At 63.9% G+C, this 55,774-nt stretch carries 54 protein-coding genes and 1 pseudogene (2 of these 55 running past the window's edge); 30 read left to right on the forward strand and 25 right to left on the reverse strand.

Annotated features, from left to right (window positions below):
* The 6 genes from AC5RVS_RS07865 to AC5RVS_RS07890 all read left to right on the forward strand — a co-directional run.
* On the forward strand, positions 1-372 hold the final stretch of the coding sequence (locus tag AC5RVS_RS07865; RefSeq protein ID WP_494107875.1) for an ABC transporter ATP-binding protein. 690 nt of this gene lie to the left of the window's left edge; 372 of the gene's 1,062 nt are visible here — the last part of the coding sequence; the start codon falls outside the window, past its left edge; it ends in the stop codon at positions 370-372.
* A complete protein-coding gene (locus AC5RVS_RS07870; protein WP_494107712.1) occupies positions 372-1,139 on the forward strand; it encodes an ABC transporter permease in 768 nt (255 codons plus the stop codon). Before AC5RVS_RS07865 ends, AC5RVS_RS07870 begins: the two co-directional genes overlap by 1 nt.
* Positions 1,136-1,855, forward strand: a complete 720-nt coding sequence (locus tag AC5RVS_RS07875; RefSeq protein ID WP_493988996.1) for an ABC transporter permease — start codon at positions 1,136-1,138, stop codon at positions 1,853-1,855. The genes AC5RVS_RS07870 and AC5RVS_RS07875 overlap by 4 nt, the downstream gene beginning before the upstream one ends.
* A gap of 10 nt (positions 1,856-1,865) precedes the next feature.
* Positions 1,866-2,849 carry an ABC transporter substrate-binding protein gene (locus tag AC5RVS_RS07880; RefSeq protein ID WP_493988997.1) on the forward strand — a complete coding sequence of 328 codons (984 nt, stop codon included), beginning with the start codon at positions 1,866-1,868 and terminating at the stop codon, positions 2,847-2,849.
* Between the two features lie 69 nt (positions 2,850-2,918).
* Positions 2,919-4,133, forward strand: a complete 1,215-nt coding sequence (locus AC5RVS_RS07885) for a pyridoxal phosphate-dependent aminotransferase (protein ID WP_493988998.1) — start codon at positions 2,919-2,921, stop codon at positions 4,131-4,133.
* Positions 4,134-4,226: 93 nt separating this feature from the next.
* The gene (locus AC5RVS_RS07890; protein WP_494107713.1) at positions 4,227-5,087 is read left to right on the forward strand and encodes a PPK2 family polyphosphate kinase; all 861 of its coding nucleotides are present in this window, start codon (positions 4,227-4,229) and stop codon (positions 5,085-5,087) included.
* Between the two features lie 78 nt (positions 5,088-5,165).
* On the opposite strand, the gene AC5RVS_RS07895 is transcribed toward AC5RVS_RS07890, so the two are convergent.
* Together AC5RVS_RS07895 and xseA are read right to left on the reverse strand one after the other, a co-directional pair.
* Positions 5,166-5,450, reverse strand: a complete 285-nt coding sequence (locus tag AC5RVS_RS07895) for an exodeoxyribonuclease VII small subunit (protein ID WP_494107714.1) — start codon at positions 5,448-5,450, stop codon at positions 5,166-5,168.
* A gap of 60 nt (positions 5,451-5,510) precedes the next feature.
* Positions 5,511-6,767 carry an exodeoxyribonuclease VII large subunit gene (gene xseA / locus AC5RVS_RS07900; RefSeq protein ID WP_494107715.1) on the reverse strand — a complete coding sequence of 419 codons (1,257 nt, stop codon included), beginning with the start codon at positions 6,765-6,767 and terminating at the stop codon, positions 5,511-5,513.
* Positions 6,768-6,941: 174 nt separating this feature from the next.
* Between xseA and AC5RVS_RS07905 the strand changes: the two genes are divergently transcribed.
* Entirely contained in the window at positions 6,942-7,772 is an 831-nt protein-coding gene (locus AC5RVS_RS07905; protein ID WP_494107716.1) for a hypothetical protein, read from the forward strand.
* A gap of 9 nt (positions 7,773-7,781) precedes the next feature.
* Positions 7,782-8,867 carry a 4-hydroxy-3-methylbut-2-enyl diphosphate reductase gene (locus AC5RVS_RS07910; protein ID WP_494107717.1) on the forward strand — a complete coding sequence of 362 codons (1,086 nt, stop codon included), beginning with the start codon at positions 7,782-7,784 and terminating at the stop codon, positions 8,865-8,867.
* A 67-nt stretch (positions 8,868-8,934) separates the two neighbouring features.
* Here the strand turns inward: AC5RVS_RS07910 and AC5RVS_RS07915 are convergent, their stop codons facing one another.
* The gene (locus AC5RVS_RS07915) at positions 8,935-10,146 is read right to left on the reverse strand and encodes a DNA recombination protein RmuC (protein ID WP_494107718.1); all 1,212 of its coding nucleotides are present in this window, start codon (positions 10,144-10,146) and stop codon (positions 8,935-8,937) included.
* A gap of 78 nt (positions 10,147-10,224) precedes the next feature.
* Here AC5RVS_RS07915 and ychF point away from each other — a divergent pair, with 78 nt between their 5' ends.
* The 4 genes from ychF to AC5RVS_RS07935 all read left to right on the forward strand — a co-directional run bounded on the left by ychF (position 10,225) and on the right by AC5RVS_RS07935 (position 14,055).
* On the forward strand, positions 10,225-11,310 hold the full coding sequence (ychF, locus tag AC5RVS_RS07920) for a redox-regulated ATPase YchF (RefSeq protein ID WP_494107719.1): 1,086 nt from the start codon (positions 10,225-10,227) through the stop codon (positions 11,308-11,310).
* A 376-nt stretch (positions 11,311-11,686) separates the two neighbouring features.
* Positions 11,687-12,301: a hypothetical protein gene (locus tag AC5RVS_RS07925; RefSeq protein ID WP_494107720.1), complete on the forward strand. Its 615-nt coding sequence runs from the start codon at positions 11,687-11,689 to the stop codon at positions 12,299-12,301.
* 278 nt (positions 12,302-12,579) lie between these two features.
* Positions 12,580-12,792, forward strand: a complete 213-nt coding sequence (locus AC5RVS_RS07930; protein WP_494107721.1) for a hypothetical protein — start codon at positions 12,580-12,582, stop codon at positions 12,790-12,792.
* An 804-nt stretch (positions 12,793-13,596) separates the two neighbouring features.
* Complete coding sequence (locus AC5RVS_RS07935) at positions 13,597-14,055, forward strand: hypothetical protein (RefSeq protein ID WP_494107722.1); 459 nt, start codon at positions 13,597-13,599, stop codon at positions 14,053-14,055.
* A 497-nt stretch (positions 14,056-14,552) separates the two neighbouring features.
* Here AC5RVS_RS07935 and AC5RVS_RS07940 read toward each other — a convergent pair whose 3' ends face one another.
* The gene (locus AC5RVS_RS07940) at positions 14,553-15,269 is read right to left on the reverse strand and encodes a DUF2238 domain-containing protein (protein ID WP_494107723.1); all 717 of its coding nucleotides are present in this window, start codon (positions 15,267-15,269) and stop codon (positions 14,553-14,555) included.
* Positions 15,270-15,392: 123 nt separating this feature from the next.
* On the opposite strand from AC5RVS_RS07940, the gene AC5RVS_RS07945 reads away from it, so the two are divergent.
* Positions 15,393-15,731 (forward strand): PDDEXK nuclease domain-containing protein, encoded by a 339-nt coding sequence (locus AC5RVS_RS07945; protein WP_494107724.1) that lies wholly within the window; start codon positions 15,393-15,395, stop codon positions 15,729-15,731.
* A gap of 254 nt (positions 15,732-15,985) precedes the next feature.
* On the opposite strand, the gene AC5RVS_RS07950 is transcribed toward AC5RVS_RS07945, so the two are convergent.
* Positions 15,986-16,486 carry an ester cyclase gene (locus tag AC5RVS_RS07950; protein WP_494107725.1) on the reverse strand — a complete coding sequence of 167 codons (501 nt, stop codon included), beginning with the start codon at positions 16,484-16,486 and terminating at the stop codon, positions 15,986-15,988.
* Entirely contained in the window at positions 16,479-17,045 is a 567-nt protein-coding gene (locus AC5RVS_RS07955) for a MarR family winged helix-turn-helix transcriptional regulator (protein ID WP_494107726.1), read from the reverse strand. The genes AC5RVS_RS07950 and AC5RVS_RS07955 overlap by 8 nt, the downstream gene beginning before the upstream one ends.
* A 97-nt stretch (positions 17,046-17,142) precedes the next feature.
* Here AC5RVS_RS07955 and AC5RVS_RS07960 point away from each other — a divergent pair, with 97 nt between their 5' ends.
* From AC5RVS_RS07960 to AC5RVS_RS07975, 4 genes are all read left to right on the forward strand, one after another.
* Positions 17,143-17,619, forward strand: a complete 477-nt coding sequence (locus AC5RVS_RS07960; protein ID WP_494107727.1) for a general stress protein — start codon at positions 17,143-17,145, stop codon at positions 17,617-17,619.
* Between the two features lie 413 nt (positions 17,620-18,032).
* Positions 18,033-18,359, forward strand: coding sequence for a hypothetical protein (locus AC5RVS_RS07965; RefSeq protein ID WP_494107728.1), 327 nt, complete (start codon positions 18,033-18,035; stop codon positions 18,357-18,359).
* 125 nt (positions 18,360-18,484) lie between these two features.
* Positions 18,485-18,670: an SDR family NAD(P)-dependent oxidoreductase gene (locus AC5RVS_RS07970; protein WP_494107729.1), complete on the forward strand. Its 186-nt coding sequence runs from the start codon at positions 18,485-18,487 to the stop codon at positions 18,668-18,670.
* A 96-nt stretch (positions 18,671-18,766) separates the two neighbouring features.
* Positions 18,767-18,868 carry a TniB family NTP-binding protein gene (locus tag AC5RVS_RS07975; protein ID WP_494107876.1) on the forward strand — a complete coding sequence of 34 codons (102 nt, stop codon included), beginning with the start codon at positions 18,767-18,769 and terminating at the stop codon, positions 18,866-18,868.
* A 502-nt stretch (positions 18,869-19,370) separates the two neighbouring features.
* Here AC5RVS_RS07975 and AC5RVS_RS07980 read toward each other — a convergent pair.
* A complete protein-coding gene (locus AC5RVS_RS07980; protein ID WP_494107730.1) occupies positions 19,371-19,559 on the reverse strand; it encodes a hypothetical protein in 189 nt (62 codons plus the stop codon).
* Between the two features lie 71 nt (positions 19,560-19,630).
* Between AC5RVS_RS07980 and AC5RVS_RS07985 the strand changes: the two genes are divergently transcribed.
* Positions 19,631-19,798: a hypothetical protein gene (locus AC5RVS_RS07985; protein WP_494107731.1), complete on the forward strand. Its 168-nt coding sequence runs from the start codon at positions 19,631-19,633 to the stop codon at positions 19,796-19,798.
* A gap of 161 nt (positions 19,799-19,959) precedes the next feature.
* Here the strand turns inward: AC5RVS_RS07985 and AC5RVS_RS07990 are convergent.
* A pseudogene (locus AC5RVS_RS07990) lies at positions 19,960-20,246 on the reverse strand (IS110 family transposase); the annotation flags it as partial.
* Between the two features lie 202 nt (positions 20,247-20,448).
* Between AC5RVS_RS07990 and AC5RVS_RS07995 the strand changes: the two are divergent.
* On the forward strand, positions 20,449-21,738 hold the full coding sequence (locus AC5RVS_RS07995; protein WP_494107732.1) for an AI-2E family transporter: 1,290 nt from the start codon (positions 20,449-20,451) through the stop codon (positions 21,736-21,738).
* 544 nt (positions 21,739-22,282) lie between these two features.
* On the opposite strand, the gene AC5RVS_RS08000 is transcribed toward AC5RVS_RS07995, so the two are convergent.
* The 10 genes from AC5RVS_RS08000 to torT form a co-directional block, all read right to left on the reverse strand.
* Positions 22,283-23,611 carry an aminotransferase family protein gene (locus tag AC5RVS_RS08000; RefSeq protein ID WP_494107733.1) on the reverse strand — a complete coding sequence of 443 codons (1,329 nt, stop codon included), beginning with the start codon at positions 23,609-23,611 and terminating at the stop codon, positions 22,283-22,285.
* Positions 23,612-23,786: 175 nt separating this feature from the next.
* Positions 23,787-23,999, reverse strand: coding sequence for a biotin/lipoyl-binding carrier protein (locus tag AC5RVS_RS08005; protein ID WP_493989025.1), 213 nt, complete (start codon positions 23,997-23,999; stop codon positions 23,787-23,789).
* A gap of 28 nt (positions 24,000-24,027) precedes the next feature.
* A complete protein-coding gene (locus AC5RVS_RS08010) occupies positions 24,028-24,660 on the reverse strand; it encodes a GntR family transcriptional regulator (protein ID WP_494107734.1) in 633 nt (210 codons plus the stop codon).
* 88 nt (positions 24,661-24,748) lie between these two features.
* A complete protein-coding gene (locus AC5RVS_RS08015; protein WP_493989027.1) occupies positions 24,749-25,531 on the reverse strand; it encodes a LamB/YcsF family protein in 783 nt (260 codons plus the stop codon).
* Positions 25,531-26,499, reverse strand: a complete 969-nt coding sequence (locus tag AC5RVS_RS08020; protein WP_493989028.1) for a 5-oxoprolinase/urea amidolyase family protein — start codon at positions 26,497-26,499, stop codon at positions 25,531-25,533. The genes AC5RVS_RS08015 and AC5RVS_RS08020 overlap by 1 nt, the downstream gene beginning before the upstream one ends.
* A 10-nt stretch (positions 26,500-26,509) precedes the next feature.
* The gene (locus AC5RVS_RS08025; RefSeq protein ID WP_494107735.1) at positions 26,510-27,526 is read right to left on the reverse strand and encodes a carboxyltransferase domain-containing protein; all 1,017 of its coding nucleotides are present in this window, start codon (positions 27,524-27,526) and stop codon (positions 26,510-26,512) included.
* A complete protein-coding gene (locus AC5RVS_RS08030; RefSeq protein WP_494107736.1) occupies positions 27,523-28,902 on the reverse strand; it encodes an acetyl-CoA carboxylase biotin carboxylase subunit in 1,380 nt (459 codons plus the stop codon). Before AC5RVS_RS08030 ends, AC5RVS_RS08025 begins: the two co-directional genes overlap by 4 nt.
* A gap of 23 nt (positions 28,903-28,925) precedes the next feature.
* Positions 28,926-29,984, reverse strand: a complete 1,059-nt coding sequence (locus AC5RVS_RS08035; RefSeq protein ID WP_493989031.1) for an ABC transporter permease — start codon at positions 29,982-29,984, stop codon at positions 28,926-28,928.
* A 7-nt stretch (positions 29,985-29,991) separates the two neighbouring features.
* Positions 29,992-31,506 carry a sugar ABC transporter ATP-binding protein gene (locus AC5RVS_RS08040; RefSeq protein WP_494107737.1) on the reverse strand — a complete coding sequence of 505 codons (1,515 nt, stop codon included), beginning with the start codon at positions 31,504-31,506 and terminating at the stop codon, positions 29,992-29,994.
* A 64-nt stretch (positions 31,507-31,570) separates the two neighbouring features.
* The gene (torT, locus tag AC5RVS_RS08045) at positions 31,571-32,869 is read right to left on the reverse strand and encodes a TMAO reductase system periplasmic protein TorT (protein WP_494107738.1); all 1,299 of its coding nucleotides are present in this window, start codon (positions 32,867-32,869) and stop codon (positions 31,571-31,573) included.
* A gap of 687 nt (positions 32,870-33,556) precedes the next feature.
* Here torT and AC5RVS_RS08050 point away from each other — a divergent pair.
* Positions 33,557-34,210, forward strand: a complete 654-nt coding sequence (locus AC5RVS_RS08050; protein WP_494107877.1) for a GntR family transcriptional regulator — start codon at positions 33,557-33,559, stop codon at positions 34,208-34,210.
* A gap of 60 nt (positions 34,211-34,270) precedes the next feature.
* On the opposite strand, the gene AC5RVS_RS08055 is transcribed toward AC5RVS_RS08050, so the two are convergent.
* The 3 genes from AC5RVS_RS08055 to AC5RVS_RS08065 all read right to left on the reverse strand — a co-directional run bounded on the left by AC5RVS_RS08055 (position 34,271) and on the right by AC5RVS_RS08065 (position 40,118).
* Positions 34,271-35,761, reverse strand: a complete 1,491-nt coding sequence (locus AC5RVS_RS08055; RefSeq protein WP_493989034.1) for an NAD-dependent succinate-semialdehyde dehydrogenase — start codon at positions 35,759-35,761, stop codon at positions 34,271-34,273.
* A 62-nt stretch (positions 35,762-35,823) separates the two neighbouring features.
* A complete protein-coding gene (locus AC5RVS_RS08060) occupies positions 35,824-38,838 on the reverse strand; it encodes an FAD-binding and (Fe-S)-binding domain-containing protein (RefSeq protein WP_494107739.1) in 3,015 nt (1,004 codons plus the stop codon).
* 8 nt (positions 38,839-38,846) lie between these two features.
* Positions 38,847-40,118, reverse strand: a complete 1,272-nt coding sequence (locus AC5RVS_RS08065; protein WP_494107740.1) for an aspartate aminotransferase family protein — start codon at positions 40,116-40,118, stop codon at positions 38,847-38,849.
* A 172-nt stretch (positions 40,119-40,290) separates the two neighbouring features.
* Between AC5RVS_RS08065 and AC5RVS_RS08070 the strand changes: the two genes are divergently transcribed.
* Complete coding sequence (locus tag AC5RVS_RS08070) at positions 40,291-40,902, forward strand: biotin transporter BioY (RefSeq protein ID WP_494107741.1); 612 nt, start codon at positions 40,291-40,293, stop codon at positions 40,900-40,902.
* Positions 40,903-41,232: 330 nt separating this feature from the next.
* Here the strand turns inward: AC5RVS_RS08070 and AC5RVS_RS08075 are convergent, their stop codons facing one another.
* Together AC5RVS_RS08075 and arfB are read right to left on the reverse strand one after the other, a co-directional pair.
* Positions 41,233-42,123, reverse strand: a complete 891-nt coding sequence (locus tag AC5RVS_RS08075; protein ID WP_494107742.1) for a CPBP family intramembrane glutamic endopeptidase — start codon at positions 42,121-42,123, stop codon at positions 41,233-41,235.
* Positions 42,124-42,350: 227 nt separating this feature from the next.
* Positions 42,351-42,791, reverse strand: coding sequence for an alternative ribosome rescue aminoacyl-tRNA hydrolase ArfB (gene arfB, locus AC5RVS_RS08080; RefSeq protein ID WP_493989038.1), 441 nt, complete (start codon positions 42,789-42,791; stop codon positions 42,351-42,353).
* Positions 42,792-42,876: 85 nt separating this feature from the next.
* Here arfB and AC5RVS_RS08085 point away from each other — a divergent pair, with 85 nt between their 5' ends.
* From AC5RVS_RS08085 to AC5RVS_RS08105, 5 genes are all read left to right on the forward strand, one after another.
* On the forward strand, positions 42,877-43,314 hold the full coding sequence (locus AC5RVS_RS08085; protein ID WP_494107743.1) for a VOC family protein: 438 nt from the start codon (positions 42,877-42,879) through the stop codon (positions 43,312-43,314).
* A gap of 60 nt (positions 43,315-43,374) precedes the next feature.
* Positions 43,375-43,875, forward strand: coding sequence for a dihydrofolate reductase family protein (locus tag AC5RVS_RS08090; RefSeq protein ID WP_494107744.1), 501 nt, complete (start codon positions 43,375-43,377; stop codon positions 43,873-43,875).
* Between the two features lie 90 nt (positions 43,876-43,965).
* Positions 43,966-44,922, forward strand: coding sequence for a TIGR03885 family FMN-dependent LLM class oxidoreductase (locus tag AC5RVS_RS08095; RefSeq protein ID WP_494107745.1), 957 nt, complete (start codon positions 43,966-43,968; stop codon positions 44,920-44,922).
* A gap of 42 nt (positions 44,923-44,964) precedes the next feature.
* Positions 44,965-46,653 carry an alpha-amylase family protein gene (locus AC5RVS_RS08100; RefSeq protein WP_494107746.1) on the forward strand — a complete coding sequence of 563 codons (1,689 nt, stop codon included), beginning with the start codon at positions 44,965-44,967 and terminating at the stop codon, positions 46,651-46,653.
* 365 nt (positions 46,654-47,018) lie between these two features.
* Positions 47,019-47,306, forward strand: coding sequence for a hypothetical protein (locus AC5RVS_RS08105; protein ID WP_494107747.1), 288 nt, complete (start codon positions 47,019-47,021; stop codon positions 47,304-47,306).
* 26 nt (positions 47,307-47,332) lie between these two features.
* Here the strand turns inward: AC5RVS_RS08105 and AC5RVS_RS08110 are convergent, their stop codons facing one another.
* A complete protein-coding gene (locus AC5RVS_RS08110; RefSeq protein ID WP_493989044.1) occupies positions 47,333-48,775 on the reverse strand; it encodes an amino acid permease in 1,443 nt (480 codons plus the stop codon).
* Between the two features lie 249 nt (positions 48,776-49,024).
* Here AC5RVS_RS08110 and AC5RVS_RS08115 point away from each other — a divergent pair, with 249 nt between their 5' ends.
* From AC5RVS_RS08115 to nrfD, 4 genes are all read left to right on the forward strand, one after another.
* Positions 49,025-49,393 carry an iron chaperone gene (locus tag AC5RVS_RS08115; RefSeq protein WP_494107748.1) on the forward strand — a complete coding sequence of 123 codons (369 nt, stop codon included), beginning with the start codon at positions 49,025-49,027 and terminating at the stop codon, positions 49,391-49,393.
* Positions 49,394-49,496: 103 nt separating this feature from the next.
* The gene (gene fdh, locus AC5RVS_RS08120) at positions 49,497-52,796 is read left to right on the forward strand and encodes a formate dehydrogenase (RefSeq protein WP_494107749.1); all 3,300 of its coding nucleotides are present in this window, start codon (positions 49,497-49,499) and stop codon (positions 52,794-52,796) included.
* Positions 52,797-53,795 (forward strand): 4Fe-4S dicluster domain-containing protein, encoded by a 999-nt coding sequence (locus AC5RVS_RS08125; protein WP_494107750.1) that lies wholly within the window; start codon positions 52,797-52,799, stop codon positions 53,793-53,795.
* Positions 53,792-54,874 (forward strand): NrfD/PsrC family molybdoenzyme membrane anchor subunit, encoded by a 1,083-nt coding sequence (gene nrfD / locus AC5RVS_RS08130; RefSeq protein ID WP_494107751.1) that lies wholly within the window; start codon positions 53,792-53,794, stop codon positions 54,872-54,874. The genes AC5RVS_RS08125 and nrfD overlap by 4 nt, the downstream gene beginning before the upstream one ends.
* Before the next feature lie 13 nt (positions 54,875-54,887).
* On the opposite strand, the gene selD is transcribed toward nrfD, so the two are convergent.
* Positions 54,888-55,774, reverse strand: the 3' portion of a protein-coding gene (gene selD / locus AC5RVS_RS08135) for a selenide, water dikinase SelD (RefSeq protein WP_494107752.1). 127 nt of this gene lie beyond the right edge of the window; the window shows 887 of its 1,014 coding nt (coding positions 128-1,014); the start codon falls outside the window, past its right edge; its stop codon occupies positions 54,888-54,890.

Below are 55,774 nucleotides of genomic sequence, written 5' to 3' on the forward strand. Positions count from 1 at the left end.
TTTGTCGCCGGTTTCGTAGGCCGGGACCGCGGTTTCCGCTCGCTGTCCTTCAGCAGTGCACTCGGGCTGCCGCTGCTGCCTGCGCGCACCGCGACCGCGGACGGGGTGGGCGAGGCGTCCGGGGAGGGCTGGCTGTTGTTGACCGACGACGACGGCGCGCCGGCGGGGTGGCTGCCTCCCGGGGAACGGGACCCGGCCCGGGCCCGGATCGGCGGGTCGCTGTTCACCCTGGGGTCCAGCCTGCGCCAGGCGCTGGACGCGGCGTTGTCGTCGCCGTCCGGTGCCGGCGTCGCCGTCGACGCCGACGGGCGGGTGGCCGGTTTGGTCGACCCCGCGGCGGTGCTGCAGAGGCTCCGGACGGGCGGCAGTTGATGGAGTGGTTCCTGGCGAACCTGCCGTATGTCATGGAGCTGAGTGCCCTCCACCTGTTCCAGTCCGCGCTTCCGCTGGTGCTCGGGCTCGTGGTGTCGCTGCCGCTGGGTTACCTGGCCTGGCGGATCCGTGCGGTGCGCGGCCTGATTCTGTCCCTCTCCTCGGTGCTGTACACCATCCCCTCGCTGGCCCTGTTCGTGATCCTGCCGGTGATCCTGGGCACCGGCATCCTGGAAATGTCCAACCTGATCGTGGCACTGACGCTGTATTCGGTCGCGCTGCTGGTCCGCGCGGTGGTGGACGCGCTGAACTCCGTGGACGACGGCGTCCGGCAGGCAGCGGTGGCCATGGGCTACCTGCCGGTGCGCCGGTTCTTCAGCGTGGACCTGCCCCTGTGTGTCCCGGTGCTGGTGGCGGGACTGCGGGTGGTGTCCGTGAGCAACATCTCGGTGGCCAGCGTCGGGGCGCTGATCGGCGTCCGGAACCTCGGTTTCCTGTTCACCGACGGCCTGCTGCGCTATTTCATGACCGAAATCGTGGTCGGAATCCTGATGACCCTGGTGCTGGCGGCGCTGATGGACGTGCTCCTGCTGGCGCTTGAGCGGGTGCTCACGCCGTGGCGGCGCACGGGTGCCGCTGCTGACGGAACCGGGCCGCGGACACGCGGCGAAACCGGCACGTTGCCGGAGGCCGGTGGCGCCGGGACGGGCTCCTTCGCCGCCGGAGGGGAACGGCCGGACGCCGCGGAAGCGACGGTGCGCGGATGAACCTGTTCGAAGAGACCGCGGCGTGGCTGGCGGATCCGGCCAACTGGGCCGGACCGGCGGGCGTGCCGGCCAGGCTGGCCGAGCACCTTTACTACAGCGCCCTGACCCTGGTGATCGCCGCGGCCATCGCCGTGCCGCTGGGGCTGTTCGTCGGCCACACCGGAAGGGGGCGCATCGCCGTCGTGGGCATTGCCAGCGGACTGCGTGCCATGCCCACGCTGGGCCTGTTGACCCTGTTCGTCATCCTGATGGGACTGGGCCTGATGCCGCCGATCTACGCCCTGGTGATCCTGGCCATCCCGCCGCTGCTGGCCGGGACGTATTCAGGGATCGCCGCCGTCGACCGCCAGCTGGTGGACGCCGCGAGGGCGATGGGCATGACCGAGTGGCAGGTCCTGTTCCGCGTGGAATTGCCCAACGCGCTGCCGGTGCTGCTGGGCGGGGTGCGTGCCGCCGTGCTGCAGGTCATCGCCACGGTGGCCATCGTGGCCTACATCAATCTGGGCGGCCTGGGCCGGTATCTGATCGACGGGCTGGCGGTCCGCGACTCGGTGCGGTTGTTTGCCGGCGCACTGCTGATCGCGGCGCTGGCACTGGTCGTGGACGCCTTGCTGGCCGCGGTGCAGAAAGTCGCCGTATCGCCCGGCGTGCGCAGCGCCGGAGGCGGGCCGAAAGGCAGAACAAGTAAGGTTGGAGCAGCCAGTGCCGGCACATGAGGAGATGAGCATGAAGAACCACCCCGGGAACAACGCGCGCAACCATGGGAGCTACAAGAATCCGGCCGCACGGCGCAGCGTGCTCGCCGCCGGGGCGGCCGCCCTGGCCCTTGTGTTGGCTGCCTGCGGCGGGGGATCCGACCCCCTGCAGGACGCGACGTCGGCACCCGAAGGCAGCGCCGGCGGATCCCTGGTGGTCGGGGCCAGCGGAGGCACGGAGAGCCAGATCATTGCCGAAATCTACGCGGGCGCGCTGACCGCTGCCGGCTACGACGTCACCACGCAACCGGGTATCGGCTCGCGCGAGGTCTACGTGAGCGCCGTGGAGGAAGGGTCCGTGGATATCATCCCGGACTACAGCGGCAACCTCCTGCTCTTCCTGGACACCGAGGCGACGGCGGCCTCCGCCGAGGACGTCATGACGGCCCTGGAGGACGCCCTGCCCGAGGGACTCGGTGTCCTGGAGCCTGCGTCGGCGGAGAGCAAGGACGCGATGGTGGTGACCAAGGCGACGGCGGAGGAGTACCAGTTGACGTCGATCGAGGACATGGGCCCGGTGTGCGGCGAACTGGTGCTCGGAGCCAACCCCGAATTCGCCGAGCGCGAGTACGGGCTGCCGGGGCTGAAAGCCAACTACGGCTGCGTGCCCAAGTCCTTCGAACCGATCAACGACTACGGCGGACCGACCACGCTCAACGCCTTGATCACCGACAAGATCCAGGTGGCCGACATCTACACCACCACCCCGTCCATCGAGGACAACGACCTGGTGGTGCTGGAAGACCCGAAGAACAACTTCATTGCCCAGCAGGTGCTGCCGCTGATCCGCAGCGACGCCGTGGACGGGCAGGCCGCCCGGGTGCTCAACGAGGTTTCGGCAGCGTTGACCACCGAGGACCTGATCGACCTCAACCGCCAGGTCAGCGGGGACGAGAAGCGCAACCCGTCCGACGCCGCCGCGGACTGGCTGGCGGAAAAGGGCCTCGCCGGCTAGGGCCTTGGCTCCCGTTCACGCGCCGCCTCGGTCACCGGGGCGGCGCGTGCTGTGTGCGAAGATCTTTGGATGGCCCAGTTCAAGCAGTCCAACAAGCTCCACAACGTCCTCTACGACATCCGCGGTCCGCTCCTCGAGCATGCCCAGCGGATGGAGGCCGAGGGCCAGCGCATCCTCAAGTTGAACATCGGCAACCCGGCGCCGTTCGGATTCGAAGCCCCGGACGCCATCCTGGTGGACATGATCCGCAACCTGCCCACGGCGCAGGGCTACAGCGATTCGCGCGGCATTTTCTCCGCCAGGACCGCCGTGTCGCAGTACTACCAGACGCGCGGCATCCAAGAGATCGGCGTGGATGACGTGTACCTGGGCAACGGGGTCAGCGAACTGATCACCATGAGCCTGCAGGCGCTGCTGAACAACGGCGACGAAGTGCTCATCCCGGCGCCCGACTACCCGCTGTGGACCGCGTCGGTGTCGCTGGCCGGCGGCCACCCGGTGCACTACCTTTGCGTGGAGGAAGAGGGCTGGCTGCCCGACCTGGAAGACATCGAACGGAAGATCACGCCCAACACCAAGGGGATTGTGATCATCAACCCGAACAACCCCACCGGCGCCGTCTATCCGCGGCACATCCTCGAGGGCATGCTGGAACTGGCGCGCCGGCACGACCTGGTGGTGTTCTCGGACGAGATCTACGAGAAGATCCTGTACGAGGATGCGGAGCATGTGAACACGGCGCTGCTGGCCGACGACGTGCTGGTCATGACGTTCAGCGGGCTGTCCAAGGCCTACCGCGTGTGCGGTTTCCGCAGCGGCTGGATGGCCATCTCCGGGCCGAAGCATCTGGCCGCGGACTACATCGAAGGCATCAACCTGCTCACCAACATGCGGTTGTGCGCGAACGTGCCCGCCCAGCATGCCATCCAGACCGCCCTGGGCGGCCACCAGAGCATCAACGACCTCATCCTGCCCGGCGGCAGGTTGCTCGAGCAACGCAACAAAGCCTATGAGCTGTTGAACGCGATCCCCGGCGTCAGCACGCAGCAGGCCAAGGGCGCGCTCTACTTGTTCCCCAAGCTCGACCCGGAGGTCTACGGGATCAAGGACGACGAGCAGTTTGCGTTGGACCTGCTCAAGCAGCAGAAGATCCTGATCTCGCACGGCCGGGCGTTCAACTGGACGCAGCCGGACCATTTCCGACTGGTCACGCTGCCCAACGTGGACGTGCTGACCGAAGCAGTGGGGCGGATCGAGGAGTTCCTGGCCGGGTACCGGCAGTAACTGCCGCGTGTGCGTAGCCGGGCGGCCGGCGGCTCGGTAGGCTGTCGCCACCCCTAGCCCAGGCCATAGGGTGCGAGCAACCAGGAGGACCAGGTGGAAGAGACCGGATTGCCCGTGTTCACGCGGAGACCATCGGAGTTGCTGCGGGTCGGCCCGGGATTCGACCTGGCCGCTGTCGATACCGGCTCCACGCCCGGATTCCTCGGCGGCAGGACCGAGGGAAAACTCCTGCTCAGAGCCTCCGACCGCCGGCTGTCCGAACTGCAGGAACGCCTCTTCGCGCAGAGCCGCGGCGGGGCACCGGACGCGGTCCTGCTGGTGTTGCAGGGGATGGATACCTCCGGCAAGGGCGGGATCGTCCGGCACGTGGTCGGAGCCGCCGACCCGCAAGGCATTTCCCACCGGGCCTTCAAGGCACCGACGCCGGAGGAACTGGAGCACGATTTCCTCTGGCGGGTGGAGCGGGCCTTGCCCGGTCCCGGCATGATCGGGGTGTTTGACCGGTCGCACTACGAGGATGTGCTCATCCACCGCGTGCACCGGCTCTCGCCCCCGGCGGAGGTGGAAGCACGCTACGGGCAGATCAACGAGTTCGAGGCGATGGTGGCCGGCCGGGGCATCCGGATGATCAAGGTCATGCTGCACCTGGGCAAGCGCGAACAGGGCAAGCGGTTGCGCGCGCGGCTCGACCGGGCCGACAAGCACTGGAAGTACGATCCTGGCGACGTCGACGCGCGCCGGCGCTGGGACGAATACCAGCAGGCCTATCAGGTAATGCTGGACCGGACCGGCACCGTCGACGCGCCGTGGTTTGTGGTGCCGGCCGACCACAAATGGTATGCGCGGATCGCCGTGCAGGAGCTTCTGCTGCAGGCCCTGGAAGACGTCGACCCGCAGTGGCCGCCGGCGGACTTCGATGTCGCCGCGGAAAAGGCCCGGCTGGCTGCCTCGTAGCGCCAGTCCGGGCCTGCCCGCCGGTCCGTCATGCCCGGGAACGGCTGGCCGGGGCGGAGCCGACGGCCCCGGGGCAGACTAGAGGGGTGACACCGGGGACGCGGGAGTACCGGCGCTACGCGGGCTGGCCGGCGACGGCTCGGTGCCTGCCGCCTCGCGTGCGGCGTCGAGCCGCTGCCGTGCGCCTTCCAGCCATGCTTCGCAACGGGCCGCCAGCGCCTCGCCGCGCTCCCACAGCGCCAGGGACTGTTCAAGGCTGGCGCCGCCGGCTTCCAACTGACTGACAACGGCTACCAATTCCTCGCGTGCCTGTTCATAGGAGAGGGACGCGACGTCGGCGGGCGCTGCGGGCTGCTCTGGCATGGGGGGTTCTCGCTTTCGGTGCCGGTGCTGTGGTGGTGTCTGATGTTTCCGGGAAAGGCGTCAGGGAAGGGCTTCGGCGGCGACTTCGCCAACCGCAACCCGGAGACGCAACCTTGTTCCTGCCGGTGCGTCCGCCGCGTCACGCAAAACATGGCCGTCCGGCAGTTGGGCCACGGCGTAGCCGCGGTCCAGGGTGTTCTGGGGGGAGAGCGCCCGCACCTGTGCCTTCAGGTGGGCGACCCGGTCGGCGTCACGGTGAACGGCCGCCGAGACGGCCTGATAGGCCCGCGAGGTGAGCCGGTGGAGATCTTCCGCCCGGACGTCCACCATGCCCGTGGGGTTGGCCATGACCGGACGGCTGCGCAGCGCGGCCAAGCGCTCGGTTTCGCGGTGGATCAACTGCTCCACCCGCCGGGCAAGCACGGCACGGGCCTGTCCGATGCGGTGCAGTTCCTCGCCGACGTCCGGGACAATGCGCTTGGCAGCGTCGGTCGGTGTGGAGGCACGCAGGTCCGCGACGTCGTCGAGCAGGGGCCGGTCCGCTTCGTGCCCGATCGCGCTGACAACCGGCGTGGCAGCGGCAGCCACCGCCCGGACCAAGTCCTCATTGCTGAAGGGCAGCAGATCCTCCAGTGATCCGCCGCCGCGGGCGATGACGATGACGTCCACGTCCCGGTGGGCGTCGAGCTCGGCGAGTGCCTGCATCACCTGGGATACGGCGTTCACGCCCTGGACGGCAACTTCCCGGACTTTGAATTCGACGGCCGGCCAGCGCAGCGAGGCATTCCGGATGACGTCCTTCATGGCGTCGGAATCCCGTCCCGTGATGAGGCCGATGCGGTGCGGCAGCAGGGGCAGTCGCTGCTTGCGGGACGGATCGAAGAGGCCTTCGGCGGCCAGCGCCCGGCGCAGCCGTTCCAGCCTCACCAGCAAGTCGCCGAGCCCCACCGGCCGGATGTCCCGGGTCTGCATGGTCAGCCGCCCGGTCTTGACGTACAGGTCCGGCTTGATCTGTGCCACCACCCGGGAACCAGGTTCCAGGGGCATGTCCAGGCGCGCCATCACGCTGCCCCAAACCACCAGGCTGAAGGAGGCCTCGGCATCGGTGTCCCGGAGCGTCAGGTAGGTGGTGGCGTTCCGCCGGTTGAGCTCAATCACCTGGCCTTCGACCCAGGTGGGCGGCACGCGGTCGATGTGCATCTTGAGCTTTTGGGACAGCAGCCGCAGCGGCCAAGGGTTGTCGGCCGTCGTCTGGTTGGCAGTCGGGGGCAGGGTCGATTGTCCGGTGCCGGCGCCTTGGACCCCGCTTGACTCCATGAATTGCCCCTTCCGGAGGTGTGATTCCGACGGCTGCCGGAGACTCTCCATTCTTACCAGTTATCCCCGTCAATCCGATTCTCTGTTGTACTGGGTAGGGGTGGGCGGCGCTCCTTGGGTGCCGCCGGACCGCCAGACGGCAGCGAAGAAACGGAGGCGACGGTGCGGGCTTTGTTGGCTTTTGTCAGTGGGCTGCTGGCCGTGCTCCTCGCCGGCGCCGCGCTGTGCGGAGCCTGGGTCAACCAACGGGTGCTCGACCGTGAAGGTTTCGTGTCGCTGGCCGCCCCGCTGGGCGACGACGCCGGGTTCCGGTCGGCGCTGGCCGCCACCATAACGGAAGAAGTTGCAGGCAGTCCCGAGTTGCCCGCCGGTCTGCAGGAACTCGTGCGGCCCATCGTGGAGCGAACCGCTGGAGCGATTACCGAACTGGCCGGATTTCCGCGGGCTTTGAATGAGACCCTGGCCCTGTCGCACGCACATACGTTCTCCGGGACAGCCGGGGGAGAGGCAGCGGTCACGCTGGATATTGCTCCCGTGGTGGCGCTGGCGGTTTCGCGGGTAGCGGACGCGCTGGGCACTAATATCCGGAGCCCCGAACAGGTGTTGTTGCCGCTGGGCTCTGCCGAGGCGGCCGCGATCCTGTCCTCGGTGCAGGAGCTGCCGTCGCAGTGGTGGGTCGCGGCGGTGGCAGCGGCCGCGGCGCTGGTGCTGATGCTGCTGGCCGCCCGGCGTTCGGCCACGGCACTGGCCTGGGCCGGTATTGGCGCGGCATTGCTGGGCGCGGTCCTCTGGCTGGGGGCCGGGCTTGCACCGCCCCTGGCGGAGAATGCGGCAGGCGAAAGTGCATTGGCCCAGGTGTTCCTGGGGAGGCTGGTCGAGTTGGCCGTCGCCGACTTCCGGCCCTGGGCCGCCGTCTTTGCCGGCGCCGGATTGGTGATCGCGGTGGCTGGTTTCACTCTGCGTGCGGTGCCGGGCGGGGCCCGCCGGACCGGCCCCACGGGCTAGCATAGAGGCATGGCCAGTACTGCTGTTTCCCTTTCCATGCCGACCATTCCCCGCAAGCGCCGCACCCCGGATGAGGTCTCGGCTGCCGCACCTGTGGACGGTGACAAGAAGGTGCTGCTGGCGGCTCCGCGTGGATACTGCGCCGGCGTTGACCGCGCCGTGATCGCCGTGGAAAAGGCGCTGGAACACTATGGTCCGCCCGTCTACGTGCGCAAGCAGATCGTCCACAATGTGCACGTGGTGTCCACCCTGGAGGAAAAGGGCGCCATCTTCGTTGAAGAGACGGACGAGGTGCCGGAAGGCGCGCTGGTCGTTTTCTCCGCGCACGGGGTTTCACCCGCCGTGGTGCAGTCCGCCGAGGACCGCCAGCTGCGGACCATCGACGCGACCTGCCCGTTGGTGACCAAGGTCCACCGCGAAGCTGTCCGGTTCGCCCGCGACGGCAACGAGATTCTCCTGATCGGTCACGAGGGACACGAAGAAGTCGAAGGGACCTACGGGGAAGCGCCGGACCACACCACGATCGTCAACAACCCGGACGAGGCGCGGACAGTGGAAGTGCGGGATCCGGAGAGGTTGATCTGGCTGTCGCAGACGACGCTCTCGGTCGACGAGACGATGGAAATCGTGTCCATCCTGCGCGACCGCTTCCCGGCGCTGCAGGATCCGCCGAGCGACGATATCTGCTATGCCACCTCCAACCGCCAGGCCGCGATCAAGAAGATAGCGCCCTTGGCGGACTTGGTCATTGTGGTTGGCTCCGAAAACTCATCCAACTCCGTCCGGTTGGTAGAGGTCGCCCTCGAGTACGGCGCCAAGGCGGCATACCGCGTGGACTTTGCCAACGAGGTTGACGAGTCCTGGTTCGAGGGCGTCGCCACCGTCGGCGTGACCTCCGGAGCCTCCGTGCCGGAGGTCCTCGTGCGCGAGGTGCTGCGCCTGTTGGGCGACTATGGCTACGGCGACGTGGAGGAAGTGGTCACCGCCGAAGAGGACATCCTTTTCTCGCTGCCGAAGGAACTGCGCGCCACGCTCAAGGAACGCGGCGACGAATCGCGTGGCCTCGGCGGCCGCGGCACCCGCCCCGCACGCTAACCCTGCATCCGCTGTGCAGGGTGGCCCCGCGGCGGTGCCACCCTGCACGGCGGTACCGATTGCCCTGCTACGCGGCCGGGTCCCGGCCTTCAATCAGTTCGGGGGCCGAGAGCAGCCGGGGCGTGTTCTCCAAGGCCGCCGGGGCCGCGGGTTCCTCCAAGGAAGTTCCGTCGAAGGCGTAGATCTTCCGTGCGGTCGGCAACACCCTTGACTCCAGCGTCCCCACAAACGAGTTGTATCGCTCGACCGAGCTCTTCAGCGACGAGCCCAGCCGGGTGACATGATCGCCCAGCGTTCCGAGCCGCTCGTAGAGCTGCCGGGAAAGGTCGAAAATCTCGCGTGCGTTGTCCTTCAGCACTTCCTGCCGCCACGTAAAGGCCACCGACTTCAGCGTGGCCAGCAGCGAGACGGGGGAGACCAGCGCAACGCTGCGGGCAAAGGCATGGTCGAGCAGGCCGGGATCGGCATGCAGGGCGGCGGAGAGCACCGCTTCCGAGGGCAGGAAACAGAGCACCAACTCCGGGGAAGCCTGCAGGCTCTCCCAATACTTCCGCCCCGCCAGGGCATCCACGTGCGCGCGCACCGCCTTGGCATGGGTGTTCAGCAGATCCACCCGTTGCTGCTGTTCGGCGGCCGATGCGGCCGCCGGAATTTCCTGGGCCTGCAGGTAGGCGCGCAGCGGGACCTTGGCGTCCGCCACGATGGACTTTCCGCCGGGCAGCCGGATGGTCATGTCCGGGCGGCCGGTCCGGTCCGCGCCGGCCAGATGCACCTGCTCGTCAAAGTCCACGCGGGCGAGCATGCCGGCAGCTTCCACCACCCGGCGCAACTGCACCTCGCCCCACTGGCCGCGGGCAGAATTGGACTGCAGCGCGGAGGCGAGCGTCTGCGTGGAACGCATCAGCGCCTCGTCGCTGCGCTGGGCTGCACGCAATTGCTCGGCCAACTGGCCGAACTGCTCCACCCGGTCCCGTTCCAGCAGGCTGACCTGCTGCTGGACGAGCTTGAGCTTCTCACCGACCGGGATCAGGGCGCGCAGCACGGTGTTCTCTTGCTCGTCCTGGGCGTAGAGCTGCGCGTTCTGCTCGGCGAGCATCCGGCGCTCCGCCTCCGCCCCGGCGAGGCGGGCTGAGAGCTCTGCCAGCCGGTCGCCGTCGTCCTTTGCGGCGTGCTGCAGATCCGCCAGCCGGCGGCGGAGAAGGACGGCCACGGCCGCGGCGCCGGCGGCGGCGCCCACGAACAGGGCCAGAAGTGCGAGAAGTACATGCGAGGCATCCATACCTTCACCATGCCAGCCGCCTCGGACAAAATTCGGTACGCGGGCCGATGTGTCCGGGCCACGGTATCCTTGACTACCGTGGCTCTAACTATTGGCATCGTCGGACTGCCCAACGTCGGCAAATCAACCCTCTTCAACGCATTGACCCGCAACAGCGTGCTCGCGGCAAACTACCCGTTCGCCACCATCGAGCCGAACGTCGGTGTGGTCTCGCTGCCGGACCCGCGGCTGGAGAAGCTGGCGGAGATTTTCGGGTCGCAGCGGATACTGCCCGCGACCGTGTCTTTCGTGGACATTGCCGGCATCGTCAAGGGGGCTTCCGAAGGTGAGGGGCTGGGCAACCAGTTCCTGGCGAACATCCGCGAAGCGCAGGCGATCGCCCAGGTCATCCGTGTTTTCGACGACCCCGACGTGGTCCACGTGGATGGCAAGGTGGACCCGCGCTCGGACATGGAAACCATCAACACCGAGCTGATCCTGGCCGACCTCCAGACTTTGGAGAAGGCCCTCCCGCGGGTGGAGAAGGAAGTCAAGATCAAGAAGCGCGACGCTGCGGAGCTGGCTGCCCTGCAGGCAGCGCAGAAAGTCCTGGAACGCGGCGACACCGTCTTTTCCTCCGTCGAGAGCGACAAGCTGGACATGGAGAACCTCCGGGAACTGAGCCTGCTGACCGCCAAGCCGTTCATTTATGTGTTCAACGTAGACGACGCCGTGCTCGGCAGCCCCGAGCGGCAGGCCGAGCTGCGCGAGCTGGTGGCACCCGCCGACTGCGTGTTCCTGGATGCCAAGCTGGAAGCGGACCTCGTGGAGCTGGACGAGGAAGAGGCCCGCGAGATGCTGGAGATGAACGGCCAGGACGAGTCCGGGCTGGACCAGCTGGCGCGGGTGGGCTTCCACACGCTGGGGTTGCAGACCTATCTGACGGCCGGGCCGAAGGAAGCGCGGGCCTGGACCATCAACCGCGGCGACACCGCTCCGCAGGCTGCCGGCGTGATCCACTCGGACTTCCAGCGCGGCTTCATCAAGGCCGAGGTGGTGTCCTTCGCCGACCTGGTGGAGGCCGGATCCATGGCCGAGGCCAAGGCCCGCGGCAAGGTGCGGATCGAAGGCAAGGACTACGTGATGGTCGACGGCGACGTGGTGGAATTCCGTTTCAATGTTTAGAAACTCCTGATCAGATTGCATTTAATGCGCTGAATATCAGGGTGAATTCACTGTAGCCGTAGTCAATTTTTGGCCGTGTTTTGATTTGCTGAACGCTCGCCGGGCCCGGTTGTCGGCAGGGCTGCGCAATCAGTTGGATGGCTGGCCCCACATGGTGGGGAGGGTGGCCCAGTTCATGCAGTGGCGGAAGCTGAGGCAATCTCCTGACTCTGACACCCGCTAGTTTCGGTACGGCAATGTGATCGGTGCCCGGCAGGGCGGCCTGAATTACACCCGCCTCACGTCTCGCCGGCCTTGGCAGAATTCAGTGTCCACTTAATTCACTCGGCTAGTTGACGGTGTTGACAACTGGGCTGCTGGCGGCTGCGCTTGGGTCATGGCATCTCAAGCGTCTGAGGGGAAGCTTCGGATTGCGTACGGTCTGGTGGTCATAGCTCTCGCCGTAGTTTCCTTCACAGCGACCTGGCTAACGACGTCGGAGGCGTGGATCGGCGTCGTTCAAAGCCTCATGCCCTCTTTGCTGGTTATTTGGGGTGGAGTGATTCTGATCGGGAAGACACGAGCCGGGAGATTGGTGCGGACGCGCCGACGGTGGAGATACTTCACGCTCATAGGGGTCGTCGTGGCCGTCATCATCGCGACTGTCGCGCTAACATCTGTCAGTGGGGAGCGTCCGGACGGCGACCTAGCTCTCGTGTTGTTTCCCGCGATCATTGGTTTGTTCATTGCCCTGCTCTACGAACCGGAAAAGAGTGCCCAGTTTAGGGCTGCCGACCTCAGTGATGGTGATGCCAAAACCTGGGCAAGGATCGCCCTGATGCCGGCAGCCGTCGGAATCGTTCTCGGATGTATCGCCGGTGTTTCAGCAGCGGCCGGCGAATCCAGCACGGGTTTTCTGCTCCTGCCGATAGCCCTAGTTTTCTTGGTCTTCGCAGCTGCCATTTGGATACTGCTCAGGTCGAGGAACCGGCAACTGAGGACAAAACCGTAGGAAAACTTAGTTCCCATGGGCGGGCATGAGGGGCAGAGCGGCGGCCTAACCCTCGCCCGCTCTGTAATACTGCAGGCATGGAGACCCTGAGGGCTCGGCGCGATTGGCTTGACGATGTGGCAGCTCCAGGTCACACCCAGGGCCGTGGCCGCTGTGGCTGTCGCAGCCATCGGCATGCTGTTGCTCCTCCTTGGGCTGGGGACCCGGCCCGATGCTGAACTGTTGCCCGGGTATGCGATCGTGTACGCGGTGATTGGCTAGAAAAGGGAGGAAAACCGTTGAAACTTCTATTCGCGATCTGGTCAGTCCTGCTGGTTCTTGGTACGGCCTACGCGATTGTCAGCAACGATGCTGTGAGTTTGCTGATCGGCTTGGGACTCAGTGTCACCTCGATCCTTGGATTGGTAACTACTGCCAGGAAGATTAAGGCATCAAATTCCACCATCGCCAGGAGAAGAGCGGCACCGGAGAGCCAGGATAAGTCCCTCTGATATAGGCTCTGCTGCCTCCGGCGGCCTGGGTAAAAAGGAACGGTACACCTCATGCAGGGCCACACTTATTTGTTGGCCATGGGACTCATGTTCATAGCAGGGGTTTGACTGACCTTCGCGGCCAACACTACCGGAGGTAGTAGCGCAGGTGGCCTTCGTGGGAGTAGCCTACGCAGATTCGTTATTCCAGCTATCGGAGTTACCACCGCGCCGGCAGGTGTAGGAGGAGTTGCAGCCGCAGGCCTTGCATTCCCGCCGTCGGTACCATCAAGTCTGGCTTTGATGTCGAGCGGTCATGTGGATAGAAGGTAACTCAATAGTCGTCACGGGAAGGAAAACCGTTGTCTACGCGAAATAAGTTGCTATTCAAATTACTCTTTAGCGTGGGGCTAGTTATTCTTGCGCTTGCCTGCTTTTCGGCTGTGGCTTTCGGTCAGTTTCCTATATTTCAAGCCGTCACGGGGATGGCTCTCACCGTAGTGGCGGCCATTGGGCTGCGGAAGGTTGAACGGAACTCCAATTGATAGTGCTGCATGACACACTCAACGCGCCCCTCGCTCTCGCCACCGACAAAGGTTACGCCTGCCTGACCATCACGCGAGTCGCCGCCGGAATCGTTGCTGGCCCGGGCCTGCGGTTTAGTGGGCGCTCTTAGTGGCGCATTCATAGGTTGTGATGTTGGAGGCACCACACTGGCCGTACAGACCGTGGTAGTAGGCAATGTAGGGTGCAGGGTACCAGGCCTAGGCTGGGCAGTTGGCTGATGCAGAGACCACGGCCCCGAACTTTTAGATAGGCGACTCAGTGATGGCTGATCAAAGACTGATTTTCGTAGCAGTTGCCCTAATAATCGGCTTCATCGCGATTGTCGTTTTGTTGTGGTTCTTGGCACATAGAACCCGAAAGATCAACGAGCAAACAAGCATGAAAGGCATCGAGGTCAAAGGGGTATCGGCGTCGACTGCATTTGATTGGCACCAAAGCGTGGAGGCATTGGTGGAGCGAGTAACTGGAATAGTCCAGTCAAATCGCAAGTACAAATCAATCACCACGACAGACACGGGACTCGAAATCCAGGTGAAGGGCAGCTTTTGGTCTTGGGGAGAGGTCATTGATCTGTCATATCAATCATCGGCTCCCCCTCTTAGGGTTACAGCTAGATGCCGTCCGCGAGTGCAGGCGACACTTTATGATTACGGCCAATGCGGAAAGGGTCTGGCCGAATTACTGGAGTCAATGGCCATTGACCCCGTGCGGCCCTAGTCGGTGGGGGAGGAGCAGGGATAAAGTCTCGCGGGTCCAGAGCACCGCCCTGCTCCACCGGTGTAGCCGGTGGCGTCCCCCCGCTCGTAGACCCCCCATCAAGTCACGCGGGTGACCACGCAACGGAGCATGCCCATCGTCTCGCATCGCGTTCTCGGTCGGACTGTTGCATGGGCGACAGCAGCGACCACGGGGGTGGATGACGACGGACCTGGCGGGCGGTGTCAGGAACCGGTGGAGTCCAACGTGCTACCACTTCTGCTTGGGGTGTCTCCCGACGCACGGCGGTGGTGAAATGGTGGGCGTGCCAGAATGGCTTCTCGCACGATGCCCAGCGACCTCCCGACCCGGGCCCCGGCCACGAGCTGCCGCCGGTGCGCGGGGACGCCGCCGGGGGCGTGACGGCGATCGGTGTGCTCGTCCTGCCCGGGCGCGCCATGGTTAGGGGGTGGTGCCGGTCAGCGGCCCGTCGTTGCCGGGGCCCGGTGGTTCGGGTCTTATCGTATGGCGCCTTCGGTCACCGGAGCACTCCGAGGGTGCCCCGCAGCCGGGGTGAGTGCATCGGGTACCTGCCGAGGTGGTTGGCCCTGCGTCGGGACCTCGGCGGAGGGGAACCATCCCCTGTGCTGGACGAGGAACAGCGTGGCCGCCACGATGATCGCCGGCGCGGTTCCGGCAATCAAGTCCGTCATGGTATCGAAGTTGGTGATCTGCGCGGTGGTGCCGAGCACGGCATCGGAGGCGAACTCCGCGATCTCCCACAGCAAGGCGACGAAACCGCTGAAAGCGACGCTCATCACCGCCGCGAACCAGGGCGGCATCGAGAACCCGTAGCGGCGGCCGGTGATGCCCAGGGCAAAAACGATCCCGAGCGCGACGACGAATCCGGAGTAGAAGTGCACGACCGTGTCCCACAGCGTCCATATGGCGTAGAAACCCAGATGGCTTCCCAGATACGGGCCACCGAGCAGCAGCACGGCGTACAGCCCCTGTAGGCGTGTGGGGATCTCAACGCGCGCCCACCGCTCCACCAGCAGAACCGGGAACGAGGCCAGTAGCAGTGCGACGGGGATGACGGCTGCCGTGGACTCGCCGCGGATGAGCGCGCTGAGTGCGGAGAGTGCGAAAAGGGCTTCGGCCGCGATCAGTGGGGTGTGCCGCCTAATCGCGCCGCTGGACGTCCCCGTTTGTCCTATTTCGTTGCTTTCACTCATTCATTCATTCCTTCATAAAATTTCATGGGAGCGCTCCGGGTGCGGAAAAAGCACGCAGATGCCCTCCGGCGACGACAGCAGTTCGGGAGCACGAGACACACGGTGGCAATACGGCGCCGCTACGTGGCACCGAGGAAGGGGCATTTCTTCCACGTCGAACAGCTGCGCTATTACGTATTCGAGCTGAAGACCGGCCGGTTCCAACCCGAGTACGCCGGGAAACTGAAATTCCACGTCGCCGTGGTAGATGACCTGCTCAAGTGCGACTTCCACAACGAAACGGTCGGGATCCTCATCTGTGGCGGCAAGAACGACTACGCCGTCCGCTACGCCCTTGGTTGCACGACCTCGCCCATGGCGGGGCCCGCGCACACGTACGAGCAGTTGCCCGCCGAAGACAAGGCCTTGGTGCCTGGGGAAGACAAGCTCACTGCCGCCCTGGACCGACTGCCCGCCAACTAACAACCGTTCCCGCTGGGACAGTGCGGCAAAGATCTTGCAAAATTCATCGGACTGGTGACCAGTAGCTTCCTACACCTCGGTTGTGGCACTGGCTCGTCGAGCCTAAAGTTCCCCGAATTAATAGGCTGATATCCCAAAAACCATGGGGAAGTTTGGCGCCACAGCCGGTACATGGACTACGTGCGGGATGCCGTGGATACCGAAAATCTCCTTATCATCTCCTCCGCCAGTTGTCCGGACTCAGTCGTAGCTTCTTATGGTCTATTGGGAAAGGCCGCTGGTATTCCTTGTGCCGGGATGCCGGGATACAAACCTGCTTCGGGTATCAGGTCGGCGCTGGGCAGGGTGAGGATGGCGCCGGCTTGGCGCAGTGCTTCGCGGGTGTCTGTTCCATCCCACCATTCCACCGCGAGGCCGTCGGAGAAGTGGAGGATGTAGAACGATTCGAATTCGACCCAGGCGTCGGTGGCAGCTATGTCCATGTAGTCTCCGCTGTGCGTGCCGGTCCACCGCACGCGTGCTGCCAGTTTGTTGTCCTCGGTGACGGTGTCCTGGACGGTGGCGGTCAGGTCGGGGATGGCCTGGCGCATGGACTGGGCCCAGTATTTCAGTCCCGGCAGGCCGTCGCCCTGGGCCGGGATGCGGTTATGGTCCTCCGTGTCGTAACGGATGAGTCCGTCTAAGCGGTCCAGGTCGCCGGAGGTGATCGAGGCAATGATGGTGCTGAACTTGTGGGTCAGGGTGTGCTCATGCATGGGGGCTGTTCCTTGTCGGGTCGTGGTGCCGGGGCGGGTTGTCGGGGTCGGCGGCGCCGGTGTTGTTGAAGAGCCGGGACGTGGCGGGCAAGAGTTCGTTGGCGAAGCGGACCAGCATGGCACCGAGGATTTCCCTGTCTTCCGGTGACCAACTGGAAAGTATTTCGTCGAACGCTGCCGCGCCGGCGGCGCCGATCCGCTGTTGCAGTTCAATTCCGGCGGCGGATGTCTCAAGGAGGGTCGCGCGCCGGTCGGCGGGGTCCGGCCGGCGGTCGATCAGTTCCCTGGCTTCGAGGCGGCGGACCTGCGGGGTCATGGTGGATTTGTTTACTCCCCACTGCGCGGCCAGGTCGGAAAGCCGCATCGGGCCGCTCCGGGTCAGGTATTCCAGCAGCGCCGTGTCGGTGGGGGAGAGGTCCTCGGCTTCGGGGCCGAAGACGTAGCGGCGGGTCTTTTTCCTGCTGGCCCATTGGAGCACCAAGGCGAAGCCGTGGCGGACCTGAGCCCCCGGGGTGGGCTGCTCACCGCCGGGCTCATTGTTTTTAGAAGAATCGTTCATGGATCCACTCTATCTAGATCAGTTCGGTTCGCCTAACCGAACTATATTTGCTAGACTCGGATTATCCGCAAACGTAAGAACCACCGGAGGTAAGACCATGACCAGCGAATTATTCCAACACCAATCCCATACATCCGTGCCGGGCGCTTCGGCCGTGCTGGCCGAGTTCGGCGACTATGTGCAGGCGCAGCGCCTGGTGGACCGGCTTTCGGATCAGAAGTTCCCGGTCGAACACGTACGCATCGTTGGCCTCGGCATCAGCAGCGTGGAACAGGTCACCGGCCGGATGACCAAGGGGAAGGCCGCTTTGGCCGGTGCCGCCGGCGGTGCCTGGCTCGGCCTGCTCATCGGGCTGCTGTTCGGACTCTTTATGCCCGGCGTTGTTTGGCTGAGCGTGCTGCTGGGCAGCGTACTTATTGCGGCCGCATGGGGAGCTGTTTTCGGTTTTATCGGGCACTGGAGCACCGGCGGACGCCGGGACTTCAAGTCGGTCAAGTCCCTTGAAGCCGAGCGCTACGCCGTCATGGTCGATGCCGAATATTTCGCCGAGGCCTCTGTCATCGCCAACCGGTAACCGCGCCCTCGGCTCCGGTCCTACTGCTCTGACCAAAGTCAGGCAGCCTCCTGCCCTCGGTGACCATCGCGGGCGGTGACTTCAGTGTGACCTTCCGGCGCCCTTCAGCACACCGAAAGCTCACTCCACCGGCGCACGGCGCACCTTCGAGGTAGAGGAGGAACTTGCACGCGCAGAAGAGGTTTCACCGACCGCATCAGCCCTCGCAGCCGAACTAACCCATGCCGCAGGGCCACGAACCAAATGGAGGACGAAACATGACCAACGAATCGTCCCAACACCGGACCGGTGGTTCCGTTCAGTCCCCCAAGTGCCTCCATCGCCGGCCCGGTATGGCGGCCACGTGGCTTCCCCGCTCCCCAAACGAACCCCGGATCCCCGCCCCCTCATCCGCTACCGCATGGGAGGGGCGAATGAGCGATAAATTGAAGGCCCTTGTCCAGGTGGACATTGAGGGCTCACAGGCCCGGATCGGGATCAGTGGTGCGGTGAACACCCGGAATGTCAAAGCCCTCTACATTGTGACCAGACGGGCCAATTCCCTCGCACCCGGTCTGGACATTACCCTTGACCTGAAGCGGGCAACCGTCCAACCCGAAGCCATGGACCAACTCCTAGATTGCTCCCAGGCGCGGCATCTGCCGCGCCGAGTCGACCCGGACCAGTCCGAATGCCGACTTCACATCGCCCCGGCCGCCAAGCTCGTCCAGACACCCGCCGGTGCGGCCCTGGCCGCCTAAACCGGCAACCAAAAAACCTACAGTTGGAAGCCTGGTGACGCGGCGTAGATTGAATGCATGTTCGGCAGCCATCCCGCGGCCGATGCAGCCCACGATCGCTGGAAACCATCTGAGGAGGAGAAGTAATGGGAAAACTGGACGGCAAAGTTGCTATCATCACCGGCGCGGCGCAAGGTATGGGTGAATCCCACACCAGGCGCTTCATTGCCGAGGGTGCCAAGGTGGCGTTCGCCGACGTCAAAGAAGAGCGCGGCGCACCTGAAGGAGTGCCAAACCGATTTGGATGCAGGCGGAGTCCACAAAGGCGATGAGCGCGGTTCCATGGTAGATTGCGGTCGGTCGGGCCGAGGTCCGGCGCGAATTCTGTATCTGCTGCTTTCCTGGGAAAAGAGCTGCATAACCTGCTGGTGGGGGTCGGTGCCCGTGAGGCCCATCTGGCGATCCACTCCGATCACCAGCTCGAAAACCGGTTTGAGATCATGTCGCTGCCCTCGTGGAAGCTGATGTAGATCTGTCGTCGCTACTGGCCAGCTTCGCCTCCTCCTTCCCGCTGCGTCTGCACTCGAATCCGGCGACCGAATTTTCCATTGATTCGGTTTGGGATGCTCCTGGCTTGCAGCGTGATCTCACTCGTGTCTTCGCGGCACGAGGAAGGACCCTATTGCGCATGCTGTATAGCCGGCCCGTTTCCTGCCCTTTTCCTGTTTGCGATTCCCTGAAGGGCAGGGCGCTCCGTCGCAGCAACAAAATATCCGCCCCTGGTGGGAGCGCATGCGACTTCGACAATCCGTGCCCTCGTCTGAGGAAAATGACATCTAGGTAGATATACCCAATCAAACAGCGCTATCAGACGCTGCCCACAGGGTTTGTCATCAGTGCTTTCCCGGAAACCTCTGACATGGTTCCAGCTATTACCAGCACCCGCCTGTTGTTGGATGATGACCGTACAGATCGGTGCCGTCTCCGAGACCGAGTCCGGACAGTTTCGGCCGCGCTCGCGGGCACGGCTGCCTAGCGGAGGATGGCGAGGGCAATGGTGCGCTTGTTGTTGTTAGTGGCGGTAAACCTGCTCGGGGCAGCGGCCGCCCTGCTGATCGCCGCCTGGCTGGTCGACGGCGTCCGGCTTGAGCCCGCGGGTTTCCTGCTGGCCATCGGAATCTTCACGGCGGTCCAGGCGATCCTGGCACCGATCGTCTTCAAGCTGGCCCGCAGGTATGCTTCGGCCGTGCTCGGGGGGGATCGGGCTGCTCTCCACGCTGCTCGCTCTGTGGGTGGCTACGCTCTTTCCGGGCGGGCTGCGGATCGAGGGGGTCGTGGCGTGGATCGCCGCGACTGTGCTGGTCTGGCTGGTGACCGCGCTTGGCGGCTGGCTCCTGACCACCTTGGTGATCGACCGGTGGTGGGAGCGCCGAGCGGACCGTCGGACCCGTGCCGGCTAGAGAGGTTTAATGACGGGGTGGCCCTATGTCCTTCGTCAAGGGGCCGGGCTGCTTTGAGCTGTGGTGTTTCATAGCGGTTATGTCGCGGAGCAGAGCGAAGAGGACATCGCAGCGGCGCCGGGCCAACGCGATCAAAGCCTGGTATGGCGTTCACCTTCCGCGACCATGATGCCTTCGGCCTGGGCCACGGTGACCGGCAGGGCACCGATTGTGGCCGGCTGGTCGACCACCAAGAGCAGGGTCCCGTGCCGTGCGATGGAGGCGATGATTTCGCGCAGTTTCGCTTCGTCCTGGGGCAGCCCCTTGTCCAGCAGTTTATTCCCGTCGCGGTCGAGCGCGACCGCGTGATGGTTGCTCTTGCCCACGTCAACGACGATAAAGACATCAACAAGATGGTGCTCTTTGAGCACGCCGCCTCCAGACATCGATCCAGTACGAGTGTTGGCATGTCCTGCGGGGCAGAGTCCGGCATTGTTCCGCCCTGATTCTGAATCCCGCCCAGCGTGCCGCCGCCCGCTGCGGCCAGCACCACCAGGGCTCCCGCAACCTCGACCGCCTGCCTCATAATCACCGGAGTCAGAATGTAGTCACACAATGGTCCCGCACCATGTGACTACTACGGAGCGGCGCGTTCCGGCAGGATAAAGAGTATGGATTCCTCCCAGGACAGTGGGCGCCCGGCGCCGCAAGCAAACCGCGACCAGCAGAGCGAAGCTGAGGGCGGCCAAGCCTTGGGGCAGGGAGGACCCGGAGCGTTCGCCAGAATATTCGTCGGGGCCGTCAAATGGGTGGCTGGTGGAATCGTCCTCATTCTCGGAGCAGCCGTTCTTTGGAATATTGCCGGCTACTTGTGGACCGTGGTTCTTCCCATCCTGCTGGCGCTGCTGCTAAGCAGCATCCTGTGGCCCGTCAACCGGCTGCTGCGGAAAGCGCTGCCTAACGCACTGGCGGCGCTGGCGATCATCGTGGCCCTGTTCGCGGTAATCTACGGCATCATACGGTGGATGATTCCGTCCCTGCTGTCGGAGACCTCCGGGCTGGTGGAGCAGGCCCGGCAAACGCTGACCCAGATCAGTGCCTTCTTCACGGGTCCTCCGTTCAATCTGCAGAACGTGGATTTGAACGAGCTGATCGACACCGGACTGCAACAGGTGCGGGAGAACATCTCGGCCATCCTTTCCGGCATCACCTCCGGGATCTATAGCGGTGTGGGAGCGATCGCATCGTGGATCATCATCTTTTTGCTGGTCGTCGTCTTCGTCTTTTTCAGCCTCAAGGACGGAGACAAATTCCTGCCGTGGGTCGCGCACTGGAGCAATGCCCGTGCATATACGCATATAAAGGCGGTCTCTGTGAAGGCATGGCAGACGTTGTCGGGGTATATTCTGGCTCAGGCTGCCGTTGCCTTCGTAGATGCGGTGTTCATCGGGCTGGGGCTCTGGATCCTGGACGTTCCGTTGGCACTGCCGCTATCGGTGCTGATTTTCTTTTCGGCCTTCATCCCGATCCTCGGAGCCATCGCAAGCGGCGCGCTGGCTGCCTTTGTGGCTCTCCTCTCCGGAGGCTGGACGACGGCGCTCATCGTGCTCGGCATTGTGCTGCTGGTTCAGCAATTGGAGAGCAATATTCTCCAGCCGATGCTGGTGGGGCGCGCGCTCCATATCCATCCGGCCGTCGTGCTGTCGTCGGTGACCGTGGCTGGCACGTTGTTCGGTATCACGGGCGCGCTCTTGGCTGCGCCGGTCACGGCGGTCGGCATCGTCGTGCTGCGGTACGTGCGCGACATCTCATTCACGCCGGCGAGTCCCTCCGCCGATGACACGGCACATTCCGACGATGGTGCGCCGACGGCCATGGATGAGTCCCGGGACCATGCGACGAACGACGACGGCGCGGGCGGTAGCAGAGCCGTCCGCGACACCGGCGCCGGCCGGGCCTAGGGTCGGCGCTACCTTAGGGATGCTCCAGGAGTACATCCAGCAGAAGGACTTTGTGGCTCTAGTCAGGAGCGATGTCTTCGAGACCACATTGGCGGACTCAACCGTCCAGCGTCGTCAAGAGGTGCTAGAAGCTACAGGGGACACAGAAGGGGCGTAGCTCACAACCAATGGAAAGCCCAAAGGTTATTCAGCCACGGAACGTGGTGGAGTTTCGCTTCAACGTCTAGCACCCAAGAAGTAGCGTCTTGCCGCAAAGCATCGACCCCGCCTAGGTCCATATAGAAGTTCGGGTGGCAGGCCGAGACCGCTGACGACAATCCTTATGTTCCCCGTGGGGTCCTCCCCACGTTGCCCGGCTAGCGGTCCTCGGCGTCGCTTTCCCGTGCCCCTCCCGAACCAGTGTTGGTAGGCGTCAAGTCCGGCAACTGTCGCAAGCAAGGACCCGAGCGACGTCGTCGGGCACCAGGACACGCATCGCGAAGTCCGGATCGAGGCAAAGGCAAGGTGGGTATTCTTTCCGCACCGGAGGCGGTCACCAGTGCATTTATGTTCCTGCCTGCTCTGATGATGCCGGTGGGGGAGTACTACCGCTTGCGTCGAGGACCTGCCCGATAGTCGTCGCGATCAGGTCAACGTCCTCGTCTCCCACCACGAATGGGGGGCTGATTTGAAGGGTGTTGCCCCGCAGGGGCCGCACGACGACGCCGTTGTCTATGCATGAGTTGGCCACGGCCTCGGCGTCTGCCTCGGGTGCGAGCTGAACGCCGGCGAGAAATCCGACGCCGCTGCGGATTTCCTGCACGAGGGGATGTGAGGCAAGAGGGGCAAGGGCCTTATCGAGTACGGATTCAAGCTCCAAGGCCCGCAGAACGAGTTGTTCGTTCTCGAGGATGTCGAGGTTTGCGTGTGCAACTGCACAAGCTGTTGCATGACCCGAGTACGTCATGCCGTGCCTCAGGACGGGGGCGTCCTGTCCTCGATAGAACCGTCCCCAGATCCGGTTGGAGACGAGGACGCCGCCCAGCGGGGCATAGCCGGATGTTATTCCTTTGGCTAGCAGAATCAAGTCGGGCTCGAGATGGAACCTTTGGGAGGCGAACATGGAGCCCGCCCGGCCGAATCCGGTGATGACTTCATCAACGATCAAAAGAATGTCGTTTTTTCGGGCGATTTGCTGCAGACCTTCAAGATATCCGGCAGCAGGCGGAATCACCCCTCCGGTCCCTATGATTGGCTCGGTGATAATAGCGGCAATATTCTCGGGTCCGATCGCGTCTACGACGGCCTGGACGCCTTCTATATCGTTTGTGGGAACCAAGGCGGTCTCGGGAACGAGGGAATCCGATCCGTAGCCGTCCCGATTGAAGTCAAGCCCGGCGATACTGGTACCAAAGGCATGGAGCCCGTGGTACGAGTAAGTACGGCTGAGGATGGTTTTCTTGTCCGTCATGCCTTCAAGCTGCCAATGGCGCCGTGCGATTTTGCAGGCCAGGTCCACGGAGTCAGACCCGCCACTGTTGAAAATGACTTTGGCGTCCGGAATCGGACCCATGGCCACGAGTCGGTCCGCGAGGGAGAGTGCTACGTCGTTCGAGAACCGGCCGAAAACGTGGTACGTCTCCAGTTTGCACATCTGGTCATACGCCGCTTTCGCAACTGCTTCCCTGCCATGCCCGATGTTTGCGTGCCAGAGTCCGGCGGTGGCATCCAGCAGGCGCTGTCCCTCCGAGGTCGTGAGATACGCCCCGTGCCCCTCGGCAATCACAATGCGGCGTTGCAGAACCGAGGGCATGTGCGCCTGGGCACTCCAAAGTGACTCGCCCACGAGCTTGGCACGGTTTGCTGGATCAAGAACGGTTGCTTCGGTTGCCATTGTTTTTCTCCTAGGCAGGCCAATAGAGCGGATCCATTTAAAGCCACCGCCACTGCCCTGCGCCTCGTGTGCTGTCCCGATTGGCGCCGCTTCGGGCGTCATGAGCGAGTCCAGTATTCCCTCAGGCGAAGTTGAACGTGAGCATTGCGGGGTGTTGTTGCGTATGCCTTGCCGGTTAATCGAGGACGGCGAGTAATTGTCCTTCCGTGACTGCATCCCCTTCGGACACGGAGATGCCCGCGACCACACCTGATTCGGGCGCTTCAACCGGGATCTCCATCTTCATGGATTCAAGGATCATGATGGTTTCGTCTTCCACAACAGACGCTCCCGGCGTCACGAGGATTTTCCAAACATTCGCCGCCAGATCCGACCGTACTTCACTCAATTTACGTTCCTCCTCGAAAAGCCGGCAATTATGATGCTGTGTTCGTCATGGACCGGCGGCGCTGGCCCGTGTGGTCCATGTGTCTTTTGATTTGCTCGTCCAGGTCCTCGATGTTTCCTCCTTTCACGTTTGCCAGGAGCTCCTGGTGTTCGGCCGCTATCTCTTTCGGATGGGGATACGATTTCTCCAGCATCATGAGCGACATCCGCGTTTCAGTCAGGAGGGTTTGATAGAAGACCGTGAGACGTTTGTTGCCGAGGTTCCGGACCAGGGCCGTGTGGAACGCCAGGTCCAAGTCGACCAGATCGGACCAGGGACAACCGCTTTCCGAGGCCGTCTTCATATCGACTACGATGCGGTCAAGTTCATCGAAGATCTCTTTCCTTGGATTCTTCGCCAGGTCCTCGGCTGCTGTCTTTTCCACGGACTGACGTGCGACGGATATGTCATCCATATCCGCCTCGGATAGTTCCAGGACAAAAACCCCGCGGTTGCGTACCCGGTGCAGGAGACCTTCCTGTATGAGCCGCTGCATTGCTTCGCGCACCGGCGAACGGCTGACGTTCAGTTGCCGGGCAAGACTGGTTTCGCGCAACTGTTGGCCGGGCGTGTAGGCGCCCTTTTCGATAGCGCCCCGCAGCCGGGTAACGATGGTGTCCACTGTTCCGTCGATGAGGATCGGCTCCAGTATCGGCTCACTCAACTCGTCGCTCCCATCCTTCCCGGGGTCAGTTTCGACACAATCCGGATCAGCCCGTTTCCGTAGCTGCGTTGTCGGTTTTCGTCAACGCACGCACAGATATGCCCGCATCCTGCAGGGACTGCCAGACCGTGCGGATCACCTCCACCGAGTTCGGCGCGTCCCCGTGCAGGCAGATGCTTTCCGGGGAGATGTCGAGATCCCGTCCCGACACAGTGGCTACTTTCCCTTCCCGCACAAACCTGATCGCACGTGAAGATACAAGTGCAGGGTCCCAAGCCCGCTTTTCCCGCTCGATAATAAGGTTGCCGGCGTCGTCATAGCCGAGGTCGACAAATCCTTCCTGGACTAACCGAACGCCGTAACGGGCGGCCAGCTCGGTGTGGCGCTTGTCGAAACAGTAAAGGGGGAGCGAGCTGTCTATTTCGGCTACCGCGGCGATGACAGCTTCGGCCAGCTCTTCGTCCTCCAGCGACATCAGATACATGACCCCGTGCGGTTTTACGTGGGACAGTTTCGAGCCTTCGGCCTCAACGAAGCCCTTGAGGGCGCCTATCTGATACAGCGTGTAGTCCTGGAGCTCTTCCGCCGAGACCGCTATGCGTCGTCGTCCGAAGCCCAAAAGGTCCGGGAGCGAGACGTGCGCTCCGATCTGGAGGCCCTGACCGACCGCCGCCTGGACTGTACGGCGCATGATTCTCGGATCCCCGGCATGGAAGCCGCACGCGATGTTGGCGGCGCTGATATAGGGCATGAATTCTTCGTCGGGCGCGAAGCGCCAGCGGCCGTAGCCTTCTCCCATGTCGCAGTTGATTTCGATCGCTGTATCCATTATTCGGTCCCTCCTGCTGCGGACATGAGCAAGGCATGTTCCTTGTCCAATGCGTAGGCGTCGTCGATGGAAATTGGCTTGAACCGGATCGTAGCTGTCCCTGGCCGCATCTGGCCGGTCTTCCATAGACTCGCCTTCGGTACGACTCCGAATACGACAAATCCGCCGGAAGTGGGGCCGTCAGGTCCGAGGATCACGGGAGTGTCCCCATTGAGGTTGATCCCGCCGAGAGGGTAGCCGGTATCGAGGATGTTGGATGGATGGCCGCCGGCAATACCGCCGTCGGACCGGGCCCACTGCAGCCTCGCCGGGTCAAGCCTGATTCCGGTACGGTTTGAATTCTGGTCCACGGTCCAAGACCGTGAGAAGAAGTACTCGACGTCCGCTTCGGTGACAAATTCAGGCGTAGCAAATGGCCCTGGTACGACTTCCAGTTCCCAGTCGTGCAGATACTCGGGGATCCGTTCCTGCGGCAGTGCCGCTATAGCTGAGGTATCCGAGCTTCCGATGTCCAGGACATCGCCCTTGACGAGCGCGCGTCCTTCAACTCCTCCTAGCGAACCCATGGTGTAGGTGGACCGGGAACCGAGGATTTGGGGGACATCGATTCCTCCTCTGATCGCCAGATAAAACCTAAAGCCGGATACCGCCAAACCAATCTTAAGTTCGGCACCTGCGGGAACGTCGACAGCGGCCCACTGAGGCACCGGGCTGCCGTCGACGGTCACTTCGCCCGCGGCGCCGGTTACTGCCACGGTGGCGGGGGACCGGAACCGGAATTTGGCCTTGCCTAGCGTGATTTCAAGACCCGCAGCGTCAGGGCTGTTGCCAACGGCGACATTGCCGAGCCGAAACGCGAAATCATCCATCGGACCGGCGGGGAAATAACCACGTGACAGCATTCCGATTCGTCCAGGCCAGTCCTGGACGGTCGTCTGGATGCCGGATTGAACAACTTCAACGGACATACGTGACTCCTTACGGGACGGCGGTTGCCGCCGCAGCGGTGTCCCGCTTGGCGGTAAAGTCTGCGGCTTCAGCCACGAGGGAAGCGCACCAGGCGTTATAGCCGGCGACGTCAAAGTCTTCGTCCTGTACGTCGTAGACGTATTCACCCCGGTGGACGGCTTCGAAGGAATCGGTCAGTTCCTGCTCGGAAACGGCATGGAATCTGACCCGGTCACATGGGCGCAACAGCAGAGGAGACTGCGCGAAAGCAGGGTTCCGCTGTTGAATGTCGTACACGGGCAGCGTTCTGCCGAGCAGTTGGTATCCGCCCGGGGATTCCACGGGGTAGATCGAGTAGCACGGCCCGCCCAGACCAATGGCTCCTTCCGCCGTCCAGGTACGTGTCGGGTTGTATTTGGGGGCGAAGAGAACCTTCCTCGGATCCAAAGGAAACGTGAACGGTAGTCCGGGGAAGAACCCAATGAATCCGACCCAAAGGTCTGTCCCAGTGACGACTTCGATCAGCTCGTCAAGATCCCGAAGCCCGTTGTAGGCGATCGTGTAATCGACGTTGTTATCGTTCATGCAGTTGGGGGCATCGGAGCGGATGCTGCGCACATAGCGGGCAACAGCTGCCTTGGACGTCGAATCGTGAAACGCTGCAGGAAGATTTACTTTTCGACTGGGAAGGACCAGGTTTTCCGTACCGGCTGCGTTGTCATAGGCCTCATCCAATGCCTGAACCAGGTTCGCAACGTTTGTTTCCGCTGGGTCATAGGAGAGCAGTATGGAACGGAAACCGGGGGACGTTTCAACCAGTCCCGGAGGGCGGGACCGGTTCACCTCGGTGTTGATGTTGTGGACAAAGAAGTTGAGGTTCAGGTCAAAATGCATTGCCCCGAACTCAACGAGGAGATAGCTGTCCCCGGCGAGGCGGTAGGTGAGCGCAGGTTTGCCGTCAGTGGCCTCCCGTCGCTCGTAAAGTGCGGATGGGACCCCCGCCCAACGTTCCGAGATGTACTGTTTGGAGACTTCGTGCCGCTTCATCGTGCGTGCTCCTCCTGACCTGTCTCGCCCATTGCTTTCGATTCGGCAGCCCGGTTCTGCACTTCGGCCACGACGCCGGTACTGTAGCGGCCCGATTTGAAGGCCGGATCGTTGAGAAGCATGTGGAAAAAGGGAAGGTTGGTTTTTAGCCCCGATATTTGGAAGGCATCGACGGCGGATCCGGCACGTGTGAGTGCTTCTTCCCGGTCCCGCCCCCAAACGATGAGTTTTGCCAGGAGCGGATCGTAGGCCGTGGTCACGGTATTGCCGGCTGCATAGCCGCTGTCGACGCGGACACCTTCTCCTGTTGGTTCCGTCCACTCACTGATGCGCCCGGGAGATGGCAGGAAGCGTTTAGGATCTTCGGCATAGATTCGCATCTCGATGGCATGACCTGTCGGTTCAAGGTTGCCGGCGTCGAAGCCAACGTCCTGGCCGGCGGCGACGCGGAGTTGTTCTTCGACAAGGTCGATGGAAAACACGGCTTCGGTGACAGGGTGCTCCACTTGCAGCCGGGTGTTCATTTCCAAGAAAACAAAGGTCTGCCGCACGGGATCTACCAGGCATTCGACGGTGCCGGCATTGCGGTATCCGACAGCAGTCCCGGCTCTTACCGCGGCGTCCAGCATCCGGGACCGGAGTTCCGGTGTGATGCCCGGAGACGGCGACTCCTCTGCGACCTTCTGGTGGCGGCGCTGGACCGAGCAATCTCGCTCTCCGAGCGCTATCACGCTGCCGCCGGCGAGCCCGAGGATTTGGACCTCGACGTGGCGGGCGTGCTGAATGAACTGTTCAATAAGGATCCGCGAGTCCCCGAAAAAGCGCTCTGCACGCGAACGTGCAGTATCGAAAGCTGCCCTCAGGTCTTCGTCATTGTCGGCAACTATCATTCCGATGCCGCCTCCGCCTCCGGATGGTTTGACGATGACGGGATAGCCGACAGCGTTGGCGATCTTTACTGCCTCTGCTGGGTCGCTTACCGGTTCGGCTGATCCTGTCGCCACGGGCACACCGGCGGACTGCATCAGGTTGCGGGCGTTAATCTTATCCGCCACCATGTCCATCGAGTCCGGCGAAGGCCCCACCCACGTGATGCCGCTTTCGATAACCCGCCGGGCGAAGCCGGAATTCTCGGCGAGGAAACCGTAGCCCGGGTGGATGGCCGAAGCCCGGACAGTTCGGGCTGCGTCCATCAGTTTGTCGACGTTCAGGTAAGATTCGGCAGGATTCGCCGGACCTAGGGAGACAAATTCCGAGGCTTCCTTCACGAAGGGCAGTTCTGTATCCACATCCGAGCAGACGGCGATGGTCCGGATTCCCAAGGCATTCGCTGTGCGGATGATGCGCCGGGCGATCTCGCCCCGGTTGGTGACCATCAGCGATTCGAAGACCGGCTCAGTCACGACGTGACTCCTCTAGCGATGAGGCGGGCCTTCGCTGAGGCCCGGAAACGGTCAGCCACGACCGCGAGAATGAGCGCCAAACCCAAGGCGATGCTTTGCATGTTGGTATCAAGCCGCATGAAGTTCATACCGTTACCGAGCAGCATGATGAAAATGACGCCCAGGACCGTACCGCCAACGCCGCCTCTGCCGCCCTGGAGCGACGCCCCTCCGATGACGGCCGCGGTGATGGATTGAAGGGCAAAGGCGCCCCCAAAGGTCGGTTGTCCCGAACCGCTGCGGGCTGTCAGGAGGTAGGCGGCGAGGGAGGCCAGAACAGCGCAGATCACGTACGTGGTGATCAGATTTCGCCGCACCTGGATCCCCGCGGTCTTGGCGGCCAGGGCATTGCCGCCTATTGCGTACAGGTGGCGGCCGAAAGTTGTCCATTTCAACGCGACGAAGACAATGATCAGGACCGGAAGGGCGAGGAGTACCAGGTTTGGAATGCCGAAGGTGAAACCGGATCCCAGGCCGACGATGTACTCTCGCGGCAGCCCGGAAACCGTTGCCCCGCCGCTGAAGACCATAGTGACGCCCGCGACGATGGTGGCGGTAGCAAGTGTCACGATGAATGGGTTGACCTTCAGGAAGGCCACTCCGAGACCGTTGGCCATCCCGACGACGAGTCCGACTGCGATGCAGACGACGAAACCCATGATCATGGACTGACCTGCAAATTCAGGTACCCCGCCGTAAACCAGTCTCATCATTGTGGCGGAAACAACCGACGACAGGGCAACGGTTGCTCCCACTGACAAATCAAATCCACCGGTGACCAGTACCAACATCTGTCCCAAAGAAATCAGCAGCAGTGCCACGGATTGCTGGGATACAGAGAGTAGATTATCGGGCTGCAGAAAGCGGTCGTTTGCCAAGGCAAAGACGACCACCATTACGAGTAGCAAGGGCGGCAACGGGCCGACGGTGCTGAAGAACCTGAGCCAGTACTGGCGGTTTTCTTTCTTTGCCGCGCCCATGGGGGCCGCAGAGCTCTTGACTTCGGTTGTTGACATGACAGTCCTATGCTGCCGCGCCTGCTGCATGCCCGAAGGCACCAGCAACAACGGCTTCGTTCGTGATCTGGTTCCCAACGAGCTCGACCTGTACCCGCCCGCCGTTCATGACATAGACCCGATCGGCGAGTCCTACGACCTCCTCGAGATCAGAAGAGATCATCAGGACGCCGGCGCCATCGCGGCACAGTTTGCGGAGGTTGGCGTAGATCTCCTGGCGGGCACCCACATCCACCCCGGATGTAGGTTCGGCTACTAGGAAAACGTTGCGGTCGCGGGTCAGGGCACGGGCCAGAACGACCTTTTGTTGATTGCCGCCGGACAGAGCCCGAACCTCTGCTGTGACGGACCGGGGCCGGATGTCCAGCCTCTTGGCCAAAGCCTGGGCCAGGACGCGGATTTTCGATCCATAAATCAAGCCAAGGGTGTTGTATTTCTTCGCTCGGTTAACTTCGAATGCGATGTTTTCCTGGACGCTGAGATCGAGCGCGAGAGCTTCCCGCCTGCGGTCCTCGGGCATGAAACCGATACCCGACTGGATCATGTCTCGAGGATTCGGTCGGGTATATTTTTTCCCTCCTACCAATACGTGCCCGCTTGAAAGGGGCAGGAGGCCGAGGATGGCCTTGGCGAGTTCGCTTTTCCCCGAGCCGACGAGGCCGGCCACTGCGACAATTTCGCCCTGGCAGACCCTCAGGGAAGCCTCGGTGACCTTGCCGTCGGCTGTAGACAGGTCTTCGACCTCGAGCAGCGGTGGGCCGTTGGTTTCCGCCTTATCGGGGTAAACCGCTGCCAGGTCACGGCCGACCATGTCATTTATCAGCCTCTCCTCGGAAAGCTCGTCGAGAGTATTAGTCGAAATGAACCGGCCGTCCCGCATCACCGTCACCCGGTCACCCAGGCGCCGGACTTCCTCCATCCTGTGGGTGATATAGAGAAGCGCCCAGCCCTCGTCCCGGAGCTGGTCAATGATCTTGAACAGCCTGTCGGCTTCCCGCTCACTAATCGCAGCGGTGGGCTCATCGAGGAGGAGGATACCCGGAGTTCCCAGGAGTCCTTTCGTAATCTCGACAAGCTGCTGCTCAGCCCTGGGCAGCGAACCACACTCTGCCTCCGGATCTATCGCGCCCCCGAGCTGGCCGATTTTTTCCCGGGCGACGGCCCTCATTTTCCCGTTGTCGACGAGGCCGAATTTTTTCAGCTCGCGGCCAAGGAACAAATTCTCGGTCACCGACAGGGTTGGGGCCAGACTGAAATCCTGCAGGACGACATTGATGCCGAGTTTGCGCGCATGGGCCGGCGAATGGTGGAGAACTTCGGAACCCCGAACCGTGATCGTCCCACTGTCGGGCTGGTAGTTGCCGAGGAGAATGTTGACCAGAGTCGATTTCCCCGCGCCGTTCTCGCCCAGCAGGATGTGGACTTCGCCAGGGTAGAGGTCGAGGGACATGCCGTCAAGCGCCTTTACGGCTCCAAATGTTTTAACGATGTCCCTGAGCGAAACGACCGGTTCCTGCTCCAACCTGCCTCACTTCCTTCCCAAGCCGCTTGCACCGAGGGCACTGCAGCTTAGCTTCGTCGCCGCATCAGCCCTCCGGTGTCCAGCTCGTCACCGTCTTGAAATCCCGCGGGGCGAACATCTCGGTATAAGGTACGTCGGCGGCATTTTCCTGGGTGATCATCATGGGCACCGGTCCGGAGGTGGGCGCCTGCAGCTCTTCGCCTTCAAGCATGCGGACTGCTTGATCAACCGCCATGCGCCCCTGAATCGTGGTGTAATCCGTCGGGGACCCTACGGCGTCGCCAGCAACAATAGCGTCGTAAACAGGCGGGATGATATCGAATGCGTAGACATCGATCTCTCCGGTCTTGTTGGCGTTGCGGACTGCAATCACCCCCGCTTCAGCCGCAATGTCCACTCCCACAATGTGCGTGATATCCGGGTGGATTTTGAGCGTGTCCTCGATCAAGTTCTGCTGGATTTCCAAGCCGGGATCAGCACGGCGCATCTCCGCGATCTCCACATTGGTTCCTTCGATCGTGTCCCTGAAACCCTTGACCGCGGCGTCCGACCATCCGGCGCCCTCGGGGCCAGGGAAGAAGCCTACCTTTGCGGGCGACCCCGCGGTGTCCTCGATGATGTATTCGGCTGTCGTCACCGCAAGATCATGGAAGCTCACAAGTGCATGTGAAAAGAGCGGATTATCCTCGGACTCCGGGCAATCGGTTCCATTGATGAAATCCACGACTGGAATCTTCTTCTCTAGGGCGGCGGCAACCTGAGGGCAAACACCCGTAGCGTTGATGGCTCCTAGAATAATGGCGTCATAACCGCCGTTGATACAGTCCTGCATCTGGCTCAACTGCCGGTCGAGGTTGGTGTAGCCTCCGGCTTCGAACATGCTGTACTCGAGGTTGTCCCGCTGCGCTTCGATCAACGTTCCGTAGTTCGTTGCAGCCCAGTATGAGTCCTTCATATGCGGGAACAGGACGCAAAGCTTCCATTGCTCGGAAACTTGGTCTTGTGCGATTGGAGTGTACTCCGATTCCGTAGTCTGGCCGTCCAGGGTCGTGTGTATGGCCGGCGCAGTCCAATCCTCTGACGATCCGGCGTCAGTGGCCTCACCGGTCTGACCGTTTCCGGAACCACCCATTGCCCCACACCCGGTCACCGACAAGGTCGCTGCCAGCGCAAGCGCTCCAAAGGTATTGGCTTTCCTGTTCAGCTTCATGTGTCTCTCCCAGCTCGGCGTTGCTGAAGCCGCACCGCAGATGCCCATCCCAAGTTCACGAAGCTCTACGCGCTTATGACGGCAGGACTGGTGGATTGCCTTTTGTACACAATCTGCAGCGGTGTTGTCAGCATAGCTCGTGAGGTGGATCACATCAACACTTTTTGCGCCCTTTCCGTGCATTGCTTTTCAGCAACAGTAGGAAGGGTGGCGTGGTGCGGATCAGAGCCAATTCTCCACGCGTGATTGGGGCGGGCGCCCTGGGAGGTGGCCCGGGGGCTGCACGGCAAGTAGGTGGTGCGTACGCCGTTGCCGGTGAGCCGTTAAGAACCGCCTTCTTGCGTATCGATGACACTCGAAACTCACAATAAACGAAAGTAGCTGTGGGCAGGGGACACACTCTGAGGCGTCAGCTGCGGGGCGGGAAGTCCGAAAGCCAGAAACTGCGCTAGACCGGAAAGAAGATAGGCATGGTCTTCCAGCAGCTCAACCTGTTCCCGCACGACTGCAACTCAAACAGATGCGCCGTCGCGAAGACTGGCCCGCCGACTGCTGCGCGAGCGGGACGTCCTTGCTCACCGCAGCGGGAAGCCAGTTCCTTTTGATGGCCCGCACATTACCAGGCGGCGGGCAGTGAGCTTCCTTCCAGACGTTTTTCTCGGATTGCTTAGAAGCGAGACGCATCGTGCCCAGGAGCAGAAATTCCGGCACAGTTTTGGGGCAACTACCTCTGGAGTAAACTATTGAATTGTCAACATAAGACAGGTGACATGGACAGCAAACGTTACTGAGTTCAACCAGAAATCATCGGTGAAGCTCATGGCAGCAAGGATGGACAGGATGAAAAGGGGAGTGCTGGACCCGATAGTGCAGGAGTCTACGCCTGCCATTATTGCCCGCCGGATCCGTGATGCAATCGCCCGAGGTGATTTCGCTCCCGGCATCCAACTCGGTGAAGCCGAGCTTGCTAATGAACTGGGAGTCAGCCGCGGGCCCCTGCGGGAGGCCATGCAGCGGCTCACCCAGGAAGGGCTGCTCATCAGTTATCGGAACAGGGGCCTGTTCGTCGTCAGCATGGACGAGGACGATTTCCGGGATGTGTACCTGGCCCGAACCGCGGTTGAAGCAGCCGCCATCCAGCGCGTGGCCAGCACCAACCCGGAGGGCAACGCGGTCCAGCTAATGAAAGCCGTGCATGCCATGGAGGAAGCGGCGGAAAGCCCCAACGGCGAAGCTATGACTGAAGCGGACATGAGCTTCCATGCCCTCTTGGTTGAGCTCGCCGGCAGCCCTCGGCTGAAGAAGATGCATGACACGCTCCTGACTGAGACGCGAATGTGCCTCAACGCACTGAAAAGTACGTATGCCACTGCTGACAAACGCATTGCCGAGCATAAAGGAATCGCGGAAGCCATCTCCAAGGGAGATTCAGACCTCGCTGAGAAGCTTATGGCCGAGCACATGGAGGACGCACTGACGCGGCTGATCCCATAGTTATCCTCGGACTTCCTGACGTTTCCTGTAAGGGCCCGACCGTGTCGTCTTTGACAATCGCTAGACCCGCGGGATGGCCATGTACTTGATCTCCAAGAATTCATCCAAGCCCACGCGTCCGCCTTCGCGGCCTAGGCCGGAGGCCTTGATGCCACCGAACGGCGCCGCTGGGTTGGAAACGATGCCCGTATTAAGGCCGACCATGCCCGACTCCAGATCCTCACCGACGCGGAACGCACGGTCCAGGTCCTGGGTGAACACAAAGCTGGCGAGGCCCCAAGGGGTATCGTTCGCCAACCGCACCACCTCGTCTTCCGTGTCGAAGGGGATGACGGGCGCCACCGGGCCGAAAATTTCTTCGCTCATCAGTGCGGCGTCGGGGCTGACGTCGGAAAGCACTGTTGGGGAGTAGAAGTAGCCGCTGCCCTCCGGGCGGGAGCCGCCGCAAACCACACTGGCGCCCTTGGAAACGGCGTCATCTACGAGCTCCTGGACCTTGTTAAGCGCCTTTTCCTCCACGAGGGGGCCAACGTCCGTGCCGCTTACTGCGCCGTCGCCGACCTTCAGTGCACTCAGTCGCTGCGCGAGGCGGACGGAGAAGTCAGTGGCGACGGTGCGCTGGACGAAAATCCGGTTGGCGGCAGTGCAGGCTTCACCCATGTTCCGCATCTTCGCGGCGAAAGCGCCCTCAACGGCGCGGTCCAAGTCCGCGTCCTCAAAGACAATGAGAGGGGCGTTCCCGCCCAGTTCCATAGAAGAACGCATGACGTTTTTGGCGGCCTGCTCCAACAAGCGGATGCCCACGCCGGTAGACCCGGTGAAGCTAACCTTGCGGGCAATGCCGCTTTCCATCCATGGCGTGACCACGTCAGCGGCTTTGGAGGTCGTGACCACGTTCAGAACACCCTTGGGCAGGCCAGCCTCTTCCAGGACGTCCGCCAGTGCCAGCGAAGACAGGGGAGTGAGGTTGGCAGGTTTGAAGACCATGGTGCAGCCGGCCGCTATGGCAGGGCCGATCTTCCGGGTGCCCATGGCCAGCGGAAAGTTCCACGGCGTCACCAATACGCAGGGCCCAACGGGTTCCTTCGAGACGAGGATGCGGTTCTTGCCATCGCCGCTGGTGGTCAGATCTCCGTTAATGCGGACGGCTTCCTCTGCAAACCAGCGGAAGAACTCGGCGGCGTACGCCACCTCGCCTTTGGACTCGGCAAAGGGCTTGCCCATCTCCGTCGTCATAATCAAAGCCAGTTCGTCTTGGCGGGCCATGATCAGGTCGAAGGCGCGACGCAGGATTTCGCTGCGCTCCCGGGGCGGGGTTTTGGCCCACTGTTTCTGGACCCTGCCGGCGGTTTCGATCGCACGGCGTGCGTCTTCGGGCCCCCCGTCAGCCACGCTGGCGATGACTTCCTCGGTGGCAGGATTGATGACATCGAACCGGGCACCGGAAGATGCTTCGGTCCACTCTCCGTCAATGTAGAGGTTCGTGCTGACCTTTGCGACGGCGTTGAGCGCCTTTTGCGAAGTTCGGGAGGCGGATGACTGAATGCTCATGAGTGATCCTTTTCTTGGTTGGGGAGGGGATGGCCGGCGTTACGTTGGGAATCCAAAGCCGCTCATTCGCCGGGGTCCAGTAGCTGGGCCAGGTGACGACCCGGCCTGGAGTCATCAATCTGCTTGACCTGCATGGCGCAGGAGAATCCGTCCGTAAGGATCAGCGAAGAGGAATCGGTTTGACGCAGGGCCGGGGCCAGCGCGTGCTCGGCCACCAGCATGCTGACGTCGTAGTGTTCCTTCTCGAAGCCGAAGTTTCCGGCCACGCCGCAGCAGCCCGTGGCATCCACCACACTCTTGACGCCCGCAGCTCTGAGTGCCGCGCGCTGGACACCGGCTCCGAAGACGGAGTATTCGTGGCAGTGCGTCTGAAGCACCACTTGTTCCGGAAGGGGGCGGGCCGGCGCTGGTTTCCATCCGGCTTTGGAGAGCTCGTCGATGTGCGTCGCGAAGCTTCGTACCCGGGCCGCAACACGGCGGGCCCGTTCCGTGTGGACCAGCTCGGGCAAGTCCTTGCGCAGCGCCGCCGCGCAGCTGGGTTCCACCACCACGATGGCCCGATCAGTACCGTCATCCAATGCCGCCGCTGCCTTGGCCATCAGCTTTTTTGCGGTGCCCAGCTGGCCCGTAGAGATCCAGGTAAGGCCGCAGCAGGCCTCGGCTGAGTATTCCACGGGGCCGTAGCCGGCCAGAACGCGAGCAGCGGAACCGGCCACCTCCGGCCGGAAGCCGCGGGTGAAAGTGTCCACAAAAAGCACCACCCCACCGACATCCTGGGCAATGCCGCCGTTGTAGTTGGTCACGGGTCCGATGCCGGCAGCCGCCACTTCGCGACGCCACTCGCCGGCCGCGGCGAAACGTGGCATTGCACGCCGGGTGGTAAGCCCGCCCAGGGCGGAGGAGACCTTGGCCAACGGGGTGGACATCAGGGCGTTGACCAGAGGCGCGGACCGGCCCGTGATCCTAAGCCAGCGGGGTAGCCAGCCCAGAGAGAAGTGGGACACCGGGCGGAGTTTGCCCTTGTAGTAGTGCGAGAAGAATTCGGACTTGTAGGTGGCCATGTCGACGCCCGTGGGGCAGTCGCTGGAGCACGCCTTGCAGGACAAACAGAGGTCAAGCGCCTCGCGGACCTCCTCGGACTTCCAGCCTTCCTCGATGGTGCGGGCGCCGCGGACCATGTCCTGGAGCACTCGGGACCGGCCCCGGGTGGAGTCCTTTTCGTCCTTCGTAGCGCGGTAGCTGGGGCACATCACGCCGCCCGTGTCCGTCCGGCAGCGTCCCACGCCAATGCAGCTTTGAAGCGCGTGAACCCACGGCTCAGTACCGCTGCCGGTGGAGGTCTCGGGCGTATCGGTTTCGGCGGTTGCTCTGCCACCGGCTGTGATCGGACGCAGGTCGTAGCTGGTGCGCCAATGCCGCTCGGGAATGCCTTGGAGCGCCAGGTTAACGTCCATAGGGTCAGGCTCGGTGAGGGATCCGGGGTTGAGGATTTTTGACGGGTCCCAGGTGCGCCGGTACGTGGCGAACGCCGCCAGCATGCGCGGGGAGTACATCAGGGGCAGCAGTTCCGAGCGTGCCCTGCCGTCGCCGTGTTCGCCGGAGAGCGAACCGCCGTGGCGGACCACCAGTTGCGCAGCTTCTTGTGTGAAGTCGCGGAAGACGCTGCGGCCGGATTGGGTGCGCAGGTCATAGGTGATCCGGATGTGCATGCAGCCGGCACCGAAGTGTCCGTACATAACGCCCGTCAGGTCGTAGCGGCCCAGAAGGTCGCGGAAGTCGGAAAGGTAATCCGCTAGGTTCTCCGGGGCGACTGCGGAATCCTCCCATCCGGGCCAGGATTCTCCGCCGGTGGACAGGCGCGCTGAGAGCCCGGCGCCGTCCTCGCGGACACGCCAAAGGGTGGCTCGCTCCTGCAGATCCGGTACAGTGTGCCCATCCACCAAGCGGCCGTTTTCCCTGAGCCGGGCGAGCAGCCGATCAGCTTCTGCCCGGACCTGGCGCGGATTCCCGCCGTCGAGGTCCACGTACAGCCACGCTTTGCCTTGGGGCAAACCCGTTACCGAGCCGTTGCCGCGGCGGAAGCGCATAGTATCCACGATCGCCTCATCGATCCCTTCGACGGCAGCCGGGGAGAACTCCAAGATGGCCATGATGTCCCGTGCCGCGTCGACTATGTCCGCATAACCCAGGCACACCAGCAGGGCACTGGCAGGCTTAGGTACGAGCTTCATCCGGGCGCCGACAATGATGGCGCAGGTCCCCTCGGAACCCGCGAGGGCGCGGGCGATGTTGAACCCGTTTTCCGGAAGAAGGTGGGCCAGGTGGTAACCGGAGACTTGACGCTGGATCCGTTCGAGTTCCAGGCGGAACTCGGATAAGTGACTGTGGGCCAAATCTTTGAAGGAGGCGGTCAGTGCAACCGCACGGGCCGCGGAGTCATTGTCGGCAGGATCTGTGGCACGCAACCCGGTAGCCGTGGCCGTGAGGCGGGCGCCGTCGGAAGTGACGACGTCAATCTCCACTACGTGGTCGGAGATCCGGCCGTACCGAACGGAGTGGTTGCCGCACGCATCATTGCCAAGCGAGCCGCCGACGGTGGCACGGTTCTTGGAGGACGGGTCCGGCGCGAAGGTGAAGCGGTTACCGGTGGCCTCCTCCACCTCGCGGGAGAGGACGGCGAGCACCACGCCGGGGTCGACGGTCGCTGTGCCCGTCACCTCGTCAATCTCGTGGACCACATTCATGTGCCGGGAGAAGTCAAGTATCACGCCTGGACCCATGGCGTTGCCCGCCATGGACGTCCCGCCGCCGCGCCCAATCAGCGGGGTTGCAGTTTCCCTGCATGCAGCAACAACCGCGAGCACGTCCTCAACCGTCCGGGGGAACACCACGGCAAGCGGGGCTACCCGATAATTGGAAGCGTCATAGGAGTATTCCGCGAGGCGGCGTGGCGAGTTGTCGGAAGCCACGCCCGCTGATGCGAGGCGTGCAAGCACGGCGGGGAGGCCGGTATCCGGTGCGCCCGTTCGAGGGGGGCCCGCTGCTAGACCTGCGGGGGAGTGAACGGCATCCGTCATTGGTGGGCTCAGCCTTTCGCGGAAACGGCCGCGGTGACGGTGGCGACGGCGTTTTCGAAGCGTTCGAGGCCGGTGGTGATTTCTTCGGCGGTTACGATGAGGGCGGGGATGAGGCGAACGACATTACCTGCGGGGCCGCAGGTAAGGGTGAGCAGGCCGTGGTTGGTGGTGGCCTGCTGGACAGCTGCTGCGGTGGCGGCGTCGGGGGCGCCGTCTTCGGCGCTAAATTCAATGCCTTGCATCAGGCCCTTGCCTCGGACGTCGCCAATGACGGGGAAGCGGGCCTGAATCTCCTTGAGTCCGGCCTGGAGCTGCTCGCCGCGGATCCGTGAGTTCTCCACCAGCCCTTCGTCACGGATGACGTCGAGGGTGGCGACGCCAGCGGCGGCAGCGACCGCATTCCCGCCGTAGGTTCCGCCCTGGGACCCGGGCCAGCCCTTGGACATCAGTTCGGTGGAGGCGGCGATTGCGGAGATCGGAAAACCGGACGCGATGCCCTTGGCGGTGACTAGGATGTCAGGGGTGGCGGTGGAGTACTGGTGTCCCCAGAACTTGCCCATCCGGCCCACGCCTGTCTGGACTTCGTCGAAGATCAGCTGGATGCCGTGCCGGTCGGCCCGTTCGCGCAGTCCCTCTAAGAACGCCGCCGGGGTGGGCAGGTACCCACCCTCGCCGAGGGCCGGTTCGATCAGGAACGCTGCAGTATCGTCTGGGGCGGTGCGGGTCTGGAGCAGGTAGTCCAGTTCCTTCAGGGCGAAATCCACTGCCGCCACCTCATCCCAGCGGTACCGGTAGGCGTAGGGGAAGACGGACATGTGCACTCCGGACATCAGCGGGGAGAACCCTGCGGAGAACTTCGTTCCGGCAGTGGTCAGCGACGCCGCCGCAACCGTCCGGCCATGGAAACCACCCTGAAACACTACAATGTTTGGCCGACCAGTGACCATCCTGGCCAGACGCATTGCAGCCTCAATGGCCTCCGATCCGGAATTGGCGTAGAACAACGAATCCAAGTCTTCGGGCAGTACCTCACCAAGCTTTTCGGTCAGCGCCAGCAATGGCTTGTGCATCACGGTGGTGTACTGCGCGTGAATGATCTTTCCCACCTGATCGCGGGCAGCCTCCACCACCCGCGGGTGGCAATGACCCGTGCTCGTCACACCAATGCCGGTAGTGAAATCAAGATATGACTTTCCATCAGTCGCGTGGATCCAACTGCCCAGGGCGTGATCAACTACCAGCGGGGTCGCTTGCTTCAAGAGAGGGCTAAGGGATGCCATGCGTCCCATGATGGGGGTCACATTATTTTATTGTCAACAATCGCCGATCAGGTTAGCGTCAGAGGTGGGGTACCGCCAGTTCGAGCGGATTCACCGCTGCGATCCGCGGGGAAGTGCCCGCGGTTCTTGATGATTTTCCGCAACACGATTTTCCGCAACACAAGGAGCAAACATGAGCACAGCCACAGCAGTCGTGCGCCAAGGTGTCCTGGCCGACGCCCTGGTTCCCAGCACCGCCCTGGCCAACACCGCGCTGGTGGTCGGCGGTGCCGGCCTGACCGCTGTGATGGCTCAACTGGCCGTGCCGCTGTGGCCTGTCCCGATCACCGGGCAGACCCTGGCCGTGCTGCTGGTTGGCAGCACCTTGGGCCCGGTCCGCGGGATGCTGTCGATGGCCCTGTACTGGGTGGCCGGTGTCGCCGGCATGCCGGTGTTCTCCGAGGCCTCGTCCGGTCTGGCCGCTGCCGTCGGCCCGACCGGCGGTTACCTGGTGGGCTTCGTTGCGGCCGCGGGCCTGACCGGATGGCTGGCCAAGCGCAACTGGGACAAAAAGTTCCTGGGCGCCACGGTCTCCTTCCTCGCCGGCACCGTGATCACCTTCGTCTTCGGCATGGCCTGGCTGTCCATCTCACTGGGCGCCGATCTGCAGCAGACGCTCGAGTGGGGTCTGTACCCGTTCATCATCGGCGGCATCGTGAAGTCGCTGATCGCGGCAGCCGTCATGCCCGCCGCGTGGAAGTTGGCAGCCAGGCTGCCCGAGAACTTCGGTGACTCCCGCGCCTAAGGGACTCGACCCGCGCGTTCGGGCTGCCCCTGCTCGACGACGAGATGCGACCTGACCGCGACATTGATGACTGCCAAGATCCGCCACTTCTTCAAATTAAGGCGCGAGACAACCACGCCTGCGCCCAAGTCCGCACGAGGCAGCAGTATGGTTGCGGGCAACCGACAGGTCAGCACCCGATGGAAGAGTGCTGGGTACCCGTCATCAGCAAGGTCCAGGAATATTGCCTCATCCAAACTGAACCATCCGAAGGCGTCGTGTTCATCGGGCGCAGCATTGATGATCTCGCCTTCCCACGCTTCAACCCGCCATACTTTGCTGCACCAATTTTCAGGTGTCGTCCGGGGTTGCTTCGTTACGATCCGGTCGGGGGCCTGTTCGACGCCCCTTAGTGCGTGCCCCGCTTTGTTGGTAGAGCGCCAGCATGACGGCCAGCATTGCTGCGGCGGCGATCTGCTGCCACTCTCCCTCGAACGCCTTGAGCTTATCCGAGCCGGAGGCGTTAAAGGACCCGTGAAGGAGGCCGACGATGAGGATGCTTCCGCCCGTGCCCAGATACACCATGCCCGCCAGGAGCCTGAAAATCGGAGCGAAGAGGACCAGGACCGCCCAGTTGAAAAGCACCTCCCGAACGGGCGTCCCGGTGAAGCCCTTATCCGCGAAGGCGAGGGGGAGATGGATCAGGGCAAAGGGTAAGGCTGTCAGCAGCGAGCCGGAGATCAGGCCCCACCGCTCCATCAGCCGGTGCTGTACCACGGCGGTCCAGGCCAGTTCCTCCCAGATATTCGCAAGAATAGCCCCGACGAGGATGGCATTGAGGAAATAGTTGCCCGTTTCAGCGGCCCATCCGGCTTCCGGTTGCTGAAAAGACCCGGTTGCCGCAGCGATCAGCAGTGTCAGCACGGGTATGGCGAGCAGGGCGGCGATATACCAGCCGACGCCTACCTGCCAACGGACAGCCTGCCGAAAGAGGCCCCGGACGGCCTCCCTGCCGCCTGAGGCTGCGGTAACCAGGACCGCAGTACCCAGCAGGATCAGCAGTTCTGCCAGGAGCCCGGGCAAAACATTGCCCAGCAAAACGATCGATATCACCTGCGCAGCCCAAGTCAGCCCGATCGCAATGACCACAAAGGCAGTTACCGGATGCCGGGCGATCAGGCTTCCCGCATGGCCTCCGCGGGGAGATGGCGCCGGTTCGGCTCTTGAAGGATCTTTACCCATGCTCAACCCCATCCATGATCAAGCGGCCAAACTCGCCTCCCAGAGACTGCTAACGGGTGGCGGCTAAGGGGCGAGCGGGCGGTATGGCCACACTTTTCTCCGCTGCCGGACCTGTGTCAAGCGCTGAAATCCCGACCGGCCACGCTCACCGGAAGCATCCCCGGGGGCTGTGGAGTTCCGGTCAATCTTCTGAGAGAGAGCCCAAACGATCGACGCAAACAGGCAGGTCACTCGGAGTCTGGGCGCCTGCGGTTGCGCTTGGTCTCGGAGCGCAACCGTTTTCCTTCGAGCCGGCGATGCCGCGAGCCAGCCGTGGGGCGGGTTGCCCGCCGGACGACAGGAGGGATCACAGCGTCTCGAAGGAGAGCTACGAGGCGTTGCCGCGCCGCAGCCCTGTTTAGCCGCTGGGTTCGGTGCTCCGAGGCGCTGATGGTGAGCACCGTGCCCGAGATCCTCTCGGAGAGCCTGGCGATAGCGCGTTCGCGCTGGACCTCGCTGAGCGCCGTTGTCGTGCCCAGATCGAGACTGAGTTGCACACGTGAATCGGCGGTGTTGACGCTCTGGCCGCCGGGGCCGGAGGCTCGGGAGAACTGCTCGATCAGCTCTCCCGCCGGTACCCGGAGGCCGCGGGGCGCGCCGGGTCCCGGAGGCACATGCAGGTCGTCCACAGGATTATTGTGCCGCAACTCCGACGCGGCGCGGGGCCGGCAGGGGGCTTCTTTTTTGTCCTCTCGGCTCGCTAGCATGTCGCGCATGGCCATCAAACTGGAGAACGTCGGTATCGCCGTCCGCGACCTCGAAGCAGCCATCGCCTTTTTCACCGACCTCGGCCTGACGGTCCTCGGCCGCGACACGGTCAGCGGTGACTGGACCGACACCGCCGTCGGGCTTGATGGCAACCACGCCCACATCGCGATGCTCCAGACCCCGGACGGTCACGGTCGACTGGAGCTCTTCGAATACCTCCACCCCGAAGCGATCGAGTCGACGCCCACTCGCCCGAACGAGATCGGCATGCACCGCGTCGCTTTCTCAGTCGATGATTTGGACGAGGCCCTCGAAATAGCCGCGAAACACGGCTGTCGGCCGCTTCGCGGGGTGGCGACCTACGAGGACGCCTATAGGCTCACGTACGTCCGCGGTCCCAGCGGCATCATCGTGATGCTCGCCGAGGAACTGAAGAAGAACTGACCGGTGCCGAGTCGCGTTGCCTACACCGGCAAGCACCCAGCGTGAGGAGGCGGAACGATCATGGGAACCCTCGCCTATGTCGCGACCACGTCCATCGACGGCTACGTCGCCGATGCCGACGGCGATTTCCAGTGGACGGGCCCGAGCGACGCGGTGTTTGCCGTGCACCTCGAGCGCATGGCCGAGGTGTCCACCGAGGTGCTCGGGCGAAGAACCTATGCGTTGATGGGGTACTGGGACACCTATCCGGACGCCGAGGACCGTCCTGTGGCTGAGCGGGAGTTCGCCCGGCGCTGGCGCGGCATAGACAAGGTCGTGGTGTCGTCGACAATGACTGCCCAAGAGCTCACCTCGGACCGGGCACGCATCGTGCCGCGCCTGAGCTTGGTCGAGCTGCAGCGGGTCGTGGAGGGTGCGAAGGGTGTGGTCGGGATCTTCGGGCCCACGGTTGCGGCAGACGCGATGGTGCGGGCCTGGTTGACGACTTCCGGTTCTTCGTGGTGCCGAAGATGGTGGGCGGAGGCCTGCGCGCGCTGCCCGACGACGTGCACCTCGACCTGAGCCTTACCGAACACAGAATCTTCGACAACGGCATCGCGTACCTGCGATACGTGCCTCGACAACCCGCCAAGGCACCATAAGGATGGAGGGGTGCCTGTCATCGGATTCCATGCATCCCACGAACAGATCTCGCCCGCCCAACTGCTGCAGGACGTGAAACTGGCAGAGGAAGCGGGTTTCGACGCCGCCATGTGCTCGGACCACATCGAGCCGTGGTCCGCGCGCCAGGGACATTCCGGCTTCGCCTGGTCATGGCTCGGTGCGGCGCTGGCCACCACCGCGCTGCGCTTCGGCGTCGTCACCGCTCCCGGCCAGCGCTACCACCCGGCGATCATCGCGCACGCCTCGGCCACCCTGGCCGTCATGTTTCCGGGGCGGTTCTGGATGGCGCCGGGCAGCGGCGAGAACTCCAACGAGCACATCACGGGCGACGGCTGGCCCTCCAAGGACGTGCGCCAGCAACGGCTGGAGGAGTCCGTGGAGGTGATCCGCCGCCTGCACGACGGCGAGGAGGTCACCCACCGCGGGCTGGTCACCGTGGAGCACGCCCGGATTTGGGAGGTGCCGGAGCCCAAGCCTGAGCTGATCGCCCCCGCTATCAGCGTGGAGACCGCCCGCCGCGCCGCGCGCTGGGCGGACGGGCTGATCACGGTCAACCAGCCGCCGGAGCAGCTCAGGAAGGTCCTCGCCGGCTACCGGGACAATGGCGGCCGCGGGAAGACCGCGCTGCAGGTGCACCTGTCCTGGGCGCCGTCGGAGGAAGCCGCCGTCGAAATCGGTTTGGACCAGTGGCGCTCCAACACGTTCGCCCCGCACGTGGCCGCGGACCTGGCCACGGCCGGCCACTTCGACGCCGTGAGCGAGCACGTCGGCGAGGACCAACTGCGCACGGCGGTCAATGTGTCGGCCAGCACGGGCCGGCATGTGGAGTGGCTGCAGGAGTACCTGGATCTGGGCTTCGACGAGCTGTACCTGCACTTCGTGGGCCAGGAGCAGAGGCCCTTCATCGAGACGTTCGCCGGCGAGGTCCTGCCGAAGCTGCGCTGACGGACTGCCTGGACCGCCCGGACGGAAAGCGAGGAGAAGCCCGTGAGGATTACCGACACTTCCGACCTGTGGTGGAAGACAGCCGTTGTCTACTGCCTGGACGTGGAGACGTACTTCGATTCCGACGGCGACGGCGTGGGGGACTTCGCCGGCCTGGCCCAGCGCGTGGACTACCTGGCCGAACTGGGCGTCACCTGCATCTGGCTGATGCCCTTTTATCCGACGCCCGAGCGTGACGACGGCTACGACGTCATGGACTTCTACGGCGTGGACCGGCGGCTGGGGGACCATGGGGACCTGGTGGAGTTCCTCCGCACGGCCCGGGACCGCGGCATGCGGGTCATCGCGGACCTGGTGGTCAACCACACCTCCGACCAGCATCCATGGTTCCAGTCCGCGCGCCAGTCCACAGACAGTCCTTACCGGGACTACTACGTGTGGCGGTCCGACCCGCCGCCGGACACCTCCCAGGAGGTTGTGTTCCCGGACCAGGAGCAGTCCATCTGGACCAAGGACAAGCCCACGGGGGAGTGGTACCTGCACCGCTTCTACAAGCATCAGCCGGACCTGAACGTGACCAATCCCGAGGTCAGGAACCATATCGCCAAGGCGATGGGCTTCTGGCTGGAGCTGGGGCTTGACGGTTTTCGGGTGGACGCGGTGCCCTTCTTCCTTGAAACCACGGGGCAGGACGGGTCCGGGCTGCCGGATCCGCACGAGTTCCTGCGGGACCTTCGCCGTTTCCTGAGCCGCCGCCGCGGCGGCGGAATCCTGCTGGGCGAGGTCAACCTGCCCTACGAGGACCAGCTGACCTTCTTCGGCGGCAGCGACGGCGACGAACTGAACGTGATGTTCGACTTCATCGGCATGCAGAACATGTACCTCTCCCTAGCCCGGCAGGACGCGGGGCCGCTGGCGAAGGCCCTGCAGGGCAGGCCGGCCATTAACCCGGACAACCAGTGGGCTACCTTCGTGCGCAACCACGACGAGCTGACGCTGGACAAGCTCACCGAGGAGGAGCGCCAGGAGGTCTTCGCTGCCTTCGGGCCCGAGGAACAAATGCAGCTTTACGGCCGCGGACTCAAGCGCCGACTGCCTCCGATGATGGGCGGGGACCCGCGCCGGATCAGGATGGTGTATTCGCTCCTGTTTTCCCTGCCCGGAACCCCGGTGCTGTACTACGGCGAGGAGATCGGTATGGGGGAGAACCTGGACGCGGAAGGCCGCCTGGCCGTCCGCACCCCCATGCAGTGGACGAACGGTCCGAACGCGGGCTTCTCCGCCGCGGAGCCCGGACAGCTGATCTCGCCGATGGTGGACGGGGGCTTCGGCCCGCAGTTCGTCAACGCCGCCCAGGCCAAACGGGATCCGGATTCGCTGTGGAACTTCATGGCTACGCTAATCAAGCGATACCGCGAGTGCCCGGAACTGGGCTGGGGGCACTTCGAGATCCTCAACCAGCCGGAGAAGTCCGTGCTGGCCCATCGCTGCACCTGGGAGGAGTCCAGCATGGTCTTGCTGCATAACCTCTCGCCCGATCCAGTCACCGTCGCGCTGGACCTGGCCACGGAGGACTGGCCTGCGGAGATGCTCCAAGCCGTACTGCTGCTGGACCTGCTGGACGACGCGGACGTGAAAATCGCCGAGGACGGGACCTGTACCCTGCCCCTCGAGGGGTTCGGCTACAAGTGGCTGCGCCTGCAGCATCCCGAGGACCGGCGGCTTCCGTAGGCCGGCGTGAAGGACGACGGCGCGACGTCCTGACCGGGCACGGCACGGTTACGGCGTCCCGGCGGCTGGAGGCAGCCAAGGACGACGGCGCGGGAAGGCGTCGGCGACCCACTGCTTCAGGGTTCAAACACCATCCGTTGTGCTGCGCCCCCTGACCATCCTGCGACTGCAAGTAGACCTACCGCTGACGAAGGGCAGGCATTATTGTCGAGTCCCGGTATTGTCCGCAGGCGCTGAGGGGTGCCTACTGGTGGGAGGAGCCCGAACCAGCGGTATGGCTTGCCGGAGGTTGTGTTTACCCTCGAAATTGCGCCGGTAATAAGCAGCGGCAGGCGAGGCTCCAGCTATTCACCATTGGAGGTAGCATGTTCGCTCGAGTCAGCACTTACCGAGGCAGCCAGGACACTTCCAGCGGGCCCCCGGAGGAGCTCGTCAAACGGGTGCTGGAACTCCCGGGTTGCCGGGGCTTCTATTTCATGAACGGGAAGGGGAACGGCAAATCCTTATCCATCGCGCTGTACGACACGGAAGAAAACCTGGCTGCAAGTAAGGAAAAGGCGAAGAGTCTCCGCTCTGAGGCAAGCAACTCCCTGGCGTTGGAGATCCTCGAAGTCGAAGAGTACGAAGTCGCCGCCGCCGAACTCAACGGCTAAGCGCATGCATCCAGGCGGTCGGGTGATCAGGGTACGGCCCGGTGGCGCGGGCTGTTCGGGTTCATGAGTGAGTGCTTGCGGCTGTACAGCAGGTAGATGACCAGGCCGATGATCAGCCAGATCAGGAAGCGCACCCAGGTTTCCCAGTCCAGCTGCAGCATCAGGAACCCCGAGGCCAAGACACCGAAGGCGGGGACCACCGGCATCCACGGCAGCCGGAAGGTCCGCGGCACTTCCGGCCGGGTGCGCCGCAGCACGATCACGGCGACGCAGACCACCACGAAGGCGGCCAAAATTCCGATGTTGGTCAGGTCGGCCACGGCACGGATGGGGAACACCCCGGCCAGCAAAGCTGACGCGATGCCGGCGATCCACGTCACCCGCTGCGGAGTGCCGTGCCGGTCCGTCGCCGCGAACCAGCCCGGCAGCAGCCCGTCGCGGCTCATCGAGAACCACACCCGGGTCACGCCCAGCAGGAAGGTAAGCATCACGGTCAGGATCGAAACAACGGCGAAGGCGGCAATGATCGTGGCCACGACCGGCAGCCCGACCGACTCGAAGGCGGACGCGAACCCCGCGGTGGGGCTGATGTCCGTGTAGTTCTGCATGCCGGTCAGCACCAGCGTGGCCAGCACATAGAGCGTCATCGCGATCGCCAGCGACAGCAGGATCGCCTTCGGCATGTGCTTCTTGCCGTCTACGGATTCCTCCGCCGCCGTGCTCATCGCGTCATAGCCGAAGACCGCGAAGAATACCGTGGCGGCTCCGGCCAGCACCGGACCGAATCCGGAGGGCATGAACGGATTGTAGTTGCCCGGGTTCACGAAGAAGAAGCCCAGCCCGATGATGAAGATGATCAACAGGATCTTCAGCCCCACCGCTATCAGTTCGAACCGGCCGAAGGTGCGGGTCCCGCGGCTGAGGATCCAAGTGATCAGCAGGCAGACCACAATGGCCGGCAGGTTGACCACGCCGCCCTCGACCGTGTCGGCGGTGCCCTCCATCCACGCCGGGACCTGGACGCCGATGCCCTCCATAAAGGCGCTGAAATAGCCCGAGATGCCGATGGCGACGACGGCGACGATGGCCGTATATTCCAGCAACAGGTCCCAGCCGATAAACCAGCCGATGACCTCCCCCAGGGCCACATACCCATAGGTGTAGGCCGAGCCGGCAAACGGGATCATGCCCGCGAATTCCGCATACGACAGGGCTGCCGCCGCGCTGGCCAGGCCCGCAATGAGGAAGGAAATGAGCACCGCCGGGCCGACTGGAGCCGCGTCGGCGCCGCCGTTGGCCACCAGCCCGGCCAACGTGAAGATGCCGATGCCGATGATCCCGCCAACTCCGATTGCGGTCAGCTGCCACACGCCCAGGCTTTTGGACAGATGGCTTTCCCCGCTCTCCTCCTCCAGCTCCGTGATCGGCTTGCGCCGGAGGACGGATTGGGAACTGCTCCAAGTAGCCATGCCAGACTCCGATCTTCGCCTGCACCTGCGACCGGAGCCTGCGCCAGGGGGCGGCTCCGCCCTGCCGATGCCCCGTACGTGTCCGAGTATGGACCGCGCGCTGCCCGCAGGGAATATCCAGCCGGTCCCGACGCGCAAAATCCGGCACACACCGGTGGCGTCCGCAACCCGTCCCCGGCTCTCAGGCGATGTCGGCGGAGCTCGCCGCTGGATGCCCCGGATTGGTCTGTGGCGAGGTAGCTTCAAGACATGGACAAGCCGAAGACCGTGGATGAGTATCTTGCGGCGTTCCCTGAAGACGCCCGCACGCTGCTGGAAGAGTTGCGGGCGCTAGGCCGCGGGCAGGTTCCGGAAGCCGTAGAGTCCCTAAAGTGGGGTTCGCCGGCGTACTCTCTCGACGGCACCATCATGTTTGTTTTCGCCGGGTACAGCCAGCACGCGAACATCGTTTTCACTCCCAGCACCCGCGCGGCGTTCGCCGACGATTTGGCCGACTACCGGACCGGCAAGGGGTCGGTACAGCTGCCCTACACGCAGCCTGTTCCCGCGGAGCTGCTGGGGAGGATGATTGCCCACCGCATCCGGGAGTTCCGGGAAGACGGTGTCCTGTGGATGTAGGGACGGGGGTGACCGCCGTCCTCCACCGCCTCATCGGGTGCCCGCCATCCTCCGGCGTCGTTTTCCCCTGTTGTCCGTGAATTCGATGGGCTAGGGTGGGCCCATGTCGCGGTTCAGCTTCCTGGAGTGGCCGGTTGTCCGGCAGTTCCGCACGAGTGATTCACTCGGGCGGGGCGAGGCCGTGACATCGCGGCGGACCCGTGAAATCGCTCCCCGGACGTCCACCGCCGACCGCGTGGTGCAAAGCGTGTGTCCCTACTGCGCGGTGGGGTGCGGCCAGCGTGTGTTCGTCAAGGACGAAAAGGTCGTCCAGATCGAGGGCGACCCGGATTCGCCGATCTCCCGGGGCCGGCTCTGCCCCAAGGGATCCGCCAGCGAGCAGTTGGTCAACGCGCCCGGCCGGCAGACCAAGGTGCTCTATCGGGCTCCACATGCCAAGGACTGGCAGCACCTGGACCTGGACACTGCCATCGACATGGTGGCCGACAGATTCCTCGAAGCACGCCGGAACACCTGGCAGCAGAACGATGAGCACGGCCGGCCGCTGCGCCGGACCATGGGGATCGCCGGGCTGGGCGGGGCCACCCTGGACAACGAAGAGAACTATCTGATCAAGAAGCTCTTCACCGCAGCGGGCGCCATCCAGCTCGAGAACCAAGCACGCATTTGACACTCCGCAACGGTTCCCAGTTTGGGAACCTCGTTTGGACGCGGCGGCGCGACGCAATCGCTGCAGGACATGGCCAACGCCGACTGCATTGTCATCCAGGGCTCCAACATGGCCGAATGCCATCCCGTGGGCTACCAGTGGGTGACGGAAGCCAAGGCCCGCGGTGCGAAGGTCATCCACGTGGATCCGCGGTTTACCCGCACGAGCGCGGTGGCAGACAGGCACGTGCCCATCCGGGCCGGCTCGGACATCGTGCTTCTGGGCGCCCTGATCAATTACGTGATCAGCAACGATTTGTGGTTCGAAGACTACGTTCGTGCCTATACCAATGCGGCCACCCTGGTGAACAAAGACTTCCGTGACACCGAGGACCTGGACGGGCTGTTCTCCGGATTCGATCCGGAAACGGGCCAGTACGACCTCGCGTCCTGGGCCTACGAACGGAAGTCGGAAGCAGGAGAATCCGGCGGCTACGAACACGGCGCCGACACCGCGGAACGGGCAGCAGGGCACCAGTACGGCAGCGGAGGGCCGACCCTGGCCCACCCTGATTTCGAGCAGGACCCCACGCTTGAGCACCCGCGGTCGGTGTTCCAGATCCTGAAACGGCACTATGCGCGCTACACCCCGGAGATGGTCCGGGATGCCTGCGGCATCTCCCTGGAGGATTTTGACTACCTGGCGCGGGCCGTGACGGAGAACTCCGGCCGCGACCGGACCACGTGCTTTGCGTATTCCGTCGGCTGGACCCAGCACACCGTGGGCGCGCAGTACATCCGGACCGCGGCGATCCTGCAGCTCCTGCTGGGCAACATGGGGCGGCCGGGCGGGGGAATCATGGCGCTGCGCGGCCATGCCAGCATCCAAGGCTCCACCGACATCCCCACCCTGTTCAACCTGTTGCCCGGCTACCTCCCCATGCCGATGGCCGAGCTGGAGACTATGCAGGACTATCTCGGCGCCATCGCGTCGCCGGACCAAAAGGGCTATTGGGCCGACGCCGATGCCTACACCATCAGCCTGCTCAAGGCCTGGTGGGGCGACGCGGCCCACGAGGACTCGGACTGGGGCTACGGCTACCTTCCGCGCATCAACGGCCCGCACGGGACCTACCAGACCGTCATGGGCATGCTCGACGACAAAGTCGAGGGCTACTTCCTCTTCGGCCAGAACCCCGCAATCGGATCCGCCAACGGCCGCATGCAACGTCTTGGCATGTCCCATCTGAAATGGCTGGTGGTTCGCGACCTGAACCTCATTGAATCGGCGACGTGGTGGAAGGACGGTCCCGAGATCGCCACGGGCGAGCTGCGGACCGAAGACATCGGCACCGAAGTCTTCTTTCTGCCGGCGGCGACCCATGTGGAAAAGGCCGGAACCTTCACGCAGACCCAGCGGCTGCTGCAATGGCGGCACCAGGCGATCCAGCCGCCGGGAGACTGCCAGAGCGAACTGCACTTCTTCTACGAGCTGGGCAAGCGCATCCGGACAAAGCTGGCGGATTCGACCGATGAACGGGACCGGCCGCTGCTGGACTTGACGTGGGACTATCCCACCGACGAACACGGGGACCCCGAAGCTGAAGCGGTGCTCGCCGAAATCAACGGCCGGCATCTCACCGGACCCCGGGCCGGCCAGCCCCTCTCGTCGTACACGGAGATGAGACCCGATGGCTCGACCGCGGGGGGATGCTGGATCTATACGGGTGTGTACGCCGACGGCATCAACCACGCGGCCGACCGCAAGCCCGGGCAGGAGCAAGGGCCGGTCGCCTCCGAGTGGGGATGGGCATGGCCGGCGAACCGGCGGATTCTCTACAACCGCGCATCGGCGGACCCCGACGGCAAGCCCTGGAGCGAACGCAAGAAGTACATCTGGTGGGACCGGGACCAGAACCGGTGGACCGGGGAGGACGTCCCCGATTTCCCGCTGGACCGCGCCCCCGGAAGCAGGCCGGATCCAACGGCGGGCGGTGCAGCCGGGCTGGCGGGAGACGACCCCTTCATCATGCAAGCCGACGGCAAGGGGTGGCTGTTCGCGCCGAAGGGCATGGTGGACGGGCCTCTGCCGACCCACTACGAGCCGCAGGAGTCTCCGGTTGCCAACCCGCTCTACCGGCAGCAGCAGAACCCTGCCCGGATCACCTTCCCCCGCGCAGACAATCTCAGTGCGCCGAGCGCCAACGTGCGGGGTTCGGATATCTACCCGTACGTGTTCACCACGTATCGGTTGACGGAGCACCACACGGCCGGCGGGATGAGCCGGTGGCTGCCGTACCTCGCTGAGCTCCAGCCGGAGATGTTCTGCGAAGTGTCGCCGGAATTGGCGGCCGAACGGGGACTGGAACCCTACGGTTGGGCGACGATCGTCTCACCACGGGCAGCCATCGAGGCCAAGGTCCTCGTGACCGAACGGATGAAGCCGCTGGTCGTGGGCGGGCGCACCGTGCACCAGATCGGGGTGCCCTACCACTGGGGCGTCGGACAGGAGGCAGTCATCAGCGGGGACGCAGCCAACGATCTGCTGGGCGTGACACTCGACCCTAATGTGCAGATCCAGGAATCCAAGGTCGGATCCTGCGACATCTTCCCGGGCCGGCGGCCACAGGGTCCGGAGTTGCTTTCCCTGGTCGCCGACTACCAGGCCCGCGCTCGGGTGACGCCCGGGACCGGCAATGACAAGATCACCGACCCCGACCATGTCTCGGGTGACGACACGACGAGGGAAGGCTAAATGAAACGGCTGACCGAAGCGCCCGGCCAGGTTCCGCACAGCGGACACCCGCGAAAGGGCTTCTTCACGGACACCTCGATCTGCATCGGCTGCAAGGCCTGCGAGGTGGCCTGCAAGGAATGGAACCGCAATCCCGCCGACCCACAATACGAGCTGCTGCAATCCTCCTACGACAACACCGGCACGCTGGGAGCCGACACGTGGCGCCATGTCGCCTTCGTCGAGCAGGACCGCGGCCGGATCGAACAGGCACGCGACTCCGGGCGCGCCCTCGTCAGCCTCGGCATGCCCGGTATCGGACCGCCGGGAAGCCCGCATGCAGCAGCGAATCCTTCGGGTGTGGATACGACGCCCCCCGATACGCCCGACTTTCGCTGGCTGATGTCCTCGGATGTGTGCAAGCACTGCACCAACGCCGGGTGCCTGGATGTGTGCCCCACCGGCGCGCTGTTCCGCACAGAGCACGGCACGGTGGTGGTGCAGGACGACGTCTGCAACGGCTGCGGCACCTGCGTGGCGGGGTGCCCGTTCGGCGTGATCGAACGGCGCAGCGACGGCACCGCAGGCCCGAAGACAGAGCGTGACTTCACCCCGGGCCAACAGGCCCCGACCCGCAACGTCGGCGTCGCCCAGAAATGTACGCTGTGCTATGACCGGCTCACCGACGGCCAGACGCCCGCCTGCGCCCAGGCCTGCCCGACGACGTCGATCAAGTACGGCGAGCGCGAGGAATTGGTGGCCACCGCGAAGCAACGTGTTGCCGAGCTGCACTCGCAGGGGCTGACCGAGGCACGCCTCTACGGGGCCAACGATTCCGACGGCGTCGGCGGCACCGGTTCGGTGTTCCTGTTGCTTGACGAACCGGAGGTGTACGGACTGCCGCCGGACCCGCGGGTGCCGACGGCGGACCTGCCGCGCATGTTCAAGCGGGCGGGCATCGCCGCGGCCGGCATGCTGGCGGCGGCCGCCGCCGCCTTCCTGACGGGAGGCCGCGGGTGACCGTCTCCGACTTCGACAGCTACCGCCCGCCCGAACCGCCGCGCCGGAACCGGCGCGGCAGCAAGCGGCGCCGCGCCGGAACCGGAGACGGCTCGGGCGAGATGCCCGTGGTTCCGGAGGCAGAGTTCGCCTCCTACTACGGCAGGCCCGTGGTCAAGCCGCCGCCTTGGGGAGACCCGATAGCCCTCTACCTCTTCCTGGGCGGCGTGGCCGGCGGCTCGGCGCTGCTCGGACTCGGCGGGCAGCTGACGGGCAGGCGTGCGCTGTGCCGCAACAGCCGCCTGGCCGCCCTCACGGCAGTCGGGCTCGGTGCCGTTGCGCTGGTCGAAGACCTGGGCCGGCCCGAGCGGTTCCTGAACATGCTGCGCACCATCAAGCCCACCTCGCCCATGAGCCTGGGCTCCTGGATCCTTGCCGCGTTCAGCGCTGGTGCCGGGATTTCGGCCGCTTCCGAAATCGACCGCCTGACCGGCTCCCGGCTTCCGCTGGGGCCGCTGCGCCCGGTGCTGCGCGCGCTCGAGGGGCCGGCGGGCGTAGAGGCCGCGGTGTTCGCGGCACCGCTCTCCGCATACACCGCTGTTCTCTTGTCGGACACCGCGAACCCGACCTGGAATGCGGGGCGTGACAACCTGCCTTTCGTCTTCGTCAGTTCCGCGAGCCTGGCCGCGGCCGGTCTTGCCATGATCACAACCCCCGTCGACGAAGCCGGGCCGGCCCGGGCGCTCGCGGTCCTCGGCGTGGCCGGTGATGTGATCGCCACCCGGGCCCTGGAGAACGGCATGGACCCGGTGGAAGCCGAACCCCTCCACGAGGGTGCTCCCGGGCAAATGCTCAAGTGGAGCCAGCTGCTGGCCGTCACCGCCGGTGTCGGGGTGCTCGCCGGTGGCCGACACCGGCTGACGGCGGCGGCCTGCGGCACGGCGCTGCTGACCGCCTCGGCGCTGACGCGGTTCGGAATCCTGCGCGCCGGCATCCGCTCGACCGAGGACCCCCGCTACACGATCGAACCGCAGAGAAAGCGGCTCGCGGCCCGGCGCCGCGCGGGCACCGTCCACGATTCGATCACGACCGCCGGATAAGCCGGCCGGCTGGTTAGCGCACCTCGATCCCGGACCGCGCGACGGTCTGCCCCACGACGGGGTGCCCGGGCAGTTCCCCGACGACGAGCAATCCGCCGGAAGTCTGCGCGTCGGCCAGCACCAAAAGATCGTCCTCGGTGACGCCGGCACCCGGCCGCAGGTGCGGGCGAACCCATTCAAGGTTGCGCCGGGTGCCGCCGGAGATGTAGCCATCCCGCAGCGCCTCCCGTGCGCCGGCGATGAGGGGCACGGCCTTCCGATCGATGACTGCACCCACGCCGGACGCGCGGCACATCTTGTAGAGGTGGCCGAGGAGGCCGAACCCGGTGACGTCCGTCGCCGCGCGGACGCCGCCGCGCACCGCCGCGTCCGCGGCCTCCCGATTCAGCTGCGTCATCACGGCGATGGCCTCGTCGAAAACCTCACCGGTCCTCTTGTGCCGGTTGTTGAGCAGACCGAGGCCGATCGGCTTGGTCAACGTAATGGGCAGCCCGGGCCGGGCCGCGTCATTGCGCATCAGCTTGCCGGGATCGGCGATGCCGGTCACCGCCATCCCGTACTTCGGTTCCGGGTCGTCCACCGAGTGACCGCCCGTCACCGGACAGCCCGCCTCGGAAGCCACTTCCAGCCCACCCCGCAGCACCTCGGTCAGCAGTTCCAGCGGCAGGACGTCGCGGGGCCAGCCGACCAGGTTGATCGCGCTGACCGGACGCCCGCCCATGGCATAGATGTCCGAGAGGGCGTTCGCCGCCGCGATCCGGCCCCAGTCATACGCGTCGTCGACCACGGGAGGGAAGAAGTCCGCCGTCGAGAGCACCGCGAGGTCCCCGCCGACCCGCACGGCTGATGCGTCGTCGCCGTCGTCGAGGCCCACCAGGACGTCGGGGTTGGCTTGGCCGG

Source organism: Arthrobacter sp. Y3221048 (assembly GCF_059092685.1).

What these genes read in the sequence shown, in the direction of transcription:
- AC5RVS_RS07870 (WP_494107712.1), top strand. Translation starts at nt 372, where the DNA reads ATGGAGTGGTTCCTGGCGAACCTGCCGTATGTCATGGAGCTGAGTGCC.
- AC5RVS_RS07875 (WP_493988996.1), top strand. Translation starts at nt 1,136, where the DNA reads ATGAACCTGTTCGAAGAGACCGCGGCGTGGCTGGCGGATCCGGCCAAC.
- AC5RVS_RS07880 (WP_493988997.1), top strand. Translation starts at nt 1,866, where the DNA reads ATGAAGAACCACCCCGGGAACAACGCGCGCAACCATGGGAGCTACAAG.
- AC5RVS_RS07885 (WP_493988998.1), top strand. Translation starts at nt 2,919, where the DNA reads ATGGCCCAGTTCAAGCAGTCCAACAAGCTCCACAACGTCCTCTACGAC.
- AC5RVS_RS07895 (WP_494107714.1), bottom strand. Translation starts at nt 5,450, where the DNA reads ATGCCAGAGCAGCCCGCAGCGCCCGCCGACGTCGCGTCCCTCTCCTAT.
- xseA (WP_494107715.1), bottom strand. Translation starts at nt 6,767, where the DNA reads ATGGAGTCAAGCGGGGTCCAAGGCGCCGGCACCGGACAATCGACCCTG.
- AC5RVS_RS07910 (WP_494107717.1), top strand. Translation starts at nt 7,782, where the DNA reads ATGGCCAGTACTGCTGTTTCCCTTTCCATGCCGACCATTCCCCGCAAG.
- AC5RVS_RS07915 (WP_494107718.1), bottom strand. Translation starts at nt 10,146, where the DNA reads ATGGATGCCTCGCATGTACTTCTCGCACTTCTGGCCCTGTTCGTGGGC.
- AC5RVS_RS07925 (WP_494107720.1), top strand. Translation starts at nt 11,687, where the DNA reads ATGGCATCTCAAGCGTCTGAGGGGAAGCTTCGGATTGCGTACGGTCTG.
- AC5RVS_RS07940 (WP_494107723.1), bottom strand. Translation starts at nt 15,269, where the DNA reads ATGAGTGAAAGCAACGAAATAGGACAAACGGGGACGTCCAGCGGCGCG.
- AC5RVS_RS07950 (WP_494107725.1), bottom strand. Translation starts at nt 16,486, where the DNA reads ATGCATGAGCACACCCTGACCCACAAGTTCAGCACCATCATTGCCTCG.
- AC5RVS_RS07955 (WP_494107726.1), bottom strand. Translation starts at nt 17,045, where the DNA reads ATGAACGATTCTTCTAAAAACAATGAGCCCGGCGGTGAGCAGCCCACC.
- AC5RVS_RS07960 (WP_494107727.1), top strand. Translation starts at nt 17,143, where the DNA reads ATGACCAGCGAATTATTCCAACACCAATCCCATACATCCGTGCCGGGC.
- AC5RVS_RS07965 (WP_494107728.1), top strand. Translation starts at nt 18,033, where the DNA reads ATGAGCGATAAATTGAAGGCCCTTGTCCAGGTGGACATTGAGGGCTCA.
- AC5RVS_RS07970 (WP_494107729.1), top strand. Translation starts at nt 18,485, where the DNA reads ATGGGAAAACTGGACGGCAAAGTTGCTATCATCACCGGCGCGGCGCAA.
- AC5RVS_RS07995 (WP_494107732.1), top strand. Translation starts at nt 20,449, where the DNA reads ATGGATTCCTCCCAGGACAGTGGGCGCCCGGCGCCGCAAGCAAACCGC.
- AC5RVS_RS08000 (WP_494107733.1), bottom strand. Translation starts at nt 23,611, where the DNA reads ATGGCAACCGAAGCAACCGTTCTTGATCCAGCAAACCGTGCCAAGCTC.
- AC5RVS_RS08015 (WP_493989027.1), bottom strand. Translation starts at nt 25,531, where the DNA reads ATGGATACAGCGATCGAAATCAACTGCGACATGGGAGAAGGCTACGGC.
- AC5RVS_RS08020 (WP_493989028.1), bottom strand. Translation starts at nt 26,499, where the DNA reads ATGTCCGTTGAAGTTGTTCAATCCGGCATCCAGACGACCGTCCAGGAC.
- AC5RVS_RS08025 (WP_494107735.1), bottom strand. Translation starts at nt 27,526, where the DNA reads ATGAAGCGGCACGAAGTCTCCAAACAGTACATCTCGGAACGTTGGGCG.
- AC5RVS_RS08030 (WP_494107736.1), bottom strand. Translation starts at nt 28,902, where the DNA reads ATGGTCACCAACCGGGGCGAGATCGCCCGGCGCATCATCCGCACAGCG.
- AC5RVS_RS08035 (WP_493989031.1), bottom strand. Translation starts at nt 29,984, where the DNA reads ATGTCAACAACCGAAGTCAAGAGCTCTGCGGCCCCCATGGGCGCGGCA.
- AC5RVS_RS08050 (WP_494107877.1), top strand. Translation starts at nt 33,557, where the DNA reads ATGAAAAGGGGAGTGCTGGACCCGATAGTGCAGGAGTCTACGCCTGCC.
- AC5RVS_RS08055 (WP_493989034.1), bottom strand. Translation starts at nt 35,761, where the DNA reads ATGAGCATTCAGTCATCCGCCTCCCGAACTTCGCAAAAGGCGCTCAAC.
- AC5RVS_RS08060 (WP_494107739.1), bottom strand. Translation starts at nt 38,838, where the DNA reads ATGACGGATGCCGTTCACTCCCCCGCAGGTCTAGCAGCGGGCCCCCCT.
- AC5RVS_RS08065 (WP_494107740.1), bottom strand. Translation starts at nt 40,118, where the DNA reads ATGGCATCCCTTAGCCCTCTCTTGAAGCAAGCGACCCCGCTGGTAGTT.
- AC5RVS_RS08070 (WP_494107741.1), top strand. Translation starts at nt 40,291, where the DNA reads ATGAGCACAGCCACAGCAGTCGTGCGCCAAGGTGTCCTGGCCGACGCC.
- AC5RVS_RS08075 (WP_494107742.1), bottom strand. Translation starts at nt 42,123, where the DNA reads ATGGGTAAAGATCCTTCAAGAGCCGAACCGGCGCCATCTCCCCGCGGA.
- AC5RVS_RS08085 (WP_494107743.1), top strand. Translation starts at nt 42,877, where the DNA reads ATGGCCATCAAACTGGAGAACGTCGGTATCGCCGTCCGCGACCTCGAA.
- AC5RVS_RS08090 (WP_494107744.1), top strand. Translation starts at nt 43,375, where the DNA reads ATGGGAACCCTCGCCTATGTCGCGACCACGTCCATCGACGGCTACGTC.
- AC5RVS_RS08105 (WP_494107747.1), top strand. Translation starts at nt 47,019, where the DNA reads ATGTTCGCTCGAGTCAGCACTTACCGAGGCAGCCAGGACACTTCCAGC.
- AC5RVS_RS08110 (WP_493989044.1), bottom strand. Translation starts at nt 48,775, where the DNA reads ATGGCTACTTGGAGCAGTTCCCAATCCGTCCTCCGGCGCAAGCCGATC.
- AC5RVS_RS08115 (WP_494107748.1), top strand. Translation starts at nt 49,025, where the DNA reads ATGGACAAGCCGAAGACCGTGGATGAGTATCTTGCGGCGTTCCCTGAA.
- AC5RVS_RS08125 (WP_494107750.1), top strand. Translation starts at nt 52,797, where the DNA reads ATGAAACGGCTGACCGAAGCGCCCGGCCAGGTTCCGCACAGCGGACAC.